This is a genomic window from Micromonospora sp. WMMD956, from assembly GCF_029626125.1.
GTDB classification, from domain to species: Bacteria; Actinomycetota; Actinomycetes; order Mycobacteriales; family Micromonosporaceae; genus Micromonospora; species Micromonospora carbonacea.
This window is the reverse complement of sequence record NZ_JARUBI010000005.1, coordinates 305376-363046: the sequence shown is the minus strand read 5'-3', so window position 1 is coordinate 363046 and position 57671 is coordinate 305376. Positions and strand designations below refer to the sequence as shown.

General features: G+C 74.0%; 47 protein-coding genes (2 of these 47 cut by a window edge). 26 read left to right on the top strand and 21 right to left on the bottom strand.

Translation table 11 applies throughout. The annotated features are described in order from the left end of the window. Positions 1-146: the 3' end of a CoA-acylating methylmalonate-semialdehyde dehydrogenase gene (locus tag O7628_RS01820; RefSeq protein WP_278127842.1), read on the top strand. Its footprint begins 1366 nt before the window's first position; the window shows 146 of its 1512 coding nt (coding positions 1367-1512); the start codon falls outside the window, past its left edge; the stop codon is at positions 144-146. On the opposite strand, the gene O7628_RS01815 is transcribed toward O7628_RS01820, so the two are convergent. Together O7628_RS01815 and O7628_RS01810 are read right to left on the bottom strand one after the other, a co-directional pair. Next, entirely contained in the window at positions 118-1497 is a 1380-nt protein-coding gene (locus O7628_RS01815; protein WP_278127841.1) for an acyltransferase, read from the bottom strand. The genes O7628_RS01820 and O7628_RS01815 overlap by 29 nt on opposite strands. Before the next feature lie 70 nt (positions 1498-1567). Continuing rightward, positions 1568-2557: a BadF/BadG/BcrA/BcrD ATPase family protein gene (locus O7628_RS01810; RefSeq protein WP_278127840.1), complete on the bottom strand. Its 990-nt coding sequence runs from the start codon at positions 2555-2557 to the stop codon at positions 1568-1570. A gap of 197 nt (positions 2558-2754) precedes the next feature. Here O7628_RS01810 and O7628_RS01805 point away from each other — a divergent pair, with 197 nt between their 5' ends. The 7 genes from O7628_RS01805 (at position 2755) to O7628_RS01775 (ending at position 10262) form a co-directional block, all read left to right on the top strand. Next, positions 2755-3711 carry a MurR/RpiR family transcriptional regulator gene (locus O7628_RS01805; protein ID WP_278127839.1) on the top strand — a complete coding sequence of 319 codons (957 nt, stop codon included), beginning with the start codon at positions 2755-2757 and terminating at the stop codon, positions 3709-3711. Then, positions 3708-4457, top strand: a complete 750-nt coding sequence (locus O7628_RS01800; RefSeq protein WP_278127838.1) for an SIS domain-containing protein — start codon at positions 3708-3710, stop codon at positions 4455-4457. The genes O7628_RS01805 and O7628_RS01800 overlap by 4 nt, the downstream gene beginning before the upstream one ends. Positions 4458-4482: 25 nt before the next feature. Next, the gene (ngcE, locus tag O7628_RS01795; protein WP_278127837.1) at positions 4483-5895 is read left to right on the top strand and encodes an N-acetylglucosamine/diacetylchitobiose ABC transporter substrate-binding protein; all 1413 of its coding nucleotides are present in this window, start codon (positions 4483-4485) and stop codon (positions 5893-5895) included. 42 nt (positions 5896-5937) lie between these two features. Then, positions 5938-6879 carry a sugar ABC transporter permease gene (locus O7628_RS01790; RefSeq protein WP_074474262.1) on the top strand — a complete coding sequence of 314 codons (942 nt, stop codon included), beginning with the start codon at positions 5938-5940 and terminating at the stop codon, positions 6877-6879. Between the two features lie 168 nt (positions 6880-7047). Next, positions 7048-7851: a carbohydrate ABC transporter permease gene (locus O7628_RS01785; protein WP_229405276.1), complete on the top strand. Its 804-nt coding sequence runs from the start codon at positions 7048-7050 to the stop codon at positions 7849-7851. Between the two features lie 43 nt (positions 7852-7894). Continuing rightward, positions 7895-9571: a bifunctional 3'-5' exonuclease/DNA polymerase gene (locus O7628_RS01780; RefSeq protein WP_278127836.1), complete on the top strand. Its 1677-nt coding sequence runs from the start codon at positions 7895-7897 to the stop codon at positions 9569-9571. Between the two features lie 97 nt (positions 9572-9668). Continuing rightward, a complete protein-coding gene (locus O7628_RS01775; RefSeq protein ID WP_278136180.1) occupies positions 9669-10262 on the top strand; it encodes a nucleotidyltransferase family protein in 594 nt (197 codons plus the stop codon). 456 nt (positions 10263-10718) lie between these two features. Here O7628_RS01775 and O7628_RS01770 read toward each other — a convergent pair whose 3' ends face one another. Next, positions 10719-11171 (bottom strand): VOC family protein, encoded by a 453-nt coding sequence (locus tag O7628_RS01770; RefSeq protein ID WP_278127835.1) that lies wholly within the window; start codon positions 11169-11171, stop codon positions 10719-10721. 43 nt (positions 11172-11214) lie between these two features. Here O7628_RS01770 and O7628_RS01765 point away from each other — a divergent pair, with 43 nt between their 5' ends. Next, positions 11215-12174 carry a YafY family protein gene (locus O7628_RS01765; RefSeq protein ID WP_278127834.1) on the top strand — a complete coding sequence of 320 codons (960 nt, stop codon included), beginning with the start codon at positions 11215-11217 and terminating at the stop codon, positions 12172-12174. Positions 12175-12239: 65 nt separating this feature from the next. On the opposite strand, the gene O7628_RS01760 is transcribed toward O7628_RS01765, so the two are convergent. The 10 genes from O7628_RS01760 to O7628_RS01715 all read right to left on the bottom strand — a co-directional run bounded on the left by O7628_RS01760 (position 12240) and on the right by O7628_RS01715 (position 26830). Next, on the bottom strand, positions 12240-13649 hold the full coding sequence (locus tag O7628_RS01760; protein ID WP_278127833.1) for a GH1 family beta-glucosidase: 1410 nt from the start codon (positions 13647-13649) through the stop codon (positions 12240-12242). After that, the gene (gene yicI, locus O7628_RS01755; protein WP_278127832.1) at positions 13646-15883 is read right to left on the bottom strand and encodes an alpha-xylosidase; all 2238 of its coding nucleotides are present in this window, start codon (positions 15881-15883) and stop codon (positions 13646-13648) included. Before yicI ends, O7628_RS01760 begins: the two co-directional genes overlap by 4 nt. Then, positions 15880-16773 carry a carbohydrate ABC transporter permease gene (locus O7628_RS01750; RefSeq protein WP_074474255.1) on the bottom strand — a complete coding sequence of 298 codons (894 nt, stop codon included), beginning with the start codon at positions 16771-16773 and terminating at the stop codon, positions 15880-15882. The genes yicI and O7628_RS01750 overlap by 4 nt, the downstream gene beginning before the upstream one ends. Then, the gene (locus tag O7628_RS01745; RefSeq protein WP_074474254.1) at positions 16773-17735 is read right to left on the bottom strand and encodes a sugar ABC transporter permease; all 963 of its coding nucleotides are present in this window, start codon (positions 17733-17735) and stop codon (positions 16773-16775) included. Before O7628_RS01745 ends, O7628_RS01750 begins: the two co-directional genes overlap by 1 nt. Positions 17736-17796: 61 nt before the next feature. Next, on the bottom strand, positions 17797-19101 hold the full coding sequence (locus tag O7628_RS01740) for an extracellular solute-binding protein (RefSeq protein WP_278127831.1): 1305 nt from the start codon (positions 19099-19101) through the stop codon (positions 17797-17799). A 36-nt stretch (positions 19102-19137) separates the two neighbouring features. Next, complete coding sequence (locus O7628_RS01735; RefSeq protein WP_278127830.1) at positions 19138-20259, bottom strand: LacI family DNA-binding transcriptional regulator; 1122 nt, start codon at positions 20257-20259, stop codon at positions 19138-19140. Between the two features lie 214 nt (positions 20260-20473). Continuing rightward, positions 20474-21283 carry a metal-dependent hydrolase gene (locus O7628_RS01730; protein WP_278127829.1) on the bottom strand — a complete coding sequence of 270 codons (810 nt, stop codon included), beginning with the start codon at positions 21281-21283 and terminating at the stop codon, positions 20474-20476. Positions 21284-21504: 221 nt separating this feature from the next. Further along, positions 21505-23313 (bottom strand): serine/threonine protein kinase, encoded by a 1809-nt coding sequence (locus O7628_RS01725; protein ID WP_278127828.1) that lies wholly within the window; start codon positions 23311-23313, stop codon positions 21505-21507. 79 nt (positions 23314-23392) lie between these two features. Continuing rightward, positions 23393-24724, bottom strand: a complete 1332-nt coding sequence (locus O7628_RS01720; protein ID WP_278127827.1) for a glycosyltransferase family 4 protein — start codon at positions 24722-24724, stop codon at positions 23393-23395. 162 nt (positions 24725-24886) lie between these two features. Then, positions 24887-26830, bottom strand: coding sequence for an amylo-alpha-1,6-glucosidase (locus O7628_RS01715; protein ID WP_278127825.1), 1944 nt, complete (start codon positions 26828-26830; stop codon positions 24887-24889). A 42-nt stretch (positions 26831-26872) separates the two neighbouring features. Here O7628_RS01715 and O7628_RS01710 point away from each other — a divergent pair, with 42 nt between their 5' ends. Further along, positions 26873-29617 (top strand): glucosidase, encoded by a 2745-nt coding sequence (locus tag O7628_RS01710; RefSeq protein ID WP_278127824.1) that lies wholly within the window; start codon positions 26873-26875, stop codon positions 29615-29617. Between the two features lie 64 nt (positions 29618-29681). Further along, the gene (locus O7628_RS01705; protein WP_278127823.1) at positions 29682-30392 is read left to right on the top strand and encodes an HAD family hydrolase; all 711 of its coding nucleotides are present in this window, start codon (positions 29682-29684) and stop codon (positions 30390-30392) included. Between the two features lie 468 nt (positions 30393-30860). Here the strand turns inward: O7628_RS01705 and O7628_RS01700 are convergent, their stop codons facing one another. Together O7628_RS01700 and O7628_RS01695 are read right to left on the bottom strand one after the other, a co-directional pair. Next, positions 30861-31136, bottom strand: a complete 276-nt coding sequence (locus O7628_RS01700) for a hypothetical protein (protein WP_074474246.1) — start codon at positions 31134-31136, stop codon at positions 30861-30863. Between the two features lie 47 nt (positions 31137-31183). After that, positions 31184-31615, bottom strand: coding sequence for a hypothetical protein (locus tag O7628_RS01695; protein ID WP_074474245.1), 432 nt, complete (start codon positions 31613-31615; stop codon positions 31184-31186). Positions 31616-32095: 480 nt separating this feature from the next. On the opposite strand from O7628_RS01695, the gene O7628_RS01690 reads away from it, so the two are divergent. The 5 genes from O7628_RS01690 (at position 32096) to O7628_RS01670 (ending at position 37066) form a co-directional block, all read left to right on the top strand. Beyond that, positions 32096-33376, top strand: coding sequence for an ABC transporter substrate-binding protein (locus O7628_RS01690; protein ID WP_278127821.1), 1281 nt, complete (start codon positions 32096-32098; stop codon positions 33374-33376). Continuing rightward, positions 33373-34272 (top strand): sugar ABC transporter permease, encoded by a 900-nt coding sequence (locus O7628_RS01685; protein WP_278127819.1) that lies wholly within the window; start codon positions 33373-33375, stop codon positions 34270-34272. Before O7628_RS01690 ends, O7628_RS01685 begins: the two co-directional genes overlap by 4 nt. 1 nt (position 34273) lies before the next feature. Beyond that, positions 34274-35107: a carbohydrate ABC transporter permease gene (locus tag O7628_RS01680; RefSeq protein ID WP_074474243.1), complete on the top strand. Its 834-nt coding sequence runs from the start codon at positions 34274-34276 to the stop codon at positions 35105-35107. Positions 35108-35118: 11 nt separating this feature from the next. Next, positions 35119-36327 carry a sn-glycerol-3-phosphate ABC transporter ATP-binding protein UgpC gene (gene ugpC / locus O7628_RS01675; protein WP_278127818.1) on the top strand — a complete coding sequence of 403 codons (1209 nt, stop codon included), beginning with the start codon at positions 35119-35121 and terminating at the stop codon, positions 36325-36327. A gap of 499 nt (positions 36328-36826) precedes the next feature. Beyond that, positions 36827-37066: a hypothetical protein gene (locus O7628_RS01670; protein WP_278127817.1), complete on the top strand. Its 240-nt coding sequence runs from the start codon at positions 36827-36829 to the stop codon at positions 37064-37066. Positions 37067-37097: 31 nt separating this feature from the next. Here O7628_RS01670 and O7628_RS01665 read toward each other — a convergent pair whose 3' ends face one another. Together O7628_RS01665 and O7628_RS01660 are read right to left on the bottom strand one after the other, a co-directional pair. Continuing rightward, positions 37098-38264, bottom strand: a complete 1167-nt coding sequence (locus O7628_RS01665; protein ID WP_278127815.1) for a winged helix DNA-binding domain-containing protein — start codon at positions 38262-38264, stop codon at positions 37098-37100. A gap of 200 nt (positions 38265-38464) precedes the next feature. Continuing rightward, on the bottom strand, positions 38465-39202 hold the full coding sequence (locus O7628_RS01660) for a PRC and DUF2382 domain-containing protein (RefSeq protein ID WP_278127814.1): 738 nt from the start codon (positions 39200-39202) through the stop codon (positions 38465-38467). 136 nt (positions 39203-39338) lie between these two features. On the opposite strand from O7628_RS01660, the gene O7628_RS01655 reads away from it, so the two are divergent. After that, positions 39339-40097, top strand: a complete 759-nt coding sequence (locus tag O7628_RS01655; protein ID WP_278127812.1) for a HipA family kinase — start codon at positions 39339-39341, stop codon at positions 40095-40097. Continuing rightward, complete coding sequence (locus O7628_RS01650) at positions 40094-40462, top strand: DUF3037 domain-containing protein (protein ID WP_083302593.1); 369 nt, start codon at positions 40094-40096, stop codon at positions 40460-40462. Before O7628_RS01655 ends, O7628_RS01650 begins: the two co-directional genes overlap by 4 nt. Positions 40463-40708: 246 nt before the next feature. Here the strand turns inward: O7628_RS01650 and O7628_RS01645 are convergent, their stop codons facing one another. Beyond that, positions 40709-41299: an HAD-IA family hydrolase gene (locus O7628_RS01645; protein WP_278127808.1), complete on the bottom strand. Its 591-nt coding sequence runs from the start codon at positions 41297-41299 to the stop codon at positions 40709-40711. Positions 41300-41413: 114 nt separating this feature from the next. On the opposite strand from O7628_RS01645, the gene wrbA reads away from it, so the two are divergent. Next, on the top strand, positions 41414-42034 hold the full coding sequence (gene wrbA, locus O7628_RS01640) for an NAD(P)H:quinone oxidoreductase (protein WP_178065667.1): 621 nt from the start codon (positions 41414-41416) through the stop codon (positions 42032-42034). Positions 42035-42109: 75 nt separating this feature from the next. On the opposite strand, the gene O7628_RS01635 is transcribed toward wrbA, so the two are convergent. After that, the gene (locus O7628_RS01635) at positions 42110-44029 is read right to left on the bottom strand and encodes a chorismate-binding protein (protein ID WP_278127806.1); all 1920 of its coding nucleotides are present in this window, start codon (positions 44027-44029) and stop codon (positions 42110-42112) included. A 285-nt stretch (positions 44030-44314) separates the two neighbouring features. Between O7628_RS01635 and O7628_RS01630 the strand changes: the two genes are divergently transcribed. The 3 genes from O7628_RS01630 to O7628_RS01620 all read left to right on the top strand — a co-directional run bounded on the left by O7628_RS01630 (position 44315) and on the right by O7628_RS01620 (position 48860). Then, positions 44315-45727, top strand: coding sequence for an FGGY family carbohydrate kinase (locus O7628_RS01630; RefSeq protein ID WP_278127804.1), 1413 nt, complete (start codon positions 44315-44317; stop codon positions 45725-45727). 98 nt (positions 45728-45825) lie between these two features. After that, complete coding sequence (locus O7628_RS01625) at positions 45826-48435, top strand: nitrate- and nitrite sensing domain-containing protein (RefSeq protein WP_278127802.1); 2610 nt, start codon at positions 45826-45828, stop codon at positions 48433-48435. Positions 48436-48440: 5 nt separating this feature from the next. After that, a complete protein-coding gene (locus tag O7628_RS01620; RefSeq protein ID WP_347405227.1) occupies positions 48441-48860 on the top strand; it encodes a roadblock/LC7 domain-containing protein in 420 nt (139 codons plus the stop codon). Positions 48861-48955: 95 nt separating this feature from the next. Here the strand turns inward: O7628_RS01620 and O7628_RS01615 are convergent, their stop codons facing one another. Further along, positions 48956-50455, bottom strand: a complete 1500-nt coding sequence (locus tag O7628_RS01615; RefSeq protein ID WP_278127800.1) for a GH1 family beta-glucosidase — start codon at positions 50453-50455, stop codon at positions 48956-48958. 927 nt (positions 50456-51382) lie between these two features. On the opposite strand from O7628_RS01615, the gene O7628_RS01610 reads away from it, so the two are divergent. After that, positions 51383-54280 (top strand): glycoside hydrolase family 48 protein, encoded by a 2898-nt coding sequence (locus tag O7628_RS01610; protein ID WP_278136178.1) that lies wholly within the window; start codon positions 51383-51385, stop codon positions 54278-54280. A gap of 244 nt (positions 54281-54524) precedes the next feature. On the opposite strand, the gene O7628_RS01605 is transcribed toward O7628_RS01610, so the two are convergent. Next, a complete protein-coding gene (locus O7628_RS01605) occupies positions 54525-55316 on the bottom strand; it encodes a DUF3159 domain-containing protein (protein ID WP_278127798.1) in 792 nt (263 codons plus the stop codon). Between the two features lie 85 nt (positions 55317-55401). Between O7628_RS01605 and O7628_RS01600 the strand changes: the two genes are divergently transcribed. The 3 genes from O7628_RS01600 to O7628_RS01590 form a co-directional block, all read left to right on the top strand. Continuing rightward, positions 55402-56289: a phosphatase PAP2 family protein gene (locus O7628_RS01600; protein WP_074474224.1), complete on the top strand. Its 888-nt coding sequence runs from the start codon at positions 55402-55404 to the stop codon at positions 56287-56289. Positions 56290-56307: 18 nt separating this feature from the next. After that, positions 56308-56991 carry a maleylpyruvate isomerase N-terminal domain-containing protein gene (locus tag O7628_RS01595; RefSeq protein ID WP_278127793.1) on the top strand — a complete coding sequence of 228 codons (684 nt, stop codon included), beginning with the start codon at positions 56308-56310 and terminating at the stop codon, positions 56989-56991. 489 nt (positions 56992-57480) lie between these two features. Then, on the top strand, positions 57481-57671 hold the start of the coding sequence (locus O7628_RS01590) for an LLM class F420-dependent oxidoreductase (protein ID WP_278136177.1). 793 nt of this gene lie beyond the right edge of the window; 191 of the gene's 984 nt are visible here — the first part of the coding sequence; the start codon lies at positions 57481-57483; its stop codon lies beyond the right edge, outside the window.

Here is a 57671-nt window from a genome sequence, read left to right as displayed (position 1 = left end):
GCGGCTGGAAGGCGTCCCTCTTCGGCGACCTGCACGCCCACGGCGCCGACGGGGTGGCGTTCTTCACCCGGGGCAAGGTGGTGACCAGCCGGTGGCTGGACCCGCGTCACGGCGGGGTCAACCTCGGCTTCCCCACCCAGACCTGAGCCCCCGCAGCAGCCCCGCCCCGGCCAGGTACGCCACCAGCGCCGGGGCGGGCAGCCCCAGCGGCTCGGGCGCGGCCTTCGGGGTGACGGTGTTGACCAGCAGCCCCGCGATCACGGTGGCGTAGCCGGCGACCACCAGGCCGGCGCGGGCCGGGCGGCGGCGCGCACCCTCCCCGGCGCGCCGCCGCCGGCCGGCCCGCGCCTCGACCGGCCCGAAGACGGCCACGAGCCCGGCCAGCACCACGGCGAGCAGCAGCAGCCAGGGCACCCGCCAGGCCAGCCACGCGGCGGTCCCCGCCGCCGGGGTGGGCAGCCGGCCGAGCGCGTCCAGCGCGCCGACCAGCAGCAGGGCCGCCGTGAGGTGCCAGAGGAACACGGTCAGCACCACCGAGTTGACCGCGATCACCGCCTGCCACGGGCCGGTCCGGCGCAGCCACCGCTCGGCCGGGTCGCGCAGCAGCAGGATCAGCCCGAGCTGGGCGGTGGCCAGGGCGAGCAGCGCCAGGCTCGGCGGACTGGCGTTGTCGAGCCGCTCGCCGGGCACGTGCAGCATCGCCACCGGGTACGGCCCCACGGCGGTGAGCAGCAGCAGCGCGCCGAGGCCGCCGGCGAGCAGCGCCACCGCCGCCGGCCGGGACGTCGGCAGCGGGTGCCGGGTGTCGCCGGCCGCGCCGCCGCCCCGGGGGCCGTCGGCTGCGGCGTGCGCGTCGTACCAGGCGAAGCCGGCCTGGTGCACGGCGAGCCAGCCGGCCAGGTAGCTGCCGTACGCCAGCGGCGCGGGCCCGGCCAGCCGGCCCAGGTCACCGAGGGCCACCACGCCCACCAGGGCCACGGGCACGGCGAGCCCGAAGCGGCGGTGCAGGGCGTGCATCGGCGGCGTGAGCGCGACGGCGGCCAGGTAGGGCACGAGGAACCACAGCGGGATGGTGGCGAACCACACCACCGTGCGGATCCGCGCCTCCCCGGCGCCCCACAGGTACGCCCCGCCCGCGCCGGCCGCCAGCACCAGCAGCAGGACGGTGGTCGGCGGCACCAGCCGGGCGCTGCGCCCCAGCAGCCAGCCGGTCGCGTCGCCGCCTGAGGCCCGGTTCGCGGTCAGCGAGGCGGCGTTGGCGAACCCGCCGACGAGGAAGAACACCGGCAGCACCTGCCCCACCCAGGTCAGCGGGTACGCCCACGGCAGGTCGCCGAGCGCCGAGTGGCCGGTGGGCCGGCCGGCGGCGTCGCGGCCGACGACGGTGACGCCCCAGTGCCCGGCGACGACCATGCAGATGGCGACGGCGCGCAGCAGGTCGACGTAGCGTTCCCGCCCGGCCGGGGTGCGCTCGGCGAGCTGCCGCAGGCGGCGCATCACCCCAGGCTAGGCCAGGCCGGGCGGCCCGGTGGCCGGATCGGTCACGCCGACCGGGGCGGGAGGGCCGTCAGGGCGTCGCCGGCACCAGCAGCGGGTGCAGGGCGGCCGGGTCGGCGACCCCGGGCAGGTCGCGGGCGGCGAGCCAGGCCGCCCCGGCGGCCCCGTCGCCGGCGGTGGTCAGCGGCGCGTCCGGCCACCGCCGGGCCAGCTCCGCCCCGACGGCGGCGGCCAGCGGGGTGTCGCCGGTGAGCAGCCCGCCGCCGAGGACCACCGGGTCCACCGCGCCGGCCGGGCGGATCCGCGCGGCGCTGTCGGCGAGGTGGCCGGCGGCCGCCCCGATCAGCCCCGCCGCGACCGGTTCGGCCGCGACGGCAGCGGCCACCACCAGCGGCGCGAGGCGGGACAGCTCGACCGGCGGCCGGCGGGTGACGGCCTGCACCACGGCGTCGACGGTGTCGCGGGGTCGGTCGGCGACCCGCTCGTCGCCGAGCAGCTCGGCGAGCACCCGGCGGCCCAGTGGCCCCGGGGCGCGCCCCGCGTCCAGGTCGGCCAGGAGCCGGCGGACGGCCTCGCGGCCGAGCCAGAACCCGGAGCCGGCGTCGCCGAGCAGCCAGCCGTGGCCGTCGGCGACCCGGTCCAGCCGCAGGTCCCGCACCTGCGCGGCGATCGCGCCGGTGCCGGCGATCAGCACCGTGCCGTGCGCGCTGGGCGTGCCGGAGGCGTACGCCACGAGGGCGTCGCCGTGCACCGCGTAGGGGCAGCGCAGGCCGGCGTCGCGCCACGCCCCGTCGAACGCGGCCCGCCCGGCGGGGTCGGCGAGCAGCCGTCCCGCCCCGGCCAGCCCGATCGTGCCGGCCCGCACCCGGGCCGGGTCCACGCCGGACAGGGCGGCGCGCAGGGCGGTCAGGAGCTCCGCGGCGGCCCGCTCGGCCCCGTGGCTGGTCGGGTTGCCGCCGCCGGCCCGGCCGGTGCCGAGGCGCTCCCCGGCCAGCGTCACGGCGAGCGCCCGGGTGGACGTACCCCCGACGTCGAGGCCGACCACGACGGTGTCGGACATCCGGTGCGCCTCCCGGGTCGGCGGTGCGGGCGGATTCATGCTGGTCGGCCGGGCCGCGCGGGGCAAGATCCCCGGGCGTGCCGGGGTGGGCGCGTCAGGTAACAGTTTGAAAACTTCGACCACGGTCTTGACACGGAGGGCCCTTCAGTAAGAACTTTTACCACTAACAGTTAACACTCTTTTCCGAAAGGCGTCGCATGGTGGATCACGAGGTCGACACCCCCCGGGTCGCCGCCGTGGTCGACGCCGACCCGGCCGACCGGCGGGCCGGCCTGCCCACCGACGGCGTGCTCGCCCGCGTCCGGGCCGGCGCGGGCGAGCTCACCGGCGCGCTGCGCCGCGTCGCCGAGCACGTGCTCAGCGACCCGGAGGCCGCCGCGCGGGCCACCATCGTCGAGCTGGCCGAGCGCAGCGGCACCTCCCCGGCCACCATCACCCGGTTCTGCCGTGCGATGGGCTTCGAGGGCTACGCCGACCTGCGCCTCGGCATCGCCGCCGAGACCGGCCGGGCCCGCTCCGCCGGCTGGACCGTCGACATCGGCCGGGAGATCCAGCCCGGCGACCCCCTGGAGCGGGTGCTCGGTCAGATCATGGCCGCCGACACCCGGGCCATGCACGACACCGCCGCGCTGCTCGACCTCGCCCAGGTGGAACGGGCGGCCGTGGCCATCGCCGGGGCCAGCCGGGTCAACATCTTCGGCGCGTCCGGCAGCGCGCTGGTCGGCGAGGAGATGCAGTTCAGCCTGCACCGCATCGGGGTGGCCGCCTGGGCCTGGAGCGACGTGCACGAGGGGCTGGCCAGCGCCGCGCTGCTCGGCCCCGGCGACGTGGCGCTCGGCATCTCGCACACCGGGCAGACCCGGGAGACCATCGAGCTGCTCGCCGAGGCCGGCAGCCGGGGCGCGACCACCGTCGCGCTCACCGGCTTCCCCCGCTCGCCGCTGGCCGAGCTGGCCGACCTGGTGCTGCTCACCGCCAGCCAGGCCACCACGTTCCGCCCCGACGCGCTGTCGGCCCGGCACCCGCAGCTCGTCGTGCTCGACCTGCTCTACATCGCCGTCGCCCAGCGCACCCACGACCGCGCCCACGCGGCCTTCCGGCGCACCGCCCAGGCCGTCGACGGGCACAAGGCCGCGAAGGGGGCCACCTCATGATCAGCGCACAGGGGTACGCCGAGGCCGTCCGGCCCGTCCTCGACCGGGTCGTCGACTCGCAGGCCGGGGCGGTCGGCCGCGCCGCCGACCTGATCGCCGCCGGGCTGCGCGCCGGCGGAGTGCTCCAGGCGTTCGGCGCCGGCCACTCCGAGGCGTTCGCCGCCGAACTGGTCGCCCGGGCCGGCGGGCTGGTCCCCACCAACCGGATCTCCCTGCACGACCTCGTGCTGCACGGCGACGCGCCCCGCACCGTGCTCGCCGACCCCAAGCTGGAACGCGACCCGGCCGTCGCCCACCAGCTCTACGCCCTCGCCGCCCCGCAGCCGGGCGACGTCTTCCTGATCGCGTCCCAGTCCGGCATCAACGGCTCGGTGGTCGAGCTGGCGACGCTGGTCACCGGGCGCGGCCACCCGCTGATCGCGGTCACCTCGGTCGAGCACACCTCGCGGGTCGCCCCCCGGCACCCGTCGGGGCACCGGCTCGTCGACCTCGCCGACGTCGTGCTGGACAACGGCGCGCCGTACGGTGACGCACTGCTGCCGCTCTCCGGCGGCGGCGCGGTCTGTGCGGTCTCCTCGGTCACCGCCGCGCTGCTGGCGCAGTTGGTGACCGCGGAGGTCGTACGACGGTTCCACCAGGCCGGGGAGGTACCCCCTATCTACCTCTCCGCCAACGTCCCCGGTGGGGACGAGCACAACCTCGCCCTCGAGTCGCGGTACGCCGGGCGTCTCCGGCGCACCGCCTGATTCGACACCTCAAGGAGAGACAACGATGTCGGTTACCCCCGAGCACCCGGCCGATCTGAGCCGCCGGACCCTGCTGCGCCGTGCCGCCGCGGCGGGCCTGCTCGTCACCCCCGCCGCGGGCCTGCTCAGCGCCTGCGCCGGCAGCGAGCCGAGCAAGTCCGACGACACCGGCGCCGCCAAGAGCAAGGACAACCCGTTCGGCGTCAAGGACGGCAGCGCCGTCAAGGTCGTCATCTTCAACGGCGGCCTCGGCGACCAGTGGGCCAACGAGGACAAGGCCGTCTTCAGCGCCAAGCACGCGGGCGTGACGGTCAACATGAGCTCCACCCAGAAGATCAAGACCGAAGAACAGCCGAAGATGGCGACGCAGCCGAGCGACCTCGTCATGAACTCGGGCGCCGACATGATGGACATCAGCACCCTGGTCAACGAGGGCGCGATCGAGCCCCTGGACGACCTGCTCACCGCCCCGGCGTGGGACAGCGAGGGCACCGTCGCCGACACGCTGCTGCCCGGCACGGTCGAGGACGGCACCTTCCAGGGCAAGTTCTACGTCGTCAACGTGGCCTTCACCGTGTGGGGCAACTGGTACAACGGGGCGCTGTTCGCCAAGGAGAACTGGCAGCCGCCGACGACGTTCGACGAGTTCTTCGCCCTCGCGCCGAAGATCAAGGCCAAGGGCATCGCCCCGTACGTGCACGACGCCGTGCACGGCTACTACCCGCGCTGGGCGCTGATGGCGACGATCTGGAAGTCCGCCGGCCGGCAGGCGGTCGTCGACATCGACAACCTGAAGGAGAACGCCTGGAAGGCCGACGGGGTGCTGCCCGCGCTCCAGGCGTGGGAGAAGCTGGTCAAGGACCGGCTGCTGCTGCCGGGCAACCTCAACCACACCCAGTCCCAGCAGGCGTGGCTCGACGGCAAGGCGGCGTTCATCCAGGTCGGCACCTGGCTGAAGAACGAGATGGCGGCGACGATCCCGCCGGGCTTCGAGATGAAGCTGTCGGACTACTGGGGCCTCGGGGCCACCGACAAGGCGCCCAAGGACGTCTTCGCCGGCGCCGGCGAGGGCCTCGTGGTGCCGAGCAAGGCCCCGAACAAGGCGGCGGCGAAGGAGTTCCTGCGGGCCGTGCTGTCGAAGTCCGGCTCCACCAAGTTCGCCGAGCTGACCAAGTCGCTGGCCTCCACCAAGGGCTCCGGCGACGGCGTGCAGGACACGGCGCTGGCCAGCGCCAACGAGCTGATGCGCAACGCGCCGAAGGACCTGATCAAGACCAAGCTCTTCGACTTCTACGCCGACCTGGACAAGGAGAGCCAGAACCTCTCCGAGGAGCTGATGGCCGGCCGGCTCACCGCGCAGCAGTTCGTCGACAAGATGCAGGCGGCCGCCGACAAGGTTGCCAAGGACTCGTCGGTCAAGAAGCAGACCCGCGCCTGATCCGGGTGGCGGCCCACTGATCCGTTCGAGAGAGTGAGTGGAATGCGGCACGGTGTCGCGCGCTTCGTCACGGGCTTCCTGGCCCTCCCCGTCGCGCTGTACCTCTTCTACGTGGTGTGGCCCTTCGCCCAGGCGGCCGGATACTCGCTGACCAACTGGGGCGGCTACTCCGACAAGCAGGAGTTCGTCGGGCTGGACAACTACGTCCGGCTGTTCTCCGACGAGCTGATCAGGAAGGCGTTCTGGCACAACGTGTTCTTCCTGGTCACCGTGCCGCTGTTCACGATCGCGCTGGCCCTGTTCCTCGCGTTCCTGCTCAACGTGGGCGGACGCGAGGACAGGGCCGGCATCCGGGGGGTGTTCGGCTCCGGGCTCTACAAGGTCATCTTCTTCTTCCCGCAGGTCCTGTCGCTCGTGGTGATCGCCGTGATGTGGCAGCAGATCTACCGGTCGGACAACCAGGGCCTGATCAACGGCCTGCTGATGAAGATCGGGCTGGTCGACGCCGACAACCCGATCGGGTTCACCGCCGACCCCGAGCCGTTCCTCGGCGTGCCGGCCGTGCTGTGGTGGCTGCTGTTCATCGCCGTGTGGAGCGGCGCCGGCTTCTACATGGTGCTCTTCTCGGCGGCGATGCAGTCGATCCCGAAGGACATCTACGAGGCGGCCCTCCTCGACGGCGCCGGCCGGTTCGACACGTTCTTCCGGATCACCCTGCCGCTGCTGCGGGACACCATCTCGGTGGCCTGGGTCTACCTGGGCTTCATCGCGCTGGACATGTACGCCCTGGTCTTCGTCATGACCCCGAGCCAGGGCGGGCCGAACCACGCCAGCGAGATCTTCGCGTCGGTGCTCAACTTCACCGCGTTCCAGAAGGGGCAGTTCGGCTACGCCTGCGCGATGGGCGTGGCGCTGGCCATCTTCACGATCCTGCTGGCCGCTCTCCAGCTCCGGATCACCCGCCGTGAGCGGATCGAGTACTGAGGAGACCCGACGATGAGCACGGTGACCCACCCGTCCGGCGAGCGGGCCCGCCCCGGGCGTCCGGCACCCCGCCCCGCGCCGAGCCGGGGCCTCGTCAGCCGCGGCCGGGAGCTGGGCGGGCGCTTCTTCAACGGCTTCTCGCACCTGTTCCTGGTGGTCTGGGCCGTGATGGTGATCTACCCGCTGCTGTGGGTGGTGATGTCGGCGTTCAAGGACGACTCGGAGGTCATCCGCGAGCCGCTGTCGCTGATCCCCGACGAGCTGCACTGGGACAACTTCACCCGCGCCTGGGGCGAGGGGCACCTCGGCGCGTTCTTCCTCAACACGCTGCTGGTCCTGGTCGGCAGCGTCTTCCTGACCATGCTGCTCGGCTCGATGGCCGCGTACGTGCTGGCACGCTACGAGTTCCCCGGCAACCGGCTGATCTACTACATGTTCCTGTCCGGCCTGACCCTGCCCATCTACCTCGCCGCCGTGCCGCTGTTCAAGGGCGTCTACAACATGGGGATCGTCCTGCCGCTGCTGGGCCCGAACCGGCACCTCATGCTGATCCTCGTCTACGTCGCCTGGTCGCTGTCGTTCACGGTCTTCTTCATGCACTCGTTCTTCCGCACGCTGCCCGACTCGATCGCCGAGGCCGCGATGGTGGACGGGGCCTCGCACAGCCGGCTGTTCTTCAGCATCATGCTGCCGATGGCCAAGCCGGGCCTGATCAGCATCGGCATCTTCAACGTCCTCGGCCAGTGGAACCAGTGGTACCTGCCGACGCTGCTGATGCAGTCGGTCGCCGGGGAGCCGAAGAACCAGGTGATCGCCCAGGGGCTCATCGAGCTCTCGGTCAACCAGGGCTACAAGTCCGACTGGAGCGGGCTGTTCGCCGGGGTGACCATGGCGATGCTGCCGGTGCTCATCGTCTACATCGTGTTCCAGCGCCAGGTGCAGTCCGGCCTGACCGCCGGGGTGAGCAAGTAACCGCCGCGCGGGAGCGTCGTACGGTCGAGGCAGAATCGCGTCCGTGCTGGTGGCGGTGGAGGCGGACGACCGGGGTGGGGGAGCGCTGCTGCCCCTCGACCCCGCCGGCCGCCCCACCGGCCCGGCCGAGCGGGTCGCCGACCTCGCCGCCGCCGTCGCCGCCCGGGAGGCCGCCGCGCGCCCCCGTTGGGTCTGGGGCAGCGGCGTCACGGTCTACCCGGCGCTGCTGCGCGCCGGGGTCCGGCTCGACCGCTGCCACGACGTCGAGCTGACCGAGTCGCTGCTGCTCGGGCACGCCGGCCGCTGGGGCGAGCCCCGCTCGCCGGCCGCCGCGTGGGCCCGGCTGACCGGCGCGCCCGTGCCGCCGGACCCGCCGCCCCGCGCGGCCGAGCCCCCCGGCCACGGCCAGGGCGCGCTCTTCGACACCCTGCCCGGCCCGCCGGGCCCCGGCGTCGAGGCCCTGACCCGGGTGTACGCCGACCAGCTCGACCGGATCGCCGCCACCGCCCATCCCGGCCGGTTCCGGCTGCTGGTGGCGGCCGAGTCGGCCGGCGCGCTGGTCGCGGCGGAGATGGGGGCGGCCGGCCTGCCCTGGCGGGCCGAGGTGCACGACGAGCTTCTCACCGGGCTGCTCGGCGAGCCGTCCCCGGTCGGCGGCCCGCCCCGCCGGTTGGCCGAGCTGACCGCCCGCATCGCCGAGGCGTTCGGCCTGCGCCAGGTGCACGCCGACTCCCCGGCCGAGCTGCTGCGGGCGTTCGCCCGCGCCGGGGTGGAGCTGCCCAACACCCGGGCCTGGGCGCTGCGCGGGGTCGACCATCCGGCGGTGCCGCTGGTGCTGGAGCACAAGGAGCTCTACCGGATCTGGACGGCGCACGGCTGGGCCTGGCGCGACGCCTGGGTGCGCGACGGCCGGTTCCACCCGGAGTACGTCCCCGGCGGCGTCGTCTCCGGGCGGTGGGCCACCCGGGGCGGCGGGGCGTTGCAGATCCCCAAGGTGATCCGGCGGGCGGTGGTGGCCGACCCGGGCTGGCGGTTCGTCGTCGCCGACGCCGGCCAGTTGGAGCCGAGGGTGCTCGCGGCGGTCTCCGGCGACGCCCGGCTGGCCGCGGCCGGCGGGGCGGGCGACCTCTACGCCGCCCTGGCCCGGGACTCCTTCGGCGGCGACCGGCCCCGGGCCAAGGTGGCCCTGCTCGGCGCGATGTACGGGCAGACCGGCGGAATGGCGGTCCCCGCCCTCGCGGTGCTGCGCCGCAACTATCCGACGGCCTTCGCGTACGTGGAGGCGGCGGCCCGCACCGGTGAGGCCGGCGGCCTGGTGCGCTCCTGGCTGGGGCGCACCTGCCCGCCCGGCGCGGCGGGCTTCGCCGACGGCGACGACGCGGGCGTCGACCCGGAGGCGGCGGCCGACCCGCAGGGGCCCCGGGCGCGGGCGGCCCGCTCCCGGGGCCGGTTCACCCGCAACTTCGTCATCCAGGCCACCGCCGCCGAGTGGGCCTCCACGCTGCTGGCCACGCTGCGCACGGCGCTGGCCGGCAGCGACGCCGAGCTGGTCTTCTTCCAGCACGACGAGGTGATCGTGCACTGCCCGGCCGGGCAGGCCGGCGCGGTGGCCGAGGCGGTCCGCGCCAGCGGCGAGCGGGCCACCGCCCTGCTGTTCGGCGACACCCCGGTCCGCTTCCCGCTGGACCTGTCGGTGGTGGACTGCTACGCGGACGCCTGACCTGCCCGCAGGCGGCAGCCCGAGTGCGGCAAATATCCGTTTCGCCCCGACACTCATCCCGGGGGTGCTCGTTGCACCCGGTGTGCGTATCGCAGGAATGATCATCGCGGCGAGCGGCGGACGCCGCCTCGGCGGCCCCGAGGCGTTGCTCCACCAGGGCGATCAGCCCCTGGTTGACCGCATGGTCGACACGATGACCGAGGCGGGCTGCGCGCAGATCGTGGTAGTGCTGGGCGCGGCGGCCGACCAGGTGCGGCAGACCGCCGATCTGACCCGGGCCACGGTGGTGGTCAACCGCGCCTGGGGCACCGGCGTCGGCTCGTCGATCCGGGCCGGCCTCGCGGCGCTGACCGACAAGCGGATCGAGGCGGTGGTCGTGGTCCCGGTGGACATGCCGGGGCTCACCCCGGCGGCCGTGCGGCGGGTGGCCGCGCTGCCGTACCCCGACGCGCTGGTCTGCGCCACCTACGACGGGCTGCGCGGCTACCCGATGCTGTTCGGCCGCCGGCACTGGTCCGGCATCGCCACCCTGGCCAGCGCCGACGTCGGGGCCCGGCCCTACCTGCTGGCGCACAAGGACCAGATCGTCGACGTCTCCTGCGACTCGGTGGCCGACGGCAGTCGCGTCGACACCCCGGAGCTGATGGCCCTGTACGGCTTGACCGTCCCGCCCCAGCGCGTCGGCGCGTAGCGCGTTCCCGCGATCGATCGTTGGACGGTTCCTGCTCGCCCGGAACGGGAACCGTCCAAGAATCCGGGGGAACTGCGGTGCCGGTCGGGGCGTAGGTGGGCGTGGGCGGAGGGCGACGCCGTCTCCGCCTGCGGCACCTGATCGCAGCAGCGTCACTCAACGCAGTCACGCTCGCCCGCGCCATTCCTCCGCGCCACCCTTTGCTCTGCACCCACATGCGCAACAGGCGCGCAACGTAGTCGGATGCCGGATCCGCCGCTCCAGTCGGATCCTTGAATGTCACCACTCCATCCCCGGTGTTGCGTATCTGGGTGCAGAGCAAAGGGGGCGCGGGATGTCGAGTGGGGTCGAGGGGGTGTGACGAAGAGTCACGTCGCCGGGCCTGTGCCCAGCAGCCAGCGATCATTGCGCAGCGTGGTCGAGCTGCGAGTGGCGCGGCCCGCGCGGTCGGGGCGATCAGTCGAGGCAGAACTCGTTGCCCTCGGGGTCGGCCATGACGATGTGCCCCGCGTCGAGCGGTGCGGTTGGCTCGTGGCGGCGCAGCCGGGTCGCGCCGAGCGAGACGAGCCGCCCGGCCGCCGCCTCCAGGGCCGCCATCCGCGCGTCGCCGGCCAGCCCCGGGGCGGCCCGCACGTCGAGGTGCACCCGGTTCTTGACCTGCTTGGGCTCCGGCACCCGCTGGAAGAACAGCCGCGGCGCGGCGCCGGCGGGGTCGACCACCGCCGAGGCGGAGTTGCGGCGCTCGGGCGGCACGCCCATCGCCTCCAGCGCCTGCTCCCACGACTCGAAGCCGGGCGGCGGGGCCTGCACCTGATGGCCGAGGGCCGCGGCCCAGAAGGCCGCCAGCGCGGCCGGGTCGGCGCAGTCGAACGTGATCTGAACGTCGGTCATGGCGTCAGCCTCCGGCATATCGCGGACAGGGGCGTTCCTAGATCTGTGCAACGATCGACGGGTGACCGTCGAGGCGACGACCGAGCGGGTGCTGCGGCTGCTGGCGCTGTTGCAGCGGCGACCGTCCTGGACCGCCGCCGAGATCGCCGCCGAGCTGCGGGTCACCGACCGCTCGGTGCGCCGCGACGTGCAGCGGCTGCGCGCGCTCGGCTACCCGGTCCACGCGACGGCGGGCGTCGGCGGCGGCTATCGGCTCGGCGCGGGCACCCGGCTGCCGCCGCTGCTGTTCGACGACGAGGAGGCGATCGCGACGGCGGTGTCCCTGCGGCTGGCCTCGGGCGGCACGGTCGCCGGGGCGCAGGAGGCGGCGCTGCGGGCGCTGGCCAAGCTCGACCAGGTGCTGCCCGCCCGGCTGCGCGCCGAGGTGCGGGCGGTGCACGCCGCCACCGACACCCTGCTCGGCCCCGGCGTCGAGATCGACGCGGAGTTGCTGGTGACCCTCGCCCGGGCCTGCCGCGACGCCGTGCGGGTCCGGTTCCGCTACGCCGGCCGCGACGGCGGGGAACGCGACCGCACCGTCGAGCCGGTGCGGATGGTCACCACCGGCCGCCGCTGGTATCTGATGGCGTGGGACGTCGACCGCGGCGACTGGCGCACGTTCCGGCTGGACCGGATGCGCGAGTCGGTGGCGACGACGTGGCGCTTCCGGGCGCGGGAGCACCCCGACCCGGTCGCCCACGTGCGGCGGGCCGTGGCCGAGGCGCCGTACCGGCACCTCGCCCGGGTGCGGGTGCACGCCCCGCCCGACGTGCTGCGGGAGCTGGTGCCGCCGCAGGTGGGGCGGGTCGAGGACGACCGCGACGGCTGGTGCGTGCTCGTCGTCGGCGGGGACGACCTCGACTGGCTCGCGCTGCACGTGGCCCGGCTCGGCTTCGAGGCGGAGGTGCTGGAGCCGGCGGAGCTGCGGCAGGCCCTCGCGCGGCTCGCCCGCCGCCTTGCGGCGATGGCCGGCCCCGGCTGACGGAACGCGCCGGAGCCGGAGCCGCTCGCCGCCGGGCGGACGAACGGCTCCGCCGCGCGGGCCGGTCAGGCGGGGGCCGGTGGCTCCAGCCGGCCCGTGGTGGCCAGGCCCCGGTACCAGTGGGCGCTGTCCTTCCAGATCCGCTCCTGCGTGTCGTAGTCGACGCGGATGATGCCGAAGCGCCGGTCGTAGCCCCACGCCCACTCGAAGTTGTCCAGCAGCGACCAGACGAAGTAGCCGCGCACGTCCGCGCCCGCGTCCATGGCCGCGCCGACCGCGTCGACGTGCCGGTACAGGTAGTCCAGCCGCCGGTCGTCGTGGACCCGGCCGTCGGGGGTGACCACGTCGTCGAACGCGGCGCCGTTCTCGGTGATCATCAGCGGCAGCCCGGGGTGCTCCCGGTGCAGCCGCAGCAGCAGCTCGGTCAGGCCGGCGGGCTCGATGTTCCAGCCCATCGCCGTGTACGGGCCCGGCTGCGGCAGGAAGTCCACGTCGTCCGCGCCGATCCACGGGGTGTGCGCCGAGCTGCCGTGCCCGTCGTTGTCCGAGCGGGCCGACACCCCGTCCCAGGCCCGCACCAGCGTGGTCGAGTAGTAGTTGACGCCGAGCACGTCCAGCGGCACCGCGATCGTCCGCTCGTCGCCGTCGCGCACGAACGACCAGTCGGTCACCTTCGCGGTGTCGGCGAGCAGGTCCGCCGGGTACGCCCCGTCGAGCAGCGGCCCGAGGAACGCCCGGTTGGCCAGCGCGTCGATGCGGCGCACCGCGTCGGCGTCGGCCGCCGAGCCCGACGCCGGCCGTACCACGTGCAGGTTGAGCGTCACCGACAGCTCCGCCGCCGGCGCCAGCTCGCGCACCACCCGGCCGGCGAGGCCGTGGGCGAGGTTGAGATGGTGTACGGCGGCCAGCGCCCCGGCCGGCTCCGTGCGGCCCGGCGCGTGCACCCCGGAGCCGTAGCCGAGGTACGCCGAGCACCACGGCTCGTTGAACGTCGTCCAGGTGTGCACCCGGTCGCCGAGCGCCTCGACGATGCCGGCCGCGTAGTCCCTGAACCGCAGCGCGGTGTCCCGCGCCGGCCAGCCGCCGGCGTCCTCCAGCTCCTGCGGCAGGTCCCAGTGGTACATGGTGGCCACCGGCCGCACGCCCCGCTCCAGCAGCCCGTCGACGAGCCGGGAGTAGAAGTCCAGCCCGGCCCGGTTGAACGCGCCGGAGCCGCCGGGCTGCACCCGGGGCCAGGAGATCGAGAACCGGTACGCCGACAGCCCCAGCTCGGCGATGTGCCCCAGATCCTCGGCCCAGCGGTGGTAGTGGTCGGCGGCCACGTCGCCGGTGTCGCCGTTGAGGGTGCGGCCGGGGGTGTGGCTGTAGGTGTCCCAGATCGACGGGCCCCGCCCGTCCTCGGTGGCCGCGCCCTCGATCTGGTACGACGCCGTCGCCGAGCCCCACACGAAGCCCTCGGGAAACACTCGCGTCACCGGTTCGCCTCCGTCCCCACCACGTCGCAGTCGTAGCCGGACGACGCGCCGGCCACCACGTCCACGGCGGCCGTCCCGCCGTCGTACCGTACCTCGAACTCGGCCCCCGGCCCGCCGCCGGGCGACGGGATGCGCACCCGGGTCCGCTGGCCCTCGACGGGCGCGAACAGCCGCAGCCGCACGCCGTCGGCCCATTCGTAGTCGGGCCGGTCGTGCGTCGCGCCGAACGGGATCACCGCACCGGGGCGGGCCAGCACCGGCAGGCTGTCGTAGCCGTGCTTCTCGGTCACCCACGCCGGCCCGGTGAGCTGCGCGCCGCTGACCAGGTTGGTCCAGGTGCCGGCGGGCACGTAGTACGTGACCTCCCCGTCGGCGCTCATCACGGGCGCGACCAGCACGTCGGGGCCGAGCATGTACTGCCGGTCGAGGTACGCGGCCATCGGGTCGTCCGGGAACTCCACGATCATCGGCCGCATCACCGGCACCCCGTCGCGGTGCGCCTCCTCGGCCGCCGCCGCCAGGTAGGGCATCAGGCTCAGCTTGAGCCGGGTGAAGTGGCGCAGCACCTCCACGGCCTCGTCGTCGTACGCCCACGGCACCCGGTACGAGCCGGAGCCGTGCAGCCGCGAGTGCGAGGAGAGCAGCCCGAACGCGATCCACCGCTTGAACACGGCCGGGTCGGGGGTGCCCTCGAAGCCGCCGATGTCGTGGCTCCAGTAGCCGAACCCGGACGCCGACAGCGACAGCCCGCCGCGCAACGACTCGGCCATCGCCACGAACGTCGACTCGCAGTCGCCGCCCCAGTGCACCGGGAACTGCTGCCCGCCGGCCGTGGCCGAGCGGGCGAACACGACCGCCTCGCCGACGCCGCGCTCGGCCTCCAGCAGCTCGAAGACGGCCTTGTTGTAGAGGTAGGCGTAGTAGTTGTGCATCCGCTGCGGGTCGGACCCGTCGTGCCAGACCACCTCGGTGGGGATGCGCTCGCCGAAGTCGGTCTTGAAGCAGTCGACGCCCATGTCGAGCAGCACCTTGAGCTTGCTGTTGAACCAGGCCACCGCGTCGGGGTTGGTGAAGTCGACGAGCGCCATGCCGGCCTGCCACTTGTCCCACTGCCAGACCGACCCGTCGGGGTTGCGCACCAGGTAGCCGGCCTGCCGGCCCTCCTCGAACAGGTACGACCGCTGGGCGATGTACGGGTTGATCCACACGCACACCTTCAGGCCGCGCTCGTGCAGCCGGCGCAGCATCCCCTCCGGGTCGGGGAAGGTCGCCGGGTCCCACACGAAGTCGACCCAGTGGAACTGCCGCATCCAGAAGCAGTCGAAGTGGAACACCGACAGCGGCAGGTTCCGCTCGGCCATCCCGTCGATGAACTCGGTGACGGTCTTCTCGTCGTACGACGTGGTGAACGACGTCGACAGCCACAGCCCGTACGACCAGGCCGGGACGCGGGCCGGGCGGCCGGTGAGGGCGGTGTAGCGGCGCAGCACGTCCTTCGGGGTGGGCCCGTCGATCAGGTAGTAGGTCAGCGACTGCCCCTCGACGCTGAACTGGGCCTGCGAGACGACCTCCGAGCCGACCTCGAACGACACGTGCTCGGGGTGGTCGACGAAGAGGCCGTAGCCGGCGCTGCTGAGATAGAACGGCACGTTCTTGTACGCCTGCTCGCTGGCGGTGCCGCCGTCGGCGTTCCAGATGTCGACGGTCTGGCCGTTCTTGACGAACGGGCCGAACCGCTCGCCGAGGCCGTAGATCGTCTCCCCGACGCCCAGCGCCAGCCGGTCGTGGACGAAGTGCCGGCCCTCGCCGTCGGTGACGACGCCGACGCTGCGCTCGGTGGACGAGGTGACCAGCCGGTCGCCGCGCAGGAAGTCGACCCGCCACCGGTCGACCAGCGTGACGCGGGCGGTCAGCTCGCCGGTGGTCAGGGCGGCGCTGACGCCGGTGACCTCGACGGTGACGGGGTGGTCGTCGCCGGCCGCGAGGGCGAAGCGCGGCTGCTTCGGCAGCCCGCCGCTGTGGTGCCCGACGGTCACGCCGATGACGCCGGGGGCGGGGGAGAAGAACTGCACGGTGACGACCGGGCGGTTGAGGGTGTCGCCCCGCCCGGTGATCTGACCGGTCGGCGCGAAGACGGTGAAGCCGCGTTCGTCCGGCTCCACCGATTCGACTGTGCCGGGGCGCAGCACGGTGACCCCCGGACGCAGTTGCCAGTACCCGTCGGTGAACTTCACTTCTCGGCTCCTACCGTGATGCCGCGGCTCAGCGTGCGCTGGAAGATGAGGAAGAACACGATCGCCGGGACGAGGCTGATCAGCGCCCCGGCGTTGGTGGTGGGGGCGTCCATCAGCCGGTCGCCCTGCAACGACGCGAGGGCCACCGGGATGGTCTGGGTCTGGTTGTCGATGAGCATCACCAGCGGGATCAGGAACTCGTTCCAGGTCCAGATGAAGAAGAAGACCAGCAGCACGGCGAGGGTGGGCCGGACGTTGGGCAGGACGACCCGCCACAGGATCGTCCACTTGCCGGACCCGTCCAGCGCCGCCGCCTCCAGCAGGCTCTTGGGGAACGTGCCGAGCACCGAGGCCAGCAGGTACGTGCCGAACGCGCTCTGGATGACCGTGAAGATGATGATCACGACGAGCCGGGTGTTGTAGAGGCCCACCTCCTTGGCGAAGTAGTAGAGCGGGTAGACGAGGGACTCCTGCGGCAGCATGTTGGCCAGCAGGAACGCCCCGACGATCCAGAGCCGGCCCCGGACCCGGCCGATGCCCAGCGCGTACGCGTTGAGCAGCGACACGACGACCGCGAGCACCGCGACCGAGCCGGCGATGAGCGCGGAGTTCCACAGCTTCTGCGGGAAGTCGACCTGCGTCCAGTAGGTGCGCAGGCCCTGGGTGTAGAACTCCGACGGCCAGCTCAGCGGCCCGTCCGTCGAGTATTGCCCGGGCGTCTTGAACGCGTTGAGCAGCATGAACACGAACGGCACCAGCATGAGCACCGCGCCGGCGGTGACCACGGCCAGCACGATCCAGCGGCCGACGCCCCGGTGGTGCCGGTCGGGCACCCGGGCGGCCCGGCCGGTCTTCGCGGGGGCCTCGGCGGGGGTGAGGGTGACGGACATCAGGCGCTCCCGTCCCGTCGCTCGGCGCGGTGCTGCGCGCGGATGAACAGCAGCGCCACCACCACGATGATCAGTGTCAGCACGGTCGAGATCGCCGACCCGTACCCGACCTGGAGTTTCTTGAAGAACGTGTAGTACGCGAAGTACGACGGCACGTTGGTGGCGTTCTCCGGGCCGCCCCGGGTCAGCGCGTAGATCGGCCCGAACACCTTCATCGCGGCGATGGTGCAGGTGAGGGCGACGACGAACGTCTCCGGTCGGATCTGCGGCAGGGTGATCGCCCGGAACCGGCGGGCCCAGCCCGCGCCGTCGATCTCCGCAGCCTCGTACAGTTCGGGGTCGACCCGCTGCAACGCGGCCATGAACACGACCACCGGGTAGCCGATCTGCACCCAGATCATCACGCCCATCACCGCTGGCAGGGCGGTGTCGGGGTCGCCGAGCCAGTCGTGCGTCAGCGCGCCGAGCCCGACGGCGTCGAGCAGCCCGTTGAGGGCTCCGTCGGGGCGCAGGATCCAGCCCCACACGATGCCGGCCACCACGACCGGCAGCACCTGCGGCAGGTAGAACGCGGCCCGCAGCGCGTTGGCGGTGCGCGGCTTGAAGCGCCGCCCGATGGTGTCGAACAGCACCGCCGCGAGCACCAGGCCGACGACGGTGGGCACCACGACCATCGCCACGATCATGGCGAGGGTGTTGCGGAACGACTGCCAGAAGACGGTGTCGTCGAGCAGGCGTTGGTAGTTCTCCAGCCCGACGAACGTCGGGTCGCCGATGCCGGACCAGCGGGTGAGCGAGAGATAGCCGGTGAACAGCAGCGGCCCGCCGATGACCAGCGCGAAGAGCACCGCGCCGGGCAGCAGGTAGAGCCAGTATCCGGCGTCGCCGCGGCGGCGGCGCGGGCCCCGGCGGCCCTTCGGGTCGGTGTCGCCCCGGGTGACGAGGGCGTCGGTTGCAGCCATGATGGTCCCTCCGGTGCGCCGGCGGGCGCGTCGCGCAGGGCGCGCCCGCCGGGCGTCCTCGTCAGCCGCGCTTGATCTCCGCGACGCCCTCGTCGTACGGCTTGGCGATCGCGTCGAGCACCTGGTCGGGGGACTTCGACTGATTGATCAGGCCCTGGAAGCCGGAGACCAGCACGTCGTAGTAGCCGGGGACCGGCCAGTCCGGGTAGAAGGCCAGCCCGTCGGTGGAGCTGATCGCGTTGAAGTTCTCGATCAGCTTCTTGTCCTTCGGGTCGGTGATCTTCGACGGGTCGGCGGACACCGGGACGCCGCCGTTGTTGCCGATCAGGGCCTGGATCTCCGGGCGCATGGTGATGTCGATGAAGTCGTACGCCAGGTCCTTGGCCTTACTGGTCGCCGGGACCACCCAGATGTTGCCGGACGAGCCGGCGTGCAGCTTGTTGCCGGGGAACAGGAAGCTGTCCCAGTTGGCCTTCATCTCGGCCTTGAACCGGCCGTACCACCAGCTCCCGGAGACGATCATCGGGGTCTTGCCGGCGATGAACGCGGTGCCCATGTCCTCGGCCTTGGCGCTGGCGGTGCCCTTGCCGACGTAGCCCTTCTTCACCCACTCGGCGAACGTGTCCGCGCCGTACTTGAGCGGGTCGGCCTTGAAGTCGACCGGGTTCTTGTAGAGCTGGTAGTTGTCGACGAACGCCCGGTCGGCCCTGGCGAGCGCGAGCTGGTAGAACAGCTGCCCGGCCGGGTACTCGGCGCCGGCGGTGCCCAGCGGGGTGACGCCCTTGGCGACGAACGCGTCCATCGCGGCGGTCAGCTCGTCGAGCGTCGTCGGGACCTTGACCCCGTTCTTGTCGAACAGGTCCTTGTTGTAGTAGACCATCACGTACTCGCCGTAGTTGGGCACGCCGTACCAGTTGCCGGAGCCCATCACGCCCTTGTCGTCGTACTTGGCGGTGGTCTGGAGGCTCGGGCTGAGCGTCTTGTCCCAGCCGCGCTTGGTCGCCTCGGCCGTGAGGTCGGTGAGCAGGCCCTGCTTGGACAGCAGGCCGGCGGTGGCGTTGCCCTTGTTGTACTCCATCACGTCCGGGCCCTCGGACGAGTTGATGATCATCCCGGCGTTCTGCTGGATCTGCTCGAACGCCTTGCGCTCGAAGCGCACCTCGACGCCCGGGTGCTCCTGCTTGAAGACCTCGATCGCCTTGTCCCACGCGACGCCCATGGCGCTGGTCTCGCCCTCGTAGTGCCAGAGCTTGAGCACCTTCGCGCCGCTGGCGCCCTCGTCGGCGTCGTCACCGCAGGCGGTCAGGGACGCCGCCGCGGCGACGGCGAGGGTCACCGCCGCGACGACTGTGCGGAATCGTTGCATTACCATTCTCCTCGTGAGTATCGAGCCGGTACTCCTCTAGGCCCGTCGTCGCGTGGCAGCGCGGCGACGGGCTGTGTTCCTGCTCGTCGTTCCCGACGCCTCCGGACCGGCCGCGTCGACCGTTCCGGTGGTGTCCCCCGTCGGGCGACCGGGAGGGCCGCTGGATCCGCGGACCTCCAACGTGCACGGCAGCAGCTCCTGGTGGATCGGGGCGCTGTCGAGCTCCAGGTGGCGCAGCAGCGCCTCGACCGCGATGCGCCCCAGCGCCGAGCCGGGCGACGTCATCGCGGTCAGCGCGGGGGTGGCCAGCTCGGCCACCTGCGGCGAGGTGACCATGGAGACGACCGAGACGTCGTCGGGCACGGTGAGGCCCCGCCCGGCGAGCCCGCCGAGGATGCCGAACACGGCCCGCTCGTTCATGGCGAGGACGGCGGTCAGGTCGGGGGCCCGGTCGAACGCCGTCGCCAGGGCCGCCCGCCCGCCCGCCGCGCTGTCCTCGGCGGGGATCATCAGCGGCTCGACGCCGTGCGCGGCCATCGCCGCGGCGAACGCGTCGCGGGTGCGCAGCGCCGGGCCGTAGCCCTCGGCGATGGTCGCGGCGGAGTGGTTGACGTAGACGATCCGCCGGTGGCCGAGGCCGACGAGGTGCGCGACGGCGTCGCGGACGGTGCGGTCGAAGTCGATGTCGACGTACGACAGGCCGGTGGTGTCGCCGGTGCGGCCGATGAGCACCACCGGCACGCCCGCCTCCCGCAGCACGGCCACCCGGTCGTCGTCGAGCTGCACCTCCATCAGCAGCGCGCCGTCGAGCATGCGCTGGCTGGCCAGCCGCCGCAGGCCGTCGAGGTCGTCGGCGTCGACGGGGGAGAGCACCAGGTGGTAGCCCGCCGCGCTGGCCGCCGCGGCGGCGCCGGTGACGAAGGCCGTCTCGGTGGCGCCCAGGCCGCGGTCGTCGATCGGCAGGAGCAGCCCGAGGATGCGGCTGCGCCGGCTGGCCAGCCCCCGGGCCATCGCGTGCGGCTGATAGTCCAGCTCCGCCATCGCGGCGCGCACCTTGTCGCGGGTGGCCTGGGAGATGGGCCGCGCGCCGGTCAGCACGTACGACACCGTGCTGACGGAGACCCGCGCGAGCCGGGCGACGTCGTGCATCGTGGCCATCGCGCACCTCCCTCGGCGGCCCGCCGGGCGGGTCCCGACCGGCGTCGAAACGCCTAGTCGAAACGGTTAGTCGAAGCGTTTCGACAGACCGTAGGGCACGTGTTACGAGGGCGTCAATAGCCGATGACGAAAACGGGTCGCCGGGCCGACCCGCTCCAGGGGGCGGCGCAGCGCCGCGCTGAGGGGCGGGACCGGCCCGGCGACGGGCGGAGCCTCAGATCTCGATGTTGAACCTGCGCAGCACCGACGGGGCGACCAGCCCCACCGCCGCGAGCACGGAGATCGCGGTCAGCACGCCCCGCAGCACGACCACCTCGGTCTTGCTGCCGGTGCGCAGGGCGATGCTGTTCGGCAGGCCGACCATCGTCCACATCCGGCGCTTGATCGGGATCGGCCACAGGATCGGCACCCCGGCCCGGGTGATCATGTCGCCGAGGATGTGCACGAAGCAGCCCACCCCGACGGCCAGCCCGATCAGCGGGTACCCCCGGTCGCCGGGCAGGTTGGCGAACGTGTACCAGGCGGCGGCGGCCGAGGCCAGGGTCACGATCACCCAGCCCGCGCGCTCCGCCCACCGGTCGAACAGCCCGCGCAGGGCCAGTCCGAACATGAAGAACAGGATGCCGACCACGGCCCACTTGCCGTACGCGGCGCACAGCGCGGTGGTGCCCCAGCCGACCAGCACGGTGAACGGGATCGTGTGGGTCAGGGTGCGGTGGCCGTTGTTGCGGCGCGGGTCCTTGCTCAGCTTGGTCGCGTAGTAGACGCCGAGGGAGATCTTCTCCATCACCTCGGCGACGAACAGGCTGACCACCCCGAACGTGCGGGCCACCGTGGCCCCGCCCTGGTTGCGGGTCACCTTGCCCGACAGGTCGAGGTCGGGGAAGAGCGCCCCACCGGCGCAGACCGCGGTGCCGACGGCGAGGGCCAGCGGCGACTGGTGGTAGTCGGCGAACTGGTCGAGCGCCCAGGAGCCGGTCAGCCACACCGCCGCGCCCGACAGCGCGTGGGACGGTCCCATCATGACGCCTCGCCCTCCCCAGGGTCTTGATCCACAAACTACGCCACTGTGGCAGAGTCCCCGCCGGGGAGCAATCACCTGGATGGTCCACACCGGACGGTGTCGCGGCCGCCCGCGGCGCAGGACGCTTCTGCGCCGGGCCGTTCCGTGATCGTCTGTCGCTCAGCGGCGCGACACGCCGGGGTTCCTCTCGCTGAACAGCAGACGATCTTGCTCGGGTCGGCTCAGGCCGTGCCGGCGACCCGGAAGCTGGACCGCATCGTCTCCCGATCGGCCGCACCGGCGTCCCACTCCTCCTCGGGGCCGCTCCAGGCCAGCGACCACGAGCGGGCGCCGAACGGGATCAGCTGCGCCCCGCGCAGGCGCGCACCCAGCGGCGCGTCCCAGGCGCACTCCCACTCCGCCCCCCGGCCCGCCGCCTCCGCCAGCCGGATCCTCTCGTACCGGGGGAGGGCCCCCGCCTCCTGTGCCCGGCGCTCGTTCGCGCGCAACTGATCCAGCGGGGCGGCGGCCCGGTCGCCGGCGGGCGCGACGGTCAGGATCCGCCGGGCGGACGGGTCCTGGAAGCAGACCGCGCTCCCGTCCCGGTACTGCCGCCAGCCGGGCGGCACGGCGAGCCGGAACCCGGCCGGGTCGGCGTACCAGGACCAGCCGGACGGTGGGCGCAGCGGGTCGTCCGGGGCCGGCGCGACCGTCGGGGGTGGCACGCCGAACGGGTAGGGCCGCAGGCAGGGGAAGGGCGGGGGCGGCACGCCCGTCACGAGCGGCGGCAGCATCGGCCCGGCCGCCGACGGACCCGGCCCGGCCCCGGGCGTGGCCGGGGGCGACGCTTCGCGGCCGGTGTGGGGGCGGAACAACGCGAACACGACGGCGTGCGCGACCAGCAGCACGATCACCACGCCGGACACGGCCAGCGGCCAGCGCCGCCCGGCCGGCGCGACGGCGTCCGCCGGACCGGCCGGCGCGATGACGAACGGGACGTCGGCCGACGCCGGGGCGGCGGGGCCCGACGGCGCGGTCGGCGTCGGCCCGTCCCGCGCCGGGCCCGTCCCCGCCGGCTTCCGCCCCGCCGGCGCGTCGCGCCCCGGCGGCCCGGCCGACCAGCCCGGCACGACCAGCCGGTCCGCGTCGGCGGGCCCGGCCGGGCCGTCCGGCGGGGCCGCGTCCGGCGGGACCACCGTCGCCTGCGGGGCGATCGTGACCGGCGAGGGATCGGCGCCCGGCGCGGCGGCCTGGGCCAGCCGGCGTCGGGTCTCCTCGTGGTCGATGCGCCGCCGTGGGTCCCGGCGCAGCAGGCCGACCAGGACCGGCCGCAGCGGCCCGGCGTGCGGCGCCGGGTCCGGCGGCTGGGTGGCCAGGGCGCTCAGCGTCGCCATCGCGGTGCTGCGGGCGTACGGGGACTTGCCCTCGACGGCCGCGTGCAGGGTCGCGCCGAGCGACCACAGGTCGGCCTCCATGCTGGAGATCCCCTCGGCGGCCCGCTCCGGTGCGACGAACTGCGGGGAGCCGAGCACCAGCCCCGGCCGGGTCATCACCCCGTCCCCGCCGTCGAAGACCGCGAGCCCGAAGTCGGTGAGCATCACCCGCCCGTCGTGGGCGACGAGCACGTTGGCGGGTTTGACGTCGCGGTGCAGCACCCCGGCCTGGTGCGCGGCGCGCAGCGCGGCCAGCAGCGCCAGCCCGACCGCCGCGGCCCGCCGCGGCGGCAGCGGCCCGGAGGTGTCCAGGATGTGCTGCAACGACCGGGACGGCACGTACTCCATGATCAACCACGGGTCGCCGTCGACCGGCACCACGTCGTAGACCCGGACCACGTTGGGATGGTTGAGCCGCGCCGTGGTGCGCGCCTCCCGCAGGGTACGCAGGCGCAACTCGTCGAGCTCGTCGCCGGCCAGCACGGCCGGCGGGACGACCTGCTTGACCGCGACGTCGCGGTGCAGCATCTCGTCCCTGGCACGCCACACCTTACCCATGCCGCCGCGACCCACGAGGTCGAGCAGGCGGTACCGGCCGCCGATCACTACCTGCTGCACCGTTCTCCTCACCGCTGGCGGACGTACACCATAGCCAGCGGATCGGCAGGGACCAATCGGACGACAGGTCGGCAAGCCCTCAGCAGGCCGCGTGCCCGGCCGCCAGCAGGTTCCCCTCCGGGATGGCGATCCGGGGCCGCCCCGCGCCCAGCCGGCTCGCCGCCCGGCGGGCCTGGAACGAGCCGTGCTCGCGGCGGGCGGCGGCATAGCTGCTCGCGGTGTGGGCAGCGATGGTCGCCCAGCCGTACCGCTCGCTGACCATCGTCCGGGCCCGGCGGGCCACCCGGCGGGCGAACACCTCGTCGCCGATGAGCCGGTCGACCGCGCCCGCCAGCGCGTCCGGGTCGCTGTGCGGGAACGTCACCCCGGTGACCCCGGGCTCGACGATCTCGGCGAGCCCGCCCGTGGAGGCGACCGCCAGGGGCGCGCCGGCCGCCGCGGCCTCCAGGGCGACCATGCCGAACGGCTCGTAGAGGCTCGGCACCACGGTCGCGTCGGTGGCGGCCAGCATGGCCGGGAGCTGGCTGGAGTCGAGGAAGCCGGCGAAGCGCACCGTGTCGCCCAGGTGCAGCCGCTGCGCCTGCTCCACCAGCTCCTGCCGGTAAGGGCCGTCGCCGGCGATCACCACCCGCAGCCCCGGGTGCCGCTCGCGCAGGTGGGGCACGGCGTGCATCAGGTGCTGCACGCCCTTCTCGTAGACCAGCCGGCCCGCGTACCCGATGAGGGGGCCGTCGCCGGCGAACCGGGCCCGGGCCGAGGCGACCGCCCGGGGCCGGGCCCGCCAGAGCCGGTCGTCCACCCCGTTGGCCACCACGTCGACCCGGGAGGCCGGCACGTCGAACAGGCGGCTGATCTGGTCGCGCATGTAGCCGGAGCAGGCGATCACCCGGGTCGACTCGCCGCTGATCCAGTGCTCGACGCCGTGGATGGTGCGGTTCATCTCCTCCGGCAGCCAGCCCTGGTGCCGGCCCGCCTCCGTGGCGTGGATCGTGGTCACCAGCGGCAGGTCCAGGTGCTCGGCGAGGGTGATCGCGGTGTGCGCGACGAGCCAGTCGTGGGCGTGGACGACGTCGTAGCTGCCGGATTCGGTGGCGCGCAGGGCGGCGCGGGTGAGGGTGTGGTTGAAGGCCATGGTCCAGGCGAGGAGGCTGCCGGTGGCCAGGGGGAAGGCGACCGGGTCCTCGGCGGCGCGCAGGACGCGGACGCCGTCGGCGTACTCCTCCAGGGGCGCGCCGTCGGCGTGGCGGGTGACGACGGTGACCTCGTGGCCGGCGGCGGCCAGGGCGACGGAGAGGGCGTGCACGTGCCGGCCGAGGCCGCCGACGAGCACCGGCGGATATTCCCAGGAGAGGATGAGCACGCGCTGGTGCCGGGCCGGGTTGATGTCGATCACTTCGGCGTCAGGTGACATGCGGCCCCCTTGGAATTGTCTCCGGCGCGCGCGTCGGCCGCACCCGTGGGACGGATGCCGCCGACGCGCCTGGATCTCGGGCCCATCCTGCCCTGGGCCGGAAAACCGGCGGAGACGTCGCCGTTGCCGGGATGTAAAGCGCTACCGGCACACCCGAGATCGCTACCGGCGCACCCGCCGGGCGCGCAGCACCTCCGCCACCGACCACGCCTGGAACGGGCAGCCCGTCGCCGCGTGCGGGGCCGCGCCGTCGGCCGTCTCGCTGACCGACCCCAGCCCGTGCTCGGTCAGGTGCGCCTCCACGCCGACGAACAGGTCGTCCACCGGCAGCTTCGCCCGGCGGGCCGCGTCGACGTACGGCCCGAGCAGCCACGGCCACACCGTGCCCTGGTGGTAGCCGCCGTCGCGCTCGGCCGGCCCGCCCCGGTGCCGGCCGGTGTAGCCGGGCTGGTCGGGGGCGAGGCTGCGCGGGCCCAGCGGGGTGAGCAGCCCGGCGGCGACCCGGCGCAGCGTCGGCTCGTCCGGCTCCAGCGGCGCGTACGGCAGCGACCAGGCCAGGAGCTGGTTGGGGCGCAGCAGGTCGTCGTCGTGGAACGGCGCGCCGCCCAGCGGGTACGCCGGCGCGGGCGCGTCCACCACGTCGTGCAGCCAGCCGACCGGGGACGGGAACCGCGCGGCGAACGATGCGGTGGCCCGGCCGTGCAGCCGCCACAGCTCGGCGGCGTCGCCCCCGGCCAGCTCCGTCAGCTCGGCCAGCCCCGCGAGCCCGTTGACCCACAGCGCGTTGATCTCCACGGGCTTGCCCGTGCGCGGGGTGACCGGCACCCCGTAGACCCGGGCGTCCATCCAGGTCAGCGCCGTGCCCGGGGTGCCGCCCTGGGCGACCAGGCCGTCGGCCGGGTCGACGGCGATGCCGTACCGGGTGCCGGCCAGGTACGCGTCGACGATCCCGCGCAGCGCGGGCAGCAGCTCGTCGCCGAGGTCGGTGTCGCCGGTGACGGTGACGTGCCGGCTCACCGCGTGCAGGAACCACAGGGCGGCGTCGACCGTGTTGTATTCGACCCGCCCGGTGTCGGCCGTGTTGGCGAGCATCCCCTCCGACAGCGTCGCCGCGTAGGCCCGCAGCAGGTCCCGGCCCTCGTCGGCCCGGTTCGCGCACAGGAACAAGCCCTCGTACGAGGTCATGGTGTCCCGCGACCACGCGCCGAACCACGGGTAGCCGGCGACCACGTCCGGGCCGGCGGCGGTGCGCACGACGAACGCGTCGGCGGCCAGCGCGAGGGTGGCCTCGACCGCGTCCGCCGGCTCGGCCCGCGCCACCACCTGCCGGTTGCGCCGCCGCGCCGCCGCGACGACCTCCTCCGCCGGGGGCGGCGGGGCGGCCAGGTCGCCCGCCCAGGCGAGCACCGACACCGTGTCGCCGGGGCGCTCCAGCGCGCCCGAGAACCGCCCGGCGTGCCAGACGTCGTCGTCCGGGTGCAGGCCCCGGGCCGCCTCCTCGCGGTGGTGCACCCCGAGCCACCACTGCCCCTCCGGGGTCCAGTCCGGCCCGGCGAGGCGGAACGCGCCCTCCACCACCGCGCCGCCGTCCACCGGCTCCACCCGGGGGGCGGGGCCGTCGGCGCGCCGCTCGCCGTGCGCGTCGCGCCAGGTGCAGGCCGCCGACAGGTCGAGCCGGACCGGGCCGCCGGACACCAGCCGGTGCACCACCGCCACGCACGAGCGCCCGTACGCCATGGCCAGCTCGCGCTCGATCACCACGTCGCCGACCCGCCACCGCCAGCGCGGCAGCCCGTCGGTCAGGTCGAAGCGCTCCAACAGCTCGAAGCCGCGCGGGTCCACGTCGCCGGAGGACCACTCGTGCGCCCCGAGGCGCAGCCGCGCCCCGGAGGGGAGGACGACCGCCGGATCGAGACTGACCAGTCCCACGTTCCGGGACGCCGGCGTCTGTCCGGCGACCACCAGCAACCCGTGGTAGCGGCGCGTGCGCAGTCCGCTCACGGTCCCCATGGCGTACCCACCCAGGCCGTCCGGGACCAGCCACTCCCTGGTGGCCCCGCCCGTCAGCTCCCCGCACACCTGCGGACCGAAACGAATGTCGATCAACTTTCCTCCAGCGGCGGCGAGGTGTAACACGCCACGACGAGAATGGCCGCTGTGGTGAAGTACCCCGGCGGCACCGAAGATAGGCACGTGATCACCGACGTGCCTCCCTCCCACGCGCCCGCACCCGACGCCGAACGGCTCCGGCTCGCCCAGGCCGACTCGGGGGAGCAGGACTGGCGCGCATGGGGTCCCTATCTGTCCGAGCGGGCGTGGGGGACGGTACGGGAGGACTACAGCGAGCACGGCACGGCGTGGGACTACTTCCCCCACGACCACGCGCGGTCCAGAGCCTACCGCTGGAGCGAGGACGGCATGGCGGGCGTCTGCGACGACCGGCAGACGTTCTGCTTCGCCCTCGCCCTGTGGAACGGCCGCGACCCGATCCTCAAGGAGCGGATGTTCGGCCTCGGCGGCGACGGCGGCAACCACGGCGAGGACGCCAAGGAATACTGGTGGTACCTGGACTCCACGCCCACCCACTCGTGGATGCGCTGGCGCTACCACTACCCGCAGGCCGCCTTCCCCTACGACGAGCTGGTCGCCGTCAACGCGCTGCGCGGCCGCGACGACACCGAGTACGAGCTGGTCGACACCGGCATCTTCGACGACGACCGGTACTGGGCGGTCACCGTCGACTACGCCAAGGCGTCCCCGACGGACATGTGCATCGTGGTGACCGTCGCCAACCGGGGCGACACCGACGAGCGGCTGCACGTGCTGCCGTCGCTGTGGTTCCGCAACACGTGGGCGTGGGGCCTGCCCGGCGGGGACCGGGTGCCCCGGCTCGTTGGCTCCGCCGCCGGGGCCGGCGTCGGCGCCCGGCTCGTCGGCGAGCACTGGGTGCTCGGCCAGATCCTGCTGGAGGGCGACGGCGACCCGGTGCCGCTGCTGTGCGACAACGACACCAACGCCGAGCGGCTCTGGGGGCTGCCCGGCCGCTCGCCGTACCCGAAGGACGGGATCAACGACCACGTGGTCGGCGGCGCGGCCACGGTCAACCCCGAGCGGGAGGGCACCAAGGGGGCGCTGCACTACGTCCTGGACGTGCCGGCCGGCGGGCACCGGCAGATCCGGCTGCGGCTGACCCGCACCGCGCCGCCACCCGGCGGGACGCCGCCGCCGGCCGCCGACCTGGCCGCCGGCTTCGACGCGGTGGTGTGGGCGCGGCGGGCCGAGGCGAACCGGTTCTTCGACGGTGTCATCCCGGCCGCGGCCACCGCCGACGAGGCCCTCGTCGCCCGGCAGGCCATCGCCGGGCTGATGTGGGGCAAGCAGTTCTACCACTTCGACGTGAAGCGGTGGCTGGAGGGCGACCCCGGCTCCACGCCCCCCGCCGGCCGCCGGCACGGGCGCAACAGCCACTGGTGGCACATGACCAGCTTCGACGTGATCTCCATGCCCGACCCGTGGGAATATCCCTGGTACGCGGCCTGGGACCTGGCCTTCCACTGCGTCAGCATCGCCCGCGTCGACCCCGGGTTCGCCAAGTCCCAGGTGCTGCTCCTGCTGCGCGAGTGGTACCTGCACCCCAACGGGCAGATCCCGGCGTACGAGTGGGCGTTCGGCGACGTGAACCCGCCCGTGCACGCCTGGGCGGCGCTGAGGGTCTTCGAGATCGACGGCTCCCGCGACCACGAGTTCCTGGCCCGCGTCATGCACAAGCTGCTGCTCAACTTCACCTGGTGGGTCAACCGCAAGGACACCGGCGGCAACAACGTCTTCGAGGGCGGCTTCCTCGGGCTGGACAACGTCGGCCCGTTCGACCGCTCGGCGGCGCTGCCGGTGGCCGGCACGCTGGAGCAGTCCGACGGCACGGGCTGGATGGCCATGTACGCGCTCAACCTGCTCGACATCGCCGTCGTGCTCGCCGAACACGACCGCACCTGGGTCGACACGGCCACCAAGTTCTTCGAGCACTTCGCCTACATCGCCGCCGCCGCGTACGACCAGGGGCTCTGGGACGACGAGGACGCGTTCTTCTACGATGTGCTGCGGCTGGCCGACGGCAGCAAGGTGCCGCTGAAGGTCCGCTCGGTGGTGGGGCTGCTGCCGCTGGCGGCGACCACCCGGCTCAGCGCGCGTACGCTGCGCCGGCTGCCCGAGCTGGGGGCCCGGCTGCGCTGGTTCCTCACCCACCGCCCCGAGTACGCCGACGTGATCGGCGCCCGCCGCATCGGCCCGGACGGCCGCCAGCAGCGGCTGCTGACCATGGTCGGGCCGGAGAAGATCGTCCGGCTGCTGGCCCGGATGCTCGACGCCGAGGAGTTCCTCTCCGAGTACGGCCTGCGCACGCTCAGCCGCGCCCACCTGGACAAGCCGTTCGCCGTCACCCTCGGCGGGCAGGAGTTCAGCGTCGGCTACGAGCCGGCCGAGTCGACCAGCGGCCTGTTCGGCGGCAACTCCAACTGGCGCGGCCCGATCTGGATGCCGACCAACTTCCTGCTGATCAGCGCCCTGCGCGACTACGCGGCGTTCTTCGGCGACGACCTCCAGGTGGAGTACCCGACCCGCTCGGGGGTGAAGCGGACCCTCGACGAGATCGCCGACGACCTCTCCGTCCGGCTGATCTCGCTGTTCACCCGGGACGGCTGGGGGCGGCGGCCCATCTACGGCGCCGCCCAGCTCTTCCAGACCCACCCCGACTGGCGGGACCTGATCAGCTTCCCGGAGTACTTCCACGGCGACAACGGCGCGGGCCTGGGCGCGTGGCACCAGACGGGCTGGACCGCCCTGGTCGCCGACCTGATCCTCACGCTGCGTCACCGGCGGGGGGCCGACCCGGCGTGAAAGGGCGTGCCTGTACCGCGCCGTCGGCAGTACGGTGTCCCGGGCCACACGGGAGGGGAGAGACATGCGACAGGGCACGCCGGGTCGGCGGGACGCGCAGGTGCTGGTCTTCGACGCCGACGACACGCTGTGGGAGAACAACGTCGTCTTCGAGCGGGTCATCGACGACTTCCTCGGCTGGCTGGACCATCCGACGCTGGACCGGGCGCAGATCCGCGCCATCCTCGACGACATCGAGCGGGCCAACGCGGCAGTCCACGGCTACGGCAGCAAGGTCTTCCTGCGCAGCCTCGGCGAGTGCCTGGAGCGGCTGCGCCAGCGGCCCGCCTCCGCCGCGGAGCGCCGGGAGATCGACGCCCTGGCCGAGGCGCTGGTCAACCACCAGGTCGAGCTGATGCCCGGGGTGGCCGAGACGCTCGACGCGCTCGCCGAGCGGCACCGGCTGCTGCTGCTCACCAAGGGCGACCGGGAGGAGCAGCAGCGCAAGCTCGACGCGTCCGGGCTGCTGCACCACTTCCACACCGCGCACATCGTGCGGGAGAAGAACGTCGACACCTACCGGTGGCTCGCCGGGGAGCACGGCTTCGACCCGGGGTCCGCCTGGATGATCGGCAACTCCCCGAAGTCGGACATCCTGCCGGCGCGGGCCGCCGGCATGTGGGCGGTGTTCATCCCCAACGAGAACACCTGGGTGCTGGAGCACGACGACCTCGACCCGACCGACCCGGGCGTGCTGCGGCTGGCCGCGTTCGGCGACCTGGTGCGGCACTTCTGAGCCGCCGGGCCGCCCGACCGGGGCCGCGGGCGCGGTCCCGCGTCGGCCCGACCGTGGCCACGGGCCGCCCGCGCCCGACGCGGCCACGGGCCCGCCGGACGCACCCGCTCCCGACGGGGAACAGCGCCCGCGCGGCTGCCCGTGTTACGCCCTCCTGCCGGTTTTCGACGTGGTCGACAAACGCCGCCGCGGGCGGTCCCGGCGGCTTGTCCCGCCCGTGCCCCCCTGCCTAACCTGGCCCGGCGTTCGCGGCTCCTCGGGGTGAGTCGGGAACGCGCCGAAGTCCGGCGGTGGCGCACCGTGGAGCTGAGTGCAGGCGGGCCGCGTCGCCACCGGTGGGCCCCGGCGTGGGCGGCGTGTCCCGCCCGCGCGCCCACCGGCGGCGATCCGCTGCCACACCGGACGGCTGGTGGGTCAGGACCGGGGAGTTGCGGACCCGGTCCTGACCGTGCCCGCAGCGGGCGCCGGTCAGGCGACCTCGCCCCGCACGATCGCCACCGCCACCCGGCAGAACTCGTCCATGTCCGGCTGGAAGCCGGCCGCGATGTCCGGGTGCAGACCGGACCGGGTCTCGTCCAGCAGCCGCTGGCAGACCTGCTCGACCGGCTCGCCCGCGTAGCTCGACCGGACCCGTCCCGTGGCCGCCTGCAGGGCCGAGGTCAGCTGATCCTCCAGCGGGCCCCGCAGCTTCCGCTGCACGGGGTCGAGCCCGCTCGGATCGAGCGTGACATGTGGCTCCGACATCGGCGCTCCCTTCGTCGGCGTCCGCGGTACCCCACCGCGGACGTCGGTCAAACCACGGCCGGCAGGGCGGCCACCCGCACCCGGTAGGAGAACTCCTCCGCCGGTTCCTCCAGGTACGACAGCCGGCGGATCTGCCGGTCGTCGGTGTAGAGGGCGACGTCGGCGAGGACCCCGAGGTGGGTCAGGCCGATGGTGGCGACCCTCTTCTTGTCCTGCAGCACCGCGCAGATCCCGCCGAGCAGGGTGCTGGCGTCGGAGGTGCGGTGCCCCGGCGGACACCGCAGGGTCAGCTCCACCTCCACCGGCCCGCCCAGCGGGGTCCAGCCGGTGCGCTGGGCCGCCGAGCAGGCCGCCAGGAGCAGGGCCCGGACCCTCGTCGCCTGCCGGTGGCCGGCGGCGAAGATGGACAGGGCTTCGGTCTTCACCGGGGGCAGGCCGCTCACCTCGAACGTCAGGGCGAGAGCGCGGGTGTCCTGCACGACGGCACCTCCTCGTCGTCAACGATCCTGCCCAACCGGTGGACCGGCAGCGGGGGGTTCGCTCGATTACCCACCGTTCGGGCAGGAGGGGGATGGGCCGGAGGCGTATCGACTTCGGCGGCGACGCGCTGGCAGCTGAGTCCGGGGGAACTCCCGGCAAACGCTAGTCGAACCGTCGGAGACCCGGAAGCCTCCCCGCGCACGTGTCCGGCCCGCCGGACGGTCCGTGCCACCCGGGTCGCGCGGGCATCCGCCGAGGCGGGGCGGCAGTGGCGGGGCGGCAGCGGCGGGACGAACCGGACGAACGGCGGTTACGGGCCGCCCGCGTTGCGGGCAGGTTTCGCGCCTGGGCAGGTCGGGCAGTGTTGCCCGCACGACACGCCCGGGGCGGGTCGGTGTCCGGTCCGCTCCCGACCGTCTCGCCGTGCGCCGGGGCACGGGTGACCTCCCCGGTTCTTCGCCGAAGAGAGGGGGAGGGCGATGACAGATCCGGCCCGACGTCGGCGCCGACCCGCGGCCCGCGCGGCGGCGGCGGCCGCCGCGCTCACGCTGCTCGCGCCGCTGGCCGCGTGCGGCTCCGGCGGCGACGGCGGCACGCCCACCATCAACCTGTACTACCCGCCCGAGCAGAACCTGCAGAAGGTCGTCGACGACTGCAACACCCAGGCGCAGGGGCGCTACCGCATCGCCTACCGGGTGCTGCCGCGCCAGGCCGACGACCAGCGGGTGCAGCTGGTCCGCCGGCTCGCCGCCGGGGACACCGGGATGGACGTGCTCGGCCTCGACGTCACCTGGACGCAGGAGTTCGCCAGCGCCGACTGGATCCGGGAGTGGACCGGGCCGGACCGCGCCGAGGTGGAGGAGGGCACCCTCGCCGGGCCGCTGGACACCGCCCGCTACCGGGACAAGCTGTACGGTGCGCCGAAGAACACCAACGTCCAGCTCCTGTGGTACCGCACCGACCTGGTGCCGGAGGCCCCGAAGACCTGGGACGACATGATCAGGCAGGCCCAGGACCTGAAGGCGCAGGGCAAGCCGTACCAGGTGCTCACCATGGGCGCGCAGTACGAGGGGCTCGTCGTCCTCTACAACACCCTCGCCGAGAGCGCGGGCGGCAGGATCCTCAGCGACGACGGCAAGCAGGCGGTCATGGACGCCGGCACGGTCACCGCGCTCGACCAGCTCCGGCGCTTCGCCACGTCCGGCGTGACGTCGCCGTCGTTCAGCAACGCCACCGAGGACCCGGTCCGGCTGGAGTTCCAGTCCGGCAACGGCGCGTTCCAGGTCAACTGGCCCTTCGTCTACCCGGCGTTGCAGGAGGCCGACCCGGAGCTGGCGAAGAAGGTGAAGTGGGCGCGGATCCCGGGGATCGACGCCGACACCCCCAGCAAGGTCACCATCGGCGGCGTCAACCTGGCCGTCAGCGCCTACTCGCGGCACCCGGCGGAGTCCTTCGAGGCCGCCAAGTGCCTGCGCAACGCCAGGAACCAGAAGTTCTCCGCAGTCAACGACGGCGTGCCGCCGACCATCGAGCGGGTCTACGACGACCCGGAGATGACCGAGGCGTACCCGATGAAGGAGACCATCCTGGAGGAGCTGAAGGAGCCGGCGACGCGCCCGCTGACCCCGGCCTACCAGAGCATCTCCACGGTGATGTCGGCGATCCTGTCGCCGCCGTCGGCGATCCGCCCCGAGCGGACGGCCGACGAGCTGCGCGACGCCATCGCCGACGCCCTGGAGTCGAAGGGGGTGCTGCCGTGAGCCGGCGCGCCCCGCTGAGCGAGAACAAGAAGGCCGAACGGAGGCTCGGCTGGCTGCTCTGCGCCCCCGCCGCGCTGGTCATGGTGCTGGTCACCGCCTACCCGATCGGCTACTCGATCTGGCTGTCGTTGCAGCGCTACGACCTGCGCTTCCCCGCCGAGCGCGAGTTCATCGGGTTGGAGAACTACGCGACCGTGCTGACCAACGAGTTCTGGTGGACGGCGTTCGGGGTCACCATGCTGATCACCGTCGTCACCGTCGCCGTCGAGCTGGTCCTCGGCATGGGCCTGGCGCTGATCATGCACCGGACGCTGGTCGGCCGGGGCGTCGTGCGCACCGCCGCGCTCATCCCGTACGGGATCGTCACGGTCGTCGCCGCGTTCTCCTGGCGGTACGCGTGGACGCCGGGCACCGGCTACCTGGCCAACCTGTTCGGCGACGGCGCGCCGCTGACCGAGCGGGCCAGCTCCCTGGCGATCATCATGCTGGCGGAGATCTGGAAGACCACCCCGTTCATGGCGTTGCTGCTGATGGCGGGCCTGGCCCTGGTGCCGGAGGACCTGCTCAAGGCGGCGTCCACCGACGGGGCGACCGCGTGGCAGCGGTTCACCAAGGTCATGCTGCCGGTGATGAAGCCGGCGATCCTGGTCGCCCTGCTGTTCCGCACCCTCGACGCGTTCCGGGTCTTCGACAACATCTACGTGCTCACCGCCGGCGGCAACGAGACCTCCTCGGTGTCGATGCTCGCCTACAACAACCTGATCCGGGGCCTCAACCTCGGCATCGGGTCCACGATGTCCGTGCTGATCTTCCTCACCGTGGCGGTCATCGCGTTCGTCTTCGTGAAGCTGTTCGGCACCGCTGCCCCCGGCAGCGACGACGGGGAGAGGCGCTGACATGGCCGACACCACCACGCGGGCGAAGCTGCGCTGGGGCCTGCTGGACGTCATCGTCGTCGTCTTCGCGCTGGTCCCGGTGCTCTGGATCGCCTCGCTGTCGTTCAAGACCCCGGCCACGCTCACCGACGGCAGGTTCTGGCCCCGGGAGTGGACGCTGGACAACTACCGGTCGATCTTCGACACCGACCAGTTCGTCCGGGCCCTGGTCAACTCGATCGGCATCGCCCTGATCGCCACGCTGATCGCCGTGGTGCTCGGCGCGATGGCCGCGTACGCGATCTCCCGGCTGGACTTCCCCGGCAAGAAGCTGCTCGTCGGCGTCTCCCTGCTGATCGCGATGTTCCCGCAGGTGTCGCTCGTGTCGCCGCTGTTCGAGATCGAGCGGCAGCTCGGGCTCTTCGACACCTGGCCGGGGCTGATCCTGCCGTACATCACCTTCGCGCTGCCGCTGGCGATCTACACGCTGTCGGCGTTCTTCAAGCAGATCCCGTGGGACCTGGAGAAGGCGGCGAAGATGGACGGCGCGACCCAGGGCCAGGCGTTCCGACGGGTCATCGCCCCGCTGGCCGCGCCGGGGCTGTTCACCACGGCGATCCTGGTCTTCATCTTCTGCTGGAACGACTTCCTGTTCGCCATCACGCTCACCTCCACCGAGCGGGCCCGCACGGTGCCGGTGGCGCTGTCGTTCTTCACCGGCGAGTCGCAGTTCGAGGACCCCACCGGGGCCATCTGCGCCGCCGCCGTGGTGATCACCGTGCCGATCGTCCTGTTCGTGCTCTTCTTCCAGCGCCGCATCGTCTCCGGCCTGACCTCCGGCGCAGTCAAGGGATAGGTGGTGTAGTCATGGCTGACATCGTGCTGGACAAGGTGAGCAAGTCGTTCCCCGACGGGACCGTCGCGGTGCGCGACGTCGACCTGGAGATCGCCGACGGCGAGTTCGTCATCCTGGTCGGCCCGTCGGGCTGCGGGAAGTCCACCACCCTCAACATGATCGCCGGGCTGGAGGACATCAGCTCCGGCGAGCTGCGCATCGGCGGCCAGCGGGTCAACGACAAGGCCCCCCGGGACCGGGACATCGCGATGGTGTTCCAGTCGTACGCGCTCTACCCGAACATGACCGTCCGGGAGAACATGGCGTTCCCGCTGAAGCTCGCGAAGCTCGACAGGCAGACCATCGACGCCAAGGTCGACGAGGCGGCGAAGGTGCTGGAGCTGACCCCGCTGCTGGACCGCAGGCCGGCCAACCTCTCCGGCGGCCAGCGGCAGCGGGTGGCGATGGGCCGGGCGATCGTCCGCCAGCCCAAGGCGTTCCTGATGGACGAGCCGCTGTCCAACCTCGACGCGAAGCTGCGGGTGCAGATGCGCACGGTCGTGTCCCGGTTGCAGAAGCAGCTCGGCACCACCACCGTCTACGTCACCCACGACCAGACCGAGGCGATGACCCTCGGCGACCGGGTGGTGATCATGCGGGGCGGCGCGATCCAGCAGGTCGGCCCGCCGCAGGAGCTCTACGACCACCCGCGCAACCTCTTCGTCGCCGGCTTCATCGGCTCCCCGTCGATGAACTTCCTGCACGCCGCCGTCGACGACGGGAAGCTGCGCACCGCCATCGGCGACGTGCCGATCGGCGACCGGATCCGCCGCGAGCTGGAGGCCGGCGACGCCCCGCGCGAGCTGATCCTCGGCATCCGCCCCGAGCACTTCGAGGACGCCGAGCTGGTCGACGACGACACCCGCCGCCGGGGCGCCGAGTTCACCGCGCCGGTCGACATCGTCGAGTCGATGGGCTCCGACAAGTACGTCTACTTCACCCTGGAGGGGGAGCGGGCCAGCGCCGCCGAGCTGGAGGAGCTGGCCGCCGACGCCGGGGCCGACTTCAGCGGCGGCGGGGCCAGCCTGGTCACCCGGCTGTCGGCCGAGTCGACCGTACGCGAGGGCGAGGACCGCCGGGTCTGGTTCAACCTGGAGAAGATCCACCTGTTCGACCCGTCCACGGGCCGGAACCTGACCCTGCACGAGGGGCGGTCGTCCGGCGCGCTCGGCGGCTCCTGATCCGCGCGGCGGGCCCACGACGACGCGCGTGGGCCCGTCGCGCCGGACGCGCGCCGGCCCGGCCGGGCTCACCCGTCCGGGAAAGGTGGCCGGCTCCGGGACATGACACGCCGACGCGATTGCACCACAAGCGGCCGACGACCGCCCCAAGGTCGTGCTCAATCCCGGAAAGAGTGCCCTCTGGGCCCCGAGGGACGCCACTCATTCCCTGATCGAGCGCGATCTTGCTTCGCGTACGAGCGCGAGCGGCGAACCCTGGGCCTACTCGTCGACGTGTTGGTGTGGCCGGTTCGCCCTGATCCATGCCTCGACGGCATCTCGATCCCAGATCCGCATCCGGCCGTTGCCGACCACGTCTACTGGTTCGGGGAGCCCTGGCCTGCGGACCAGCTCGGTCGCTCGCGTGCGTGACACGCCACCGAGCATCGTGGGCGCAGCCCGCCCGCGTTGGTCGCACGCCTCGCGACCGATCCTCGTAACGGCGGACGACCGGGAGGCGGTGAGCGTCCGCTCGACGTTGAGCATGGCGCACGGTCCGCTTGGCGAGCCCGTGCGCGTCGTCGTCGAGACGTACGACGCCAACCCCGAGGCGCGGCAGCCCGTCGCCAGCTTCCCGCTGTCGATCCGTCAGGCGTCGCACCTGCTTCGCGGTATGCGGGGTCTGCTGCGTCTCGCCGAGGCCACCACCTGGGTCTGCGCCGAGCGGCGAGCGGTCTCGGTGACCCTCGCGCCCCGGTGACAGCCGGGTGGAGGGCTGAGGCGATAGATCCTCACGTCCACTCCACGGCCGGCGGGAGCCCGACGAACGCCGCGTACGCCGCCAGCGCCGCATCGACCCGCGCCCGGGTGGCGGCGTCGAGGTCGACCAGCGGGCGCACCGCCACCTTCACCCGCGTCCTGCCCAGCGTCCGCTTCCACGTGCCGGCCACCCGGCCGTCGCGCACCACCGTCGACTGGAACACCCCGTTGCCGCCGGGGACGATCGCCTGCTTGTGCTCCGGGGCGACCATCAGCGACCGGTCCTTGAAACCCAGCAGGTATTCGTCGAACCCGGGCAGGGCGTGCACGTCGTCGACCGGGGCGCGGGGCGCGTCGAGCAGGGCCGGGTCGGCCACCGCCTCCGCGCCGTCGACCGTCACGGTGGTGAGCGCGTCGCCGGCGGCGGCGATGCCCCGCTTCGCGTCGGTGGCGGTCAGGCCCGTCCAGCCGGCGAAGTCCTGCCGGGTGGTGGGGCCGTGGCTGCGGAAGTAGCGCACCGCCAGCAGGCCGAGGGCCTCGTCGCGGTCGGGGCGGTGCGGGTCGGGCACCCACTCGTCGAGCAGCGCGAACGTCTGCTCCGTGCCGACGTGCGGGGCGATGCAGGTGACGCCCTTCTGCGCCGCATACCAGAGCAGGTGGTAGCCGCGTTGGCCGGTCGTGTCGATGCCGGCCGCGTCGAGCGTGGCCTGGCACTGCGACCGGGTCAGCCGCGCCCCGCCGGCCAGCGCCGCGCCGAGCACGTCGGCGGCCCGGTCGGCCTCCGCCAGGCTGAGCCCGAGGACCGCCCGGCGGGGCCCGGCGGCGGCCAGGGTGCGCACGCCGGTGACGTCCAGCATCCACCGGGCGTCCCGGGACGGCACCAGGTGCACGGTGCCCCGCATCGGCCAGGTGCGCAGCGCCTCCCGCCGCTCCAGGGCCGCCTGCACGTCGGCCTGCGCCCAGCCGGGCAGCCGCAGCCCGAGCGACCACAGGCCGCTCGCCGCGTCCTGCGCCTGCATCGCGCCGAACCACTCGACGACCCCGGCCACGTTCTCGGGGCGGGCCGTGGGGTGGGGTCGCAGCAGCAGGGCGGTCATCCGCAGCGCGAGCGCCTCCGCGCCGGTGAGCTCCGCCCGGCCGGTCAGCGCCGCCGCCGTTCCCGCGCCGCCCGCCCGCCCACGCGCTCCGCTCGTCGCCACGTCTGCGCCGCCTTCCTCCACCTCGACGGTCAGCATAGGGCCGGTCACCGACACCCGCCGAACCCGTGACCGGGCGGGCGGATCACCAGGGATCCGCCCGCCCGGGGTCGTACCGTCCGGCGGCAGGTCACCGCCGGGCCCTCGCGCGGCAGGTCACCGCTCCGGGCCCTCGCGCGGCAGGTCACCGCCGGGGCGTCGCGTCAGCGGCGGGAACGGGCCGACTGCGGGACGTCCGCCTCCACCCGCTCGCGGCGCAGCCGCTCGTCGACGGGCTGGTCCTCGACGACCTCGTCCCTGGTCAGCCGGACCCGCTCGACGGGGACCTGTTCCTTGCTGACCACCGGGTGCTCGGCGCGCAGCCGCAGCTCCTGCTGCTCGTCGCCGATCCCGGACCGCGCCCGCCGGTCGCCCGGGGCGATCGGCTCGCGCTCGACGCGCACCTCGTCGTGCTCGACGGGGACGGTGGTGTGCACGTCCTCGTCGACGACGTGCTTGCGCAGCCGCGCGGTGCCGGCCGGCTCGCTCTCGGTGCCCACCAGCAGCCGCTCCTCGGAGCGGGTCAGCTCCGGCCCCCGCGGGTAGCCGGCGGCCTGCTGGCGCGGCGGGGCCGGCGGGGTGGGCGGCGGAAGCTGGTAGTGCGCGTAGAGCTGGGTGAGCTGCCGGGCGTCCAGCGGCTCGTCGGTGCCCGCCTCGACGCTGGGCGCGCCGCGCACGGTCGCCTTGTCGTACGGCAGGCTCAGCTTGTCCTGCTGCATCCGGGCCGACTGGAGCGGGGCCATCGACTCGTGGTGGCCCATCACCCCGGTGGCGACGCTGACCCAGGTCGGCTCGCCGGCGGCGTCGGCCCACACCTGGCCCACGCTGCCGATCTTCGCACCCGAGCGGTCCTGGACGTCCTGCCCGTACAGCGAGCGGATCTGCTGCTCGGTCAGTCGCATTGGCTCGTCCTTCCTCTCGTGGGTCACGACGTGGCTACCCGAGCCGCTCCGGAAGCATTCCGGGGCCCGGTCGTGAATAGGAGCGCCGGCGGCGGCCCGCGCGGGCGGCGCAGGGGTTCCGGCTAGGGTGGGCCTCGTGCTCCGTCAGGTCACCGGAATCCGCTACGTCACCCCGCTGCGCGAGGGCGGCTCGCTGCCCGGTGTGGTCGAGGCCGACGACCTGGGCACGTACGTGGCGAAGTTCTCCGGCGCGGGGCAGGGGCCGAAGGCGCTGGTGGCCGAGGTGATCTGCGGCGAGCTGGCCCGCCGGCTCGGGCTGTCGGTGCCTCGGCTGGTGGTGCTGGACATCGACCCCGTCATCGGCCGGGCCGAGCCCGACCAGGAGGTGCAGGAGCTGCTGCGCGGCAGCGGCGGGCCGAACCTGGGGATGGACTTCCTGCCCGGCGCGCTCGGCTACGACCCGGTGGCGCACCCGGTCGACCCCGCGCTGGCCTCCCGGGTGCTCTGGTTCGACGCGTTCACCGAGAACGTCGACCGCAGCTGGCGCAACCCCAACCTGCTGATCTGGCACCGCGAGCTGTGGCTGATCGACCACGGCGCCTGCCTCTACTTCCACCACAACTGGCCGCGCGCCGAGGCGGCCGTGCACCGGGCGTACCGCGCCGACGACCACGTGCTCGCGCCCTACGCGAGCCGGCTGGCCGAGGCCGACGCCGACCTGACGCCCCGGGTCACCCCCGCCCTGCTCGCCGAGGTGCTGGCGCTGGTGCCGGACGCCTGGCTGGCCGGGCCCGACTTCGACTCCGCCGACGCGGCCCGCGCCGCGTACGCCGACCACCTCGCCCGCCGAGTGGCGCGCACCGCCGACTGGCTGCCGCAGGGGAGCGCCGCGTGAGAGAACCCTTCGAGTACGCGGTGATCCGGCTGGTTCCCCGGGTCGAGCGCGGCGAACGGATCAACGTCGGGGTCGTGCTCTACTGCCAGGGCCGGGACTTCCTCGCGGCGCGTACCCACCTCGACGCCGACCGGGTCCGGGCGCTCGCGCCGGACGTGGACCTCGCCGAGGTGGCGGCGGCGCTGGGCTCCTGGGACCGCACGTGCGCCGGGGAGGGCCCGTCGGGGCGGATGCGGCGGGGCGAGCGGTTCCGCTGGCTGGCGGCCCCGCGCAGCACGATGATCCAGACCGGGCCGGTGCACACCGGGCTGACCGCCGACCCGGCGGCCGAACTCGACCGGCTGCTGGACGCCCTGGTCCGCTGATCACCCCGGCCGCCGACCCCTGATCGCGCTACGCCGGCCTCGTCGCCGACGGAGCGCGATCCCCCGTTCAGGTCGACCGGCGCGCCGGCGGACGGCCCGGGCGGCCGGCGCCGGTGCGATCAGGATGGCGTGCGACGGCCCGGTGGGGACCCGCGATCCGTGGAACTTGCGCAAAACTTGAGCCAGCCAGCCAGCCAGCCAGCCGGGCCGGGTCGGCCACCCGCCGGCCTGCGTCGCCGCGGCCGGTCAGCCCCGCCGGGGCTGCGGGACGCGCACCGAGGCCATGCCGGCGGCGGTGGCGGCCTGGATGCCCAGGTCGGCGTCCTCGAAGACCAGGCAGGCCGCCGGTGGCACGCCCAGCAGCCGGGCGGCGAGCAGGAACGCCTCCGGGTCGGGCTTGGGCCGGGCGTAGTCGCCGGCGCAGACCAGGGTGTCGAACCGGTCGAGGATGCCGAGCGCGCCGAGGGACGCGGTGACCGACTCCCGGGTGCTGCCGGAGACCACGGCGAAGGGCACCCGCCCGTGGGCGTCGTCGATGTGCCGCAGCACCCCGGGCACGGCGGTCGCCGTCGGCAGGAGCTCCTGGTAGAGCGCCTCCCGGCGGGCGGCGACGGCCTCCACCGGCATCGTCAGGCCGTGCCGGGCGTTGAGGTCGGCGACGATGTCGGCCACCGGCCGCCCGGCCCAGGCGTAGAAGAGGTCCTCGGGCAGGTCGCAGCCCCACTCGCCGAGGGCCCGCCGCCAGGCCGTGTGGTGCTGGGGCATCGAGTCGACGATGGTGCCGTCGCAGTCGAACAGGTACGCCCGGAACTCGCCGTCGGGCAGGGGCAGGATCACCGCACCAGGCTATCGCCCGGCGGACCCGGGCCGTCCGGCACGCCCGCCGGCCGACGTTTGACGCCGCAGGCGACGGGTAGTCGCCAGGGCTGACCGGAGAGCGAGGAGGACCCGATGGAGGGCCGGATCAAGGTCGCCGTGATCTACTACAGCGCGACCGGCATCACGTATCAGATGGCGCAGTCCGCGTGCGAGGCCGCCGGCGAGGCCGGCGCGGAGGTGCGCCTGCGCAAGGTGCGTGAGCTCGCACCGGACGAGGCGATCCGGTCCAACTCGGGCTGGCAGGCGCACCGCCTCGAAACCCAGGACGTGATGGAGGCCGAGCCGGACGACCTGTCCTGGGCCGACGTGGTGATCCTCGGGTCGCCCACCCGTTACGGCATGGTCGCCGCCCAGCTCAAGCAGTTCATCGACACCACCGGCCCGCTGTGGGCGCGCGGCGCGCTGGCGGACAAGGTCTATTCCGCGTTCACCTCGACGGCGACCTCGCACGGCGGCCAGGAGTCGACCCTGCTGTCGCTGCTCACCGTCTTCTACCACTGGGGCGGCGTCGTCGTCACCCCCGGCTACACCGACCCGAGCCAGTTCGTCGCCGGGAACCCGTACGGCGCCTCGCACACCAGCAACAACGGCGAGGTCCCGCCGGACCACGTGGCGCTTGCCGCCACCGCGCTGACCGCGAAGCGGGCGGTGCAGATCGGTGCGGCGCTGAAGCGGGGCCTGGCCGCCGGCTGACCGCCGGCGGCCGGCGCGCTCCTACCCCTCGGCGCGCTCCTACCCCTCGGCGCGCTCCTACCCCTCGGCGCGCTCCTACCCCTCGGCGCGGGCCACGGCCGGCGACCGGCCCGGCGGCACCGACAGCAGGTGGCCCAGCAGGTCGGCCAGGACCGCCAGGCCGTCGCGGCTGAGCACCGACTCGGGGTGGAACTGCACCCCGGCGAAGCCGGGCCCGCGCAGCGCGTGCACCGCGTGGTCGACCGGGTCCCGGGCCAGCTCCACCGGCCCGTACGCGCTGGCCACCCGGTCGGCGTCGGCGACGGCCGTGAACGTGGAGTAGAACCCCACCCGGCGGCTCGCGCCGAACACGCCGACGTCACGCTGCAACCCCTGGTACGGCGCGTCGCGCCGGTGCAGCCGCAACCCGAGCAGCCCGGCGAGCAACTGGTGGCCCAGGCACACCGCGAGGGCCGGCGCGCCGGCCGCGAGCCGCCGGGCGAGCAGCCCGCGCAGGGCCGCCATCTTCGGCTGGTCCACCGCCCTCGGGTCGCCCGGGCCGGGGCCGGCGACCACCAGGTCGTACGCGTCGTCGCCGGCCGGCCGGTGCCACGGCGTCACCTCGACGGCCAGCCCGAGGGCGCGCAGCTGGTGGGCGAGCATCCCGGTGAAGGTGTCCTCCCCGTCGACGATCAGCGCCCGCCGGCCGGCCAGCCCGGGCAGGGCCACCGCCCCCGGCGGGCGCTGGTCCAGCCAGAACCGGGCCAGCGGGGCGTTGCGGGCGGCCAGCGCGGCGCGTACCTGCGGGTCGTCGGCCAGCCGGGGCGCCGGACCCGGCCCGAGGTCGGGGGCGTCGGGGCGCAACCCGAGGGCGGCCAGCACCCCGGCCGCCTTGGCGTGCGTCTCGGCCACCTCGCCCTCGGGCGTGGAGTGGCGCACCAGGGTCGCCCCGACCGGCACCCGCAGCTCCCCGTCGGGGGAGATCTCCGCCGTGCGGATCAGGATCGGCGCGTCCAGGGTCTGCCGGCCGGCGTCGTCGCGGCCCAGCAGGGCCAGCACCCCGGCGTAGTAGCGCCGCCCCGTGCGCTCGTGCCGGGCGATGACCCGGCAGGCGTTCTCCATCGGGCTGCCGGTGACCGTCGGGGCGAACATCGTCTCCCGCAGCACGTCCCGCACGTCCAGGCAGCTCTGCCCGGCGAGCAGGTACTCGGTGTGCGAGAGGTGCGACATCTCCTTGAGGTAGGGGCCGACGACCTGCCCGCCGCGCTCGGCGACGGTGGCCATCATCTTCAGCTCCTCGTCGAGCACCATGTAGAGCTCGTCGACCTCCTTCGGGTCGGTGAGGAAGCGCAGCAGCGAGGCCGTGTCGGCGGTGCCGCCGTGCCGGAAGGTGCCGCTGATCGGGTTCATCATGACCAGGCCGTCGTCGACGCTGACGTGCCGCTCGGGGCTCGCCCCGACCAGGATCCGGGTGCCGGTGTGCACCACGAACGTCCAGTACGCGCCGCGCTCGCGCAGCAGCAGCCGGCGCAGCGCGGCCAGGGCGGCGACCAGCGGGGAGCCCTGCACGGTGGCGCGCATCGTGCGGTGGACGACGAAGTTCGCCCCCTCGCCCCGGCCGATCTCCTCGGCGAGCACCCGGGCGACCGTGTCGGCGTACTCGGCGTCGGCGATGTCGAACCCGGCGTCGGCGGTCGCCACCGGGGCGTCGGGCAGGGCGGCGACGACGTCGGCCAGGGGCAACCGGGCGTGCCCGGCGATCTGGAGGCACTCCAGCGGGGTCCCGTCGTCGACGCAGGCGAACCCCCGCTCGGTGATCTGCCGGTACGGCACCAGCGCCAGCGTGCGTGGCCCGGCCGGGCCGTCGGGCAGCGGGACGTCGGCGAGCCGGTCGACGGCGCGTACGGTGCCGGTGAACAGCTCCAGGTGGTCGGCGCCCTCGCGGCGGACGAGCGCGAAGGGACCGGGGTCGACGCCGTCGGCGACGGCGGCGAGCAGGTCGTGCGGGCGGATCATCGGGTTCTCCTGGTGGTGGCCGGGCGGCGCCGTCGGTGGCGGCCCCGGGTCGGGGAGAGAACCGGCGACCGCCTCGTGGGGCGGCCGCGTGGGGAAGCTACGCGCGGGGGTGGGCCGCCGGGTCGGCGGGCCACCAGCAGGTCAGGTGCGCGGGCATGCCGTCACCCTACGCGCGCGCCCACCGCCGGGGAACCCGATCCCGGGGTGCGGGACCGGCCGCCGGGCGACCTGCGGCGACGTCGACCGCCGGGCCGGCCCGGCGGCCGCCCGGTACGGTGAGCCACGATGAACATCCTCGCCCTCGACCTGGGCACCTCCTCGGTGCGTGGCCTCGTGCTGGACCCGGACGCCGTGCCGCGCCCCGGCGCGCTCGCCCGCCGCAAGGTGCGCGTCGCCGTCGACGACGACGGCGCGGGCACGCTGGACGCCCCGACCTACCTGGCCTGCCTCGCCGAGTGCCTCGACGAGCTGGCCGCCGGCGGGCACCTGCGCGACGTCGGCCTGGTCGCCACCAGCGCCCAGTGGCACTCGGTGCTGCCGGTCGACCGGGCCGGCGAGCCGCTGGGGCCGGTGCTCACCTGGCTCGACACCCGCCCCGAGCCCCCGGCGGGCGCGGCCGGCCCGGCCGACGAGGCCGCGTTCCACCGCCGCACCGGCACCTGGTGGCACCGTTGCTACTGGTCGGTGCGGCTGCCGTGGCTGCGCGAGCGCGCGTCGGCCCCGCCCGCCCGGTTCGTCGGCCTCGCCGAGTACGTGCTGGGCGGCCTGCTCGACGCCGCGCCGATGTCGGTCTCCCAGGCATCCGGCACCGGCCTGCTCGACCTGCGCACCCTCACCTGGGACGCCGAGGCGTGCGAGCTGGCCGCCACCGGCCCGGGGCAGCTCCCCGAGCTGGCCGGCGACGGCTGGCGGGGGCGGCTGCGCCCCGAGCACGCCCGCCGCTGGCCGCAGCTCGCCGACGCGGCCTGGGCGGCGCCGGTGGGCGACGGGGCCGCCTCGAACGTCGGCTCGGGCGCGGTGGACCCGGGCCGGGCGGCGGTGACGGTCGGCACCTCGTCGGCCGTCCGGCTGGTCCAGGCGGTGCCGGCCGGCGCGGAGCTGCCGCCGCTGCCGGGCCGGCTGTGGCGTTACCGGGTCGACCACGACCACGTGGTCACCGGGGCGGCGTACTCCTCCGGGGGGAACCTGTTCGCCTGGGCCGACCGCGAGCTGCGGCTGCCCCGGGGCGCCGCCCTGGACGCCGCGCTGGCCCGGATCCCCCGGGGCGGCGGCGTCGCGGCGGACCCGCACTTCGGGGGCGACCGGCCGCCCGGCCACGCGCCGGCCGGCTCCGGCGCGCTGGGCGGGCTGAGCTTCGGCACCGGCGCGGTCGACATCCTCGCCGGCCTGATGTCCGGGGTCTGCCGGCTGGTCGCGGCCGACCTCGTCGAGCTGGAGTCCACCGTGGGCGGGCCGGTCGAGGTGGTGCTGGGCGGCGGGGCCGTGGAGGCCTCCGCGTGGTGGCGGGAGTCGTTCGCCGACGTCCTCGCGCCCCGCCGCGTCTACCACCACCCCGACCCGGAGGTCGGCGCGACGGGCGCGGCCCGGGTGGCGCTGGGCCGGCTGGACGCGGCGGTGCCGCTCGTGGCCATCGGCCGGACGGATGAGCCGCCCTCACCGACCCCGTCAGGACAGCGCCACCCTCGGTATCCTTCCTGAGCCCGCCCTCAGGTCGGCCCGTTGACACCGCCGTCGGGCCTGGTTGGATGGACCCGCGCTCCGGTGTGCGGCGGACGCGAGGGACCTAGGAGGCAGGTGTGGGCGCAGGTCCCGACCCGGCGCGGAGCGGGGTGTCGAACCACCGCAGGCGTCGGTTCGACGTCCGCGTCGTGCCGCACCGCCGCCGCTCGCCGCTGCGGCTGCGGGACTGGCGGATGGGGACCAAGCTCGCCACCGTCCTGGTCATCCCGTCCGTGGCGTTCCTGGTGCTGGCCGGCGTGCAGACGCAGGGCCTGGTCGGGCGCACCACCGAACTGAGCGACTTCGCGCGTCAGGTGGGCATCGGGCGGCAGATCACCGACGCCGTGCACCAGCTCCAGCAGGAACGCGACCGCACCGCCGGCGAGCTGGCGGAGCTGCGCCGCAGCGGGGGAGGCGGCGTCGCCCGGGACGCCGCGATCGCCGCGCTGAAGCCGTTGCAGTCCGGCACCGACGCCGCCGTGCGGGAGCTGCGGCGGGCGGCCGGCCCGCTGGCCGACGCCGACGCCGCCTGGCAGGTGGCCTACTCGGCGGCGCTGGAGGCGTACGACCAGGTCGTCTACATCCGCGCGGCGGTGCCCCCGGCGGTGCTGGCCAGCGACACGATCCTCAGCAACTACCACCGGGCGGTCTCCGCCCTGCTGAACCTGCTCGCCCAGCCCTCGCCGGGGGAGGACCGGCGGGCGCTCAACGAGGCCGTGCTGCGCTACGTCCAGCTCGCCCGGGTCAAGGAGCTCTCCTCCCGCGTCCGCGCGGAGCTGTACGCCGCCGCCCGCGCCGGCCGCTACGGGGTGGAGGACCAGGTCGAGCTGACCGACCTGCGGGCGCAGCAGCTCACCGCCCTCGGCGCGTTCCGGGTCGCCGCCACCACCGAGCAGATCCGCCGCTACGACGCCGTCTCCGTCGACCCGGCGTTCACCGCCGCCACGAAGCTGGAGGAGCAGAGCCTGCCCAGCGGCGGCGCGGAGGCCCGGGTGCTGCCCGCCCCGCAGTGGTGGGCGGCCAGCGAGCAGCGCCAGGAGCTGCTGCGGCAGCTGGAGGCCAGCGTCGTCGACGACGCGGTGCGCCGGGCCAACGAGGCCAGCGCCGGCCAGCTGCGCACCACCCTGCTGGTGGCCGGCGGGATCGTCGCGGTGCTGCTGGTGGCCCTGCTGATCTCGGTGCTGGTCGGCCGGACCATCGCCCGGTCGATGCGGCTGCTGCGCGGCCAGGCGTTGCGGATCGCCCAGATCGAGCTCCCGGACGCCCTCGACCGGCTCCGCCAGGTCAGCGGCGGGGTGCCCGACATCGAGGTGCCGGCGGCGGTCGTCCGCTCCCTCGACGAGGTCGGCGAGCTGGCCGAGGCGTTCGTCGCGGTGCACCGCAGCGCCGTCAGCGTCGCGGTGGAACAGGCGACCATGCGCCGCAACGTCAACCTGATGTTCGTCAACCTCGCCCGGCGCAGTCAGGTCCTGGTGGAGCGGCAGCTGGAGCTGCTCGACAGCCTGGAACGGGAGGAGAGCGACCCCGACCAGCTGGAGAACCTGTTCAAGCTCGACCACCTCGCCGCCCGCATGCGACGCAACGACGAGAGCCTGCTGGTGCTCGCCGGCAGCGAGTCGACCCGGCGGTGGAACCGGCCGGTGGCGCTGGGCGCGGTGCTGCTGGCCGCCAGCGCCGAGATCGAGCAGTATCAGCGGGTGCGCCACCAGCAGGTGGCCGACCTGCACGTCGTCGGGCACGTCATCGGCGACCTGGTCCACCTGTTCGCCGAGCTGCTGGAGAACGCCACCACGTTCTCCCGGCCGGACACCGCCGTGCTGGTCACCGCCGGCCCCGAGGGGCTCGGCGCGGTGGTGGAGATCGTCGACCGGGGGCTGGGCATGACCCCGGCGGCGCTCGCCGAGGCGAACGAGGTGCTGGCGACCCCGCCGGCGGCCGACGTCGCTGCGTCCGAGCGGATGGGCCTGTTCGTGGTCAGCCACCTCGCGGCCCGGCACGCGGTCGTCGTGCGCCTGCACTCCGCCCCCGACGGCCTGGTGGCCCGGGTGCACATCCCGGCCCCGCTGCTCACCGCCGCCCCGCCGATGGTGGAGCTGGACCCGCCCGTGTCCCCACGGATGCTGACCACCACGCTGACCAACCTGCCCCGGGTGACCGCCCCCGTGGCCGACGACCCCGCCCCGGTGGCGGGCGGTCGCCCGGCGGGCGGCGCCGCGGCCCGGGACCCGGCCCGGCCGCCGGGCGTCGCCGTGCCCCCGGAGCAGCCGGTGGCGGGCCGCCGGCCGCGCAGCGTCACCGTGCCCAGGCCGGGCCGGTCGGTGCCGGTGCGGGCCGAGGACGTGCTGACCCCGGCCGCCGGCCCGGCCGCCCCCGGCGGGGGCGGCTGGTGGTCACGGCAGGGTCCGGCGGCCGGCACGGCGACCCCCGATCCCGTGCCGCCCGCGGTGCCGGTGACCGGGGGCGTCAACGAGCACGGGCTGCCCGTCCGGGTGCCGATGGCCCAGCTCGCCGCCGTCACGCAGCCGGCGCGGCCGCAGACGCCGGCCCCGCGGCACGACCCGGACCCGGAGGCCGTGGGCGGCATGCTGACGCGGCTCTACAGCGGCGTACGGCGGGCCGAGGCCGAGGAGACCACCGAGATTTTCCTGCCGCCGGCCGGCGGGCGCACCGAAGGGAACCAGCAATGATGACGTTGAGCCAGGAGGCACGGGACCTGAGCTGGCTGGTCAGCGCGTTCGCGCAACGGGTGCCCGGGGTGGCGCACGCCATCGTGGTCTCCTCGGACGGGCTGCTGGTCGCCGTCTCCGATCACCTGCCGCGCGACCACGCCGACAAGCTCGCCGCCGTGACCTCGGGGGTGATGAGCATCACCGCCGGCGCGGCGCAGATGTTCGACGGCGACATCGTCAAGCAGACCGTCGTGGAGATGGGCCGCGGCTACTTCCTGGTGATGCAGGTGCGCGACGGCTCAATCCTGGCCACGCTGGCCGCCGGGGACGCCGACATCGGCGTGGTCGGCTACGAGATGGCGCGGCTGGCCAAGCAGGCCGGCGAGATGCTCACCCCGGCGCTACGCGCCGAGCTCCAGCAGGCGCTGCCCCCGCTGGGCTGAGCACCCGGGAGGGCCCGCCGGGCGGTCCGCCGGCCCGGCGGACCGCCCGCCGGGCGGTGCGGAGCGACCCCGCCCGCCCGGCGGGGAGTTCCCGGCTACAGGCCGTTGGCCCGGATCACCTCGCGGTACCACAGCGCGCTGCGCTTGGGCACCCGGCGCTGGGTGGGGTAGTCCACGTAGACCAGGCCCCAGCGCTGGTCGTAGCCCTCCGCCCACTCGAAGTTGTCCAGCAGCGACCAGACGTGGTAGCTCTCCAGCGGCACCCCGTCGGTGACGGCCCGGTGCGCGGCCGCCATGTGGTCGCGCAGGAAGCTGATCCGGCCCGAGTCGTCGACGGTCCCGTCGGCCGAGAGGGTGTCGGCCTGCGGCAGGCCGTTCTCCGTGACGGTCAGCGGGACCGGACCGTAGTCGCGGGTCACCCGGGTCAGGATGTCGTACATGCCGTCGGGGTAGATCTGCTGCCAGTCCGCCTGGGAGGTGGGCCAGCGGGTGACGGTGTCGCCGGTGGCCGTCACGTAGTACGGGGTGTAGTACTGCACGGCGAGCAGGTCGATCGGCGCGGAGATGATCTTCAGGTCGCCGTCGCGGATGCCGCGCGCCATCCGGCTGTCGGGCCCCAGGTCGGCCAGCACGTCCGCCGGGTAGCTGCCCTTGAGGATCGAGTCGAGGTAGAGGCGGTTCTCGTAGCCGTCGTAGAGGTGGCTGGCGCGGGTCGCCTCGGCGCTGTCGTCTGCCGGGTAGCAGGGGTGCAGGTTGAGGGCGGGGCCGATCCGGGCGTCGCTGCCGGTGGCCCGCAGCGCCTCCACGGCCAGGCCGTGCCCGAGCTGGAGGTGGTGGGCGACCAGGTAGGCCGCCTGCGGGTCCTGGAAGCCGGGGGCGTGGTGGCCGTGCAGGTAGCCGTTCTGCACCACGGTCTTCGGCTCGTTGATGGTCAGCCAGACCGGGATCCGGTCGCCGAGGCCGCGGTAGAGCAGCTCGGCGTACTCGGCGAACCGGTAGGCGGTGTCGCGGTTCTCCCAGCCGCCGGCGTCCTGCAACGTCTGCGGCAGGTCCCAGTGGAACAGGGTGGCCATCGGCGAGATGCCGCGTTCGTGCAGCCCGTCGACGAGGCGGCGGTAGAAGTCGAGACCCCGCTGGTTGGGCGTGCCGGTGCCGTCGGGCTGGATGCGCGGCCAGGAGATGGAGAACCGGTAGCTGCGCAGCCCCAGGTCGCGCATCAGGTCGAGGTCGTCGGCGTAGCGGTGGTAGTGGTCGGCGGCGATGTCGCCGGTGTCGCCGTTGCGGGTCCGGCCGGGGGTGCGGCTGAAGGTGTCCCAGACCGACTCGCCCCGGCCGTCCTCCTTGGTGGCGCCCTCCACCTGGTATGCCGAGGTGGCCGCGCCCCAGCGGAAACCGGTCGGGAAGCGCAGGTCGCCCCGGGGCCCGTCGGTGGGGTCGGTGTCGGGGTCGGTGCCGGCGTCGCATCCGGTGGCCAGGCCGCCGGAGACGGCGGCGGTGGCGGCCGTGCCGCCCACGCGCAGGCCGGCGCCGGTGGCCCCGGCGGTGGCGGAGAGTGCGGCGCGGCTGAGTAGCCGCCGCCGGGTGAGCATCGACATGGGGCCTTCTCCTCGTGATGGGTGCCCACCGCCGCACGGCCGGGAGCGCTCCCAGCATAAGGCAGGCGGGGGCGGCCGAACCCGCCTGTGGCGGGTCGGCTCTGTTGTGCGGGCTGGTCCGGCGCGTGGCCGGTTGCGCGAATGCGCTGGTGGGAGGCGATGTCGGGGCGTCGGTCGTGGCTGCGAGACGCCCGCCGGCTACGCCCATAGCGAGCGAGGCCGGCCGGGTGGCGTGACACGCCTGACCCGTCGGCCTCTTTTCCCATGGTGTCGGGGGGTTTAGTGTGGGGACGGGGGAGGGCAACCCCCGTCCCCACCTTTGTTTGCACACACGCACGAGTGGAATTGGCGTCCTGCCGTGCGTGTCGCGCGGGAGCCGGGCCACGCGAGTGGCTCTGGTTCCACCTCCCTCCATTGCCGGTGGGTGGTGGCTGGCGGCGGCGTCCGGGCTGGCCCGCCGTCAGCCTTCGGGCAATGTGCCGGGGACGTCGCGGGCACGACGCTCCCGGTCAACACCTTCTGTGACCTCCGTCGATGGAAGCGCTCCCATCGGCGATGCAGCGACTGTAACGCCCGTCACCGGTTTGTGAAAGCCCCAAAACGAGATCGAAACAAGTAGCTGCTCGTTCGTGGACTCTTCTTGTCGTGGGAGCGCTTCCATGCAAGACTGTCGAACACTGCGACGAGGAGCCAGCTCGCGTGAGTGCGGGTCGCCGAGGGCATCCGGTCATCCGGACGGCACCCCAAGGAGGGTCGCGGCGTCGTCGACCAACGTCGACGCACCGCAGCCACACACACCCCGACCGGGCCGGATCGACCACCATTCCCGAGCGCCTCCGTCCCCCCGTGCCCCGCGCGCGTGGAGGCGCCCCGCCGGGGCCCCGCGGCCCCGGCCTGGTCCGAGGAGACACCGCGCACATGAGACTCATGGCAAGACGTCGCCGGACGGCGATGCTCGCCGCCACCACGTTGGTCGTCGGCGGCATCGCCCTGCCGGCCGGCGCCGCGCAGGCCGCCCCGGCGTGCGACGTGGTCTACGCCACCAACGACTGGGGCAGCGGCTTCACCGGCAACGTCACCATCAAGAACCTGGGCGACGCCGTCAACGGCTGGACGCTCAAGTGGACCTTCCCCAACAGCAGTCAGCGGGTGGTCCAGGGCTGGTCGGCCAAGTGGAGCCAGTCCGGCAGCGAGGTGACCGCGACCAACGAGTCGTACAACGGCAGCCTCGGCACCGGGGCGTCGACCACCATCGGGTTCAACGGCAGCTACTCCGGCAGCAACCCGAAGCCCACGGCGTTCACCCTCAACGGCACCCCGTGCAACGGCACCCCGGCCAACCAGCCGCCGACGGTCTCCCTCAGCGTGCCGAGCGGGCCGTTCGAGGCGCCGGCGGACGTGCCGCTGACCGCCACGGCCAGCGACCCGGACGGGACGATCAGCAAGGTCGAGTTCTACCGCAACGGCCTGCTGGTCAACACCGACACCACCGCCCCGTACGGCTACACGCTGGAGGACCTGCCGGCCGGCAGCTACACCGTCCAGGCCAAGGCCTACGACAACGCCAACGGCATCGGCGTCGCCGAGAAGGCGTTCACCGTCAGCGCGGCCTCCGGCCCCCGCCTGGTGGCCACCCCGTCCGCGGTCAGCGTGAGCGAGGGCGGCACCGCCACGTTCAACCTGAAGCTCAGCGCGGCCCCGTCGGCCAGCGTCCCGGTGACGCTGACCCGCACCGGTGACACCGACATCACCGTCACGCCGGCCTCGGCGACCCTCACCACGGCGAACTGGAACACCGGCGTCACCGTGACCGTGGCGGCGGCGGAGGACTCCGACACCGTCGGCGGCACCGCCACCGTCACCGCCTCCGGCACCGGCCTGGCCCCGCTGGCGGTCACCGTCACCGAGGTCGACAACGACGTGCCGGGCGGGGACAACGCCTACGTCAAGAAGTTCCTCGACCAGTACGGCAAGATCAAGAACTCGGGCTACTTCAGCCCCGAGGGCGTGCCGTACCACTCGATCGAGACCCTGATCGTCGAGGCGCCCGACCACGGCCACGAGACCACCTCCGAGGCGTTCAGCTACTGGCTGTGGCTGGAGGCCTACTACGGCCGGGTGACCCAGAACTGGGCCCCGTTCAACAACGCGTGGACGGTGATGGAGAAGTACATCATCCCCACCCACGCCGACCAGCCCACCGCGGGCTCCGCCGGCACCCCGCAGTACGCCGCGGAGTACAACCTGCCCAGCCAGTACCCCTCGGCGCTGAACCCGAACGTCGCGGTCGGCCAGGACCCGCTGCGCTCGGAGCTGCAGAGCACCTACGGCACCGGCGACATCTACGGCATGCACTGGCTGATGGACGTCGACAACACCTACGGCTTCGGCCGCTGCGGTGACGGCACCACCCGGCCGGCGTACATCAACACCTTCCAGCGGGGCACGCAGGAGTCGGTGTGGGAGACCATCCCGCAGCCGTCCTGCGACACCTTCAAGCACGGCGGGCAGTACGGCTACCTCGACCTGTTCGTCAAGGACACCGGCGCCCCCGCCAAGCAGTGGAAGTACACCAACGCCCCCGACGCCGACGCCCGCGCCGTGCAGGCCGCGTACTGGGCGCTGACCTGGGCCAAGGCGCAGGGCAAGCAGGCCGACGTCGCCGCCACCGTGGCCAAGGCCGCCAAGATGGGCGACTACCTGCGGTACGCGATGTACGACAAGTACTTCAAGAAGATCGGCAACTGCGTCGGGGCCAGCACCTGCCCCGCCGGCAGCGGCAAGGACTCGGCGCACTACCTGCTGTCCTGGTACTACGCCTGGGGCGGCGCGTACGACACCAGCCAGAACTGGTCGTGGCGGATCGGCTCCAGCCACAGCCACTTCGGCTACCAGAACCCGTTCGCGGCCTGGGCGATGACCAACGTGAACGAGCTCAAGCCGAAGTCCCCGACCGCGGTCGGGGACTGGCAGAAGAGCCTCGACCGGCAGCTGGAGTTCTACACCTGGCTCCAGTCGTCCGAGGGCGGCATCGCCGGTGGCGCCACCAACAGCTGGGACGGCAACTACGGCACCCCGCCGGCCGGCACCGCCACCTTCTACGGCATGTTCTACGACGTCGACCCGGTCTACAACGACCCGCCGTCGAACCAGTGGTTCGGCATGCAGGTCTGGTCGATGCAGCGCATCGCCGAGCTGTACCTGGAGACCGGCAACACCAAGGCCAAGGCGCTGCTCGACAAGTGGGTGCCGTGGGCGATCGCGAACACCACGCTGGGCACCAACTGGTCGGTCCCGTCCGAGCTGAAGTGGACGGGCCAGCCCGCCAACTGGAACCCGAGCAGCCCGGCGGCCAACACCAACCTGCACGTCGAGGTCTCCTCCACGGGCCAGGACGTCGGCGTCACCGGCTCCCTCGCCCGGACCCTGATCGCGTACGCGGCCAAGTCCGGCAACACGGCGGCCAAGACCACCGGTAAGGGCCTGCTCGACGCCCTGTCCGCGTCCGCCGACAGCAAGGGTGTCTCGACGACGGAGAAGCGCGGCGACTACAAGCGCTTCGACGACGTCTACAACGCCGCCGACGGCCAGGGTCTCTACGTGCCCCCGGGCTGGACCGGGAAGATGCCCAACGGCGACGCCATCGCCGCCGGCAAGAGCTTCCTGGACATCCGGTCGTTCTACAAGAACGACCCGGACTGGCCGAAGGTGCAGGCGTACCTCGACGGCGGCCCCGAGCCGACGTTCAACTACCACCGGTTCTGGGCCCAGTCCGACATCGCCATGGCGTACGCGGACTACGGGATGCTCTTCCCGAACGGGTGACCCGACCCCTCCGGGTGGGCGGCGCGGCCCGCCCACCCGGAGCCCGACCGGGCCCGGGGGAACTATGAGCCCGGTCGGCGGACGGCCTGACTCCCACGGTCAGGCCGGGGCGGGCCGGCCGTCCGGTCAACGCAGCGGACCGGCCGGCCCGCCCCACCGCCCGAAGCTGAACTTGCCGCGAAAAAGCCCCGGAAAAAGTGACCGTCCAGGGATCACGTGACGGTCGCCGACGGAGTAACGTACGTCACCGGAGAGGCCGCTCCCCCCGTGGCGGCCTCTCCCTTTTCGTTCCCACGCCCGGTTCCGTCCCCGGATTCGTCCCGGGTTCCGTCCCCGGATCCGGCGCGGCGCCGGGCACGGTCACGGGGTGCCGCAGCCCCGGATGCCCGGCCGGCAGCGACCGGCGGATCACCAGCCAGCTCACCGCCAGCGCGGACGCCACCAGCGGCCAGGTCAGCGCCACCCGCGCCACCACCAGCGCCACCACCTGCCCGCCCAGGTAGAGCGGCACGAACACCGCCACCCGTACCGCGTACGTCGCCGCCCACACCCAGCTGCCCCGCCCGTACGCCCGCAGCAGCGCCGGGTCGCGCCGCCACCGGCCCCGCTGCCGCAGCGCCACCCCCACGAGGACGCCCAGCAGCGGCCAGCGGATCACGATGCTCACCACCCAGGCGAGCGCGCTGGCCACGTTCGACAGCACCTGGACGAGGAAGAAGTCGGTGGCCCGCCCGGTGCGCAACGCGATCAGCGCGGCCACGCAGACCGCGAGCAGCCCGATCAGCACCGACCGCGGCCGGTCCCCCCGGCGCAGCCGCCAGGCCGCCACCGCCGTGCCGACCAGCACGGCGGCGGCCACCCCGCCGACCAGCGAACGGCCGGTGGCCAGCCAGCCGAGCGCGAACGCCACCGGCGGCGCGGTGGCGTCCACCGCCCCGCGCCGCCCGCCGAGCAGGTCGGCGAGGGACTCGGGCCGGTCTCGCGGCGGCGACGGAACGGGGTGCGAAGGGCCTCCGGGCCCGGGTGCGGCGGTCACCGGCAACCTCCTGTACGTCCACCCCAAACTAACCGTAGAGCCCCGGCGGGCCACCGGGTGCCGCTACGGCGGGTGCCGCTACGGTGTGCGGGTGCGCGCGACGGCGAGGGGTTGGACGGCGGTCTGGTTGGTCGTGCTGGCCCTGGCCCAGACAGCCGCCTTCCTCGTGGTGTGGCGCGCCGCCCTGCACACCGAGCTCGGCCAGTGGCTCGACACGGTCGCCCTCACCGGCAACCGGATCGGCCAGGACCGCATCGCCGAGCCGGTTAACCGCGTCCTCAACACGATGTCGGCGCTGTCGCTGCTGGCCGCGACGGCGGTGATCGGCTTCATCGCGCTCATCCGGCGGCGGGTCGCCCTGGCCATCACGGCGACCCTGCTCATCGCCGGGGCGAACGTGACCACCCAACTGCTCAAGCACTTCCTGGTCCGGCCCGACGTCGGCATCGACCCCGAGCGGGCCGCCGCCGGCAACAGCCTGCCCAGCGGGCACACCACCGTGGCCGCGTCGGTGGCCCTCGCGCTGATCCTGGTCCTCCCGACCACGGTCCGGGTGCTCGGCGCGTACCTCGGCACCGCGTACGCGGCCGTGGCCGGCGTGGCCACGCTCTCCGCCGGCTGGCACCGCCCCAGCGACGCCGTCGCGGCGTTCCTCGTCGTCGGCGTCTGGGCGGCGCTGGCCGGGCTGCTGCTCCTGGTCACCCAGCGGGAACAGGCCCAGGTGGAGCCCGCCGACGCGCACCGGGTCGCCGCCGTCGTGCTGGGGCTGGGCGGGGCGATCGCCGTGGTCGCCTCGGCGCTGGCCCTGTCCTGGCTGGTCGACCTGCCCCAGCTCGACCCGGACGAGATGGGCCGGCGGTCGCTGTTCGTCGCCTACGCCGGCAGCGCCGCCGGCATCGCCGGGACGATGGCCGTGGTGGCGGCGCTGCTGCTCGCCGTCGTGCACCGCCTGGTGCCCCGCGTCAAGGGCTGACGGCGGGGGAGGGGACCGGTGCCGACGACCCACGACGCGGTGCGGGCGGCGTTCCGCGACGAGTGCACGGCGCTGGCCGACGTCCTGCGCGGCCTCGCCCCCGCCGACCTGGACCGGCCCAGCGGCTGCCCGCCCTGGGCGGTGCGCGACCTGGTCGCCCACGTGCACACCGGCGCCGGCCGGCTCGCCGGCATGCTCGCCGCCCCGGCCCCGCCCCGCGCCGAGGTGGACGCCGCCGGCTACTTCGGCGCGGCCAAGTTCACCCCGCAGGTCGACCGGGACCGGGTCGACAGCGCCCGCCGACAGGCCCGCGGGACGACCGGCCCGGCGGCGGTCGCCGCCGCGTTCGACCGGGACTGGCGCGCGGCCGACGCGGCGGTGGCCCGCCAGAGCGCCGACCGGGTGGTCCGCACCCGGCACGGCGACCCGATGGCCCTGACCGAGTTCCTGGTGACCCGGGTGGTCGAGGTCGGCGTGCACGGCCTGGACCTGGCCGCCGCCCTGGGCCGCGAGCCGTGGCTGACCCCGACCGCGGCCCGGGTCGTCACGGCGCTGCTGACCGGCGGCCGGGCCGTGCCGCCCGGCCTGGGCTGGGACCGGCTGACGACGGTCCGCAAGGCCACCGGCCGGGACCCGCTGACCGACGGCGAGCGGGCCGCGCTCAGCGCCGCCGGGCTGCGCCTGCTCGCCTTCGGCGGCTGACCGTCACGGGGCCGGCAGGGCCGCCACCGGGGCGGCGGCTGACCCGTCACCGGGGCGGGCTGACCCGTCATCCGGGCCGGCAGGGCCGACAGGGCCGCGCGCCTGCCCCCGGGAACCCGGCCGGGAGTCAGAACGGCGGCGCGGGCTGCTCCGGCGGGCGGCCCCAGGCCCGCCGGGCGTCGGCCACCGCCACCGCCAGCAGCGCCACGGCCACCGCGCCGGCCGACACCAGCGTCGCCCAGGCGCAGCAGGACCGGCACGGCCGCCAGCAGCGCCAGCGCCGGCGCCGACGCGCGCCGCCACCACCGGCGGGGCCGCTGCGCCCCGGCGGCCATGCTCAGCGAGTCCCGCCGTCGTTCCGCTCCACCCGGCAGTCGTAGCACCCCGGCCCGCCGCCCCGACCCGGATCCGTCGCATCCGCCATGATCCGCCGCCCTTGCCGGGACCGCGGTCAGCGGGCAGGATCGACCGGTGACGAACCGATGGGGCATGACCGTGCCGCTGGGCGGCCTCCCGCTCGCCGACCACGCCGCCGCCTACGCCGCCCTGCGCCGGGCCGGCTTCACCGACGTGTGGTCGTCCGAGGTCAACGGCGCCGACGCGTTCACCCCGCTGGCGCTGGCCGCCGCCTGGCAGCCGGGGCTGCGCCTCGGCACCGCCATCGCCCCCGCCTTCACCCG

What these genes read in the sequence shown, in the direction of transcription:
- O7628_RS01815 (WP_278127841.1), bottom strand. Translation starts at nt 1,497, where the DNA reads ATGCGCCGCCTGCGGCAGCTCGCCGAGCGCACCCCGGCCGGGCGGGAA.
- O7628_RS01810 (WP_278127840.1), bottom strand. Translation starts at nt 2,557, where the DNA reads ATGTCCGACACCGTCGTGGTCGGCCTCGACGTCGGGGGTACGTCCACC.
- O7628_RS01805 (WP_278127839.1), top strand. Translation starts at nt 2,755, where the DNA reads ATGGTGGATCACGAGGTCGACACCCCCCGGGTCGCCGCCGTGGTCGAC.
- O7628_RS01800 (WP_278127838.1), top strand. Translation starts at nt 3,708, where the DNA reads ATGATCAGCGCACAGGGGTACGCCGAGGCCGTCCGGCCCGTCCTCGAC.
- ngcE (WP_278127837.1), top strand. Translation starts at nt 4,483, where the DNA reads ATGTCGGTTACCCCCGAGCACCCGGCCGATCTGAGCCGCCGGACCCTG.
- O7628_RS01790 (WP_074474262.1), top strand. Translation starts at nt 5,938, where the DNA reads ATGCGGCACGGTGTCGCGCGCTTCGTCACGGGCTTCCTGGCCCTCCCC.
- O7628_RS01785 (WP_229405276.1), top strand. Translation starts at nt 7,048, where the DNA reads ATGGTGATCTACCCGCTGCTGTGGGTGGTGATGTCGGCGTTCAAGGAC.
- O7628_RS01775 (WP_278136180.1), top strand. Translation starts at nt 9,669, where the DNA reads ATGATCATCGCGGCGAGCGGCGGACGCCGCCTCGGCGGCCCCGAGGCG.
- O7628_RS01770 (WP_278127835.1), bottom strand. Translation starts at nt 11,171, where the DNA reads ATGCCGGAGGCTGACGCCATGACCGACGTTCAGATCACGTTCGACTGC.
- O7628_RS01750 (WP_074474255.1), bottom strand. Translation starts at nt 16,773, where the DNA reads ATGTCCGTCACCCTCACCCCCGCCGAGGCCCCCGCGAAGACCGGCCGG.
- O7628_RS01745 (WP_074474254.1), bottom strand. Translation starts at nt 17,735, where the DNA reads ATGGCTGCAACCGACGCCCTCGTCACCCGGGGCGACACCGACCCGAAG.
- O7628_RS01740 (WP_278127831.1), bottom strand. Translation starts at nt 19,101, where the DNA reads ATGCAACGATTCCGCACAGTCGTCGCGGCGGTGACCCTCGCCGTCGCC.
- O7628_RS01735 (WP_278127830.1), bottom strand. Translation starts at nt 20,259, where the DNA reads ATGGCCACGATGCACGACGTCGCCCGGCTCGCGCGGGTCTCCGTCAGC.
- O7628_RS01730 (WP_278127829.1), bottom strand. Translation starts at nt 21,283, where the DNA reads ATGATGGGACCGTCCCACGCGCTGTCGGGCGCGGCGGTGTGGCTGACC.
- O7628_RS01720 (WP_278127827.1), bottom strand. Translation starts at nt 24,724, where the DNA reads ATGTCACCTGACGCCGAAGTGATCGACATCAACCCGGCCCGGCACCAG.
- O7628_RS01710 (WP_278127824.1), top strand. Translation starts at nt 26,873, where the DNA reads ATGGCCGCTGTGGTGAAGTACCCCGGCGGCACCGAAGATAGGCACGTG.
- O7628_RS01705 (WP_278127823.1), top strand. Translation starts at nt 29,682, where the DNA reads ATGCGACAGGGCACGCCGGGTCGGCGGGACGCGCAGGTGCTGGTCTTC.
- O7628_RS01700 (WP_074474246.1), bottom strand. Translation starts at nt 31,136, where the DNA reads ATGTCGGAGCCACATGTCACGCTCGATCCGAGCGGGCTCGACCCCGTG.
- O7628_RS01690 (WP_278127821.1), top strand. Translation starts at nt 32,096, where the DNA reads ATGACAGATCCGGCCCGACGTCGGCGCCGACCCGCGGCCCGCGCGGCG.
- O7628_RS01680 (WP_074474243.1), top strand. Translation starts at nt 34,274, where the DNA reads ATGGCCGACACCACCACGCGGGCGAAGCTGCGCTGGGGCCTGCTGGAC.
- ugpC (WP_278127818.1), top strand. Translation starts at nt 35,119, where the DNA reads ATGGCTGACATCGTGCTGGACAAGGTGAGCAAGTCGTTCCCCGACGGG.
- O7628_RS01660 (WP_278127814.1), bottom strand. Translation starts at nt 39,202, where the DNA reads ATGCGACTGACCGAGCAGCAGATCCGCTCGCTGTACGGGCAGGACGTC.
- wrbA (WP_178065667.1), top strand. Translation starts at nt 41,414, where the DNA reads ATGGAGGGCCGGATCAAGGTCGCCGTGATCTACTACAGCGCGACCGGC.
- O7628_RS01635 (WP_278127806.1), bottom strand. Translation starts at nt 44,029, where the DNA reads ATGATCCGCCCGCACGACCTGCTCGCCGCCGTCGCCGACGGCGTCGAC.
- O7628_RS01630 (WP_278127804.1), top strand. Translation starts at nt 44,315, where the DNA reads ATGAACATCCTCGCCCTCGACCTGGGCACCTCCTCGGTGCGTGGCCTC.
- O7628_RS01615 (WP_278127800.1), bottom strand. Translation starts at nt 50,455, where the DNA reads ATGTCGATGCTCACCCGGCGGCGGCTACTCAGCCGCGCCGCACTCTCC.
- O7628_RS01610 (WP_278136178.1), top strand. Translation starts at nt 51,383, where the DNA reads ATGGCAAGACGTCGCCGGACGGCGATGCTCGCCGCCACCACGTTGGTC.